The organism is Streptomyces javensis, from assembly GCF_039525925.1.
Lineage (GTDB): Bacteria > Actinomycetota > Actinomycetes > Streptomycetales > Streptomycetaceae > Streptomyces > Streptomyces asiaticus.
On the sequence record NZ_BAAAIF010000037.1, the window covers coordinates 56952 to 101300 of the forward strand.

At 71.1% G+C, this 44349-nt stretch carries 37 protein-coding genes (1 of these 37 cut by a window edge); 13 read left to right on the forward strand and 24 right to left on the reverse strand.

Features of this window, described 5'->3' with window-relative positions; all coding sequences use genetic code 11:
• The 5 genes from sufC to ABD329_RS28440 form a co-directional block, all read right to left on the reverse strand.
• On the reverse strand, positions 1-581 hold the 5' portion of the coding sequence (gene sufC, locus ABD329_RS28420) for a Fe-S cluster assembly ATPase SufC (RefSeq protein ID WP_037949644.1). It extends 184 nt beyond the left edge of the window; the window shows 581 of its 765 coding nt (coding positions 1-581); its start codon is at positions 579-581; the stop codon falls past the left edge of the window.
• Between the two features lie 7 nt (positions 582-588).
• Positions 589-912, reverse strand: coding sequence for a non-heme iron oxygenase ferredoxin subunit (locus tag ABD329_RS28425; protein WP_198276409.1), 324 nt, complete (start codon positions 910-912; stop codon positions 589-591).
• Positions 909-2078, reverse strand: a complete 1170-nt coding sequence (sufD, locus tag ABD329_RS28430) for a Fe-S cluster assembly protein SufD (RefSeq protein WP_198276410.1) — start codon at positions 2076-2078, stop codon at positions 909-911. Before sufD ends, ABD329_RS28425 begins: the two co-directional genes overlap by 4 nt.
• A gap of 93 nt (positions 2079-2171) precedes the next feature.
• Positions 2172-3593, reverse strand: coding sequence for a Fe-S cluster assembly protein SufB (gene sufB / locus ABD329_RS28435; protein WP_198276411.1), 1422 nt, complete (start codon positions 3591-3593; stop codon positions 2172-2174).
• Positions 3590-4390, reverse strand: a complete 801-nt coding sequence (locus ABD329_RS28440) for a helix-turn-helix transcriptional regulator (protein WP_198276412.1) — start codon at positions 4388-4390, stop codon at positions 3590-3592. Before ABD329_RS28440 ends, sufB begins: the two co-directional genes overlap by 4 nt.
• Before the next feature lie 195 nt (positions 4391-4585).
• Here ABD329_RS28440 and ABD329_RS28445 point away from each other — a divergent pair, with 195 nt between their 5' ends.
• From ABD329_RS28445 to ABD329_RS28455, 3 genes are all read left to right on the forward strand, one after another.
• Positions 4586-5512, forward strand: a complete 927-nt coding sequence (locus ABD329_RS28445; protein ID WP_198276413.1) for an ABC transporter ATP-binding protein — start codon at positions 4586-4588, stop codon at positions 5510-5512.
• Positions 5509-6282: an ABC transporter permease gene (locus ABD329_RS28450; protein ID WP_198276414.1), complete on the forward strand. Its 774-nt coding sequence runs from the start codon at positions 5509-5511 to the stop codon at positions 6280-6282. The genes ABD329_RS28445 and ABD329_RS28450 overlap by 4 nt, the downstream gene beginning before the upstream one ends.
• A gap of 85 nt (positions 6283-6367) precedes the next feature.
• The gene (locus ABD329_RS28455; RefSeq protein ID WP_198276415.1) at positions 6368-7372 is read left to right on the forward strand and encodes a COX15/CtaA family protein; all 1005 of its coding nucleotides are present in this window, start codon (positions 6368-6370) and stop codon (positions 7370-7372) included.
• Here the strand turns inward: ABD329_RS28455 and ABD329_RS28460 are convergent.
• From ABD329_RS28460 to ABD329_RS28470, 3 genes are all read right to left on the reverse strand, one after another.
• Positions 7342-8478, reverse strand: coding sequence for an amidohydrolase (locus ABD329_RS28460; RefSeq protein ID WP_246618351.1), 1137 nt, complete (start codon positions 8476-8478; stop codon positions 7342-7344). The two genes, ABD329_RS28455 and ABD329_RS28460, sit on opposite strands and share 31 nt — an antisense overlap.
• An 86-nt stretch (positions 8479-8564) precedes the next feature.
• Positions 8565-8990, reverse strand: coding sequence for a hypothetical protein (locus ABD329_RS28465; protein WP_198276416.1), 426 nt, complete (start codon positions 8988-8990; stop codon positions 8565-8567).
• Positions 8991-9014: 24 nt separating this feature from the next.
• Positions 9015-9965, reverse strand: coding sequence for a heme o synthase (locus ABD329_RS28470; protein WP_198276417.1), 951 nt, complete (start codon positions 9963-9965; stop codon positions 9015-9017).
• Between the two features lie 384 nt (positions 9966-10349).
• On the opposite strand from ABD329_RS28470, the gene tkt reads away from it, so the two are divergent.
• The 5 genes from tkt to pgl are packed head-to-tail and all read left to right on the forward strand — an operon-like array spanning position 10350 to position 17061.
• Positions 10350-12428: a transketolase gene (gene tkt, locus ABD329_RS28475; RefSeq protein WP_198276418.1), complete on the forward strand. Its 2079-nt coding sequence runs from the start codon at positions 10350-10352 to the stop codon at positions 12426-12428.
• 44 nt (positions 12429-12472) lie between these two features.
• Positions 12473-13591 (forward strand): transaldolase, encoded by a 1119-nt coding sequence (gene tal / locus ABD329_RS28480; RefSeq protein WP_198276419.1) that lies wholly within the window; start codon positions 12473-12475, stop codon positions 13589-13591.
• A gap of 4 nt (positions 13592-13595) precedes the next feature.
• The gene (gene zwf / locus ABD329_RS28485) at positions 13596-15119 is read left to right on the forward strand and encodes a glucose-6-phosphate dehydrogenase (RefSeq protein WP_138911200.1); all 1524 of its coding nucleotides are present in this window, start codon (positions 13596-13598) and stop codon (positions 15117-15119) included.
• Positions 15116-16282 carry a glucose-6-phosphate dehydrogenase assembly protein OpcA gene (gene opcA, locus ABD329_RS28490; RefSeq protein ID WP_198276420.1) on the forward strand — a complete coding sequence of 389 codons (1167 nt, stop codon included), beginning with the start codon at positions 15116-15118 and terminating at the stop codon, positions 16280-16282. Before zwf ends, opcA begins: the two co-directional genes overlap by 4 nt.
• Complete coding sequence (gene pgl / locus ABD329_RS28495; RefSeq protein ID WP_198276421.1) at positions 16279-17061, forward strand: 6-phosphogluconolactonase; 783 nt, start codon at positions 16279-16281, stop codon at positions 17059-17061. The genes opcA and pgl overlap by 4 nt, the downstream gene beginning before the upstream one ends.
• Positions 17062-17137: 76 nt before the next feature.
• Here the strand turns inward: pgl and pgi are convergent, their stop codons facing one another.
• The 13 genes from pgi to ABD329_RS28560 all read right to left on the reverse strand — a co-directional run bounded on the left by pgi (position 17138) and on the right by ABD329_RS28560 (position 33239).
• On the reverse strand, positions 17138-18790 hold the full coding sequence (pgi, locus tag ABD329_RS28500; RefSeq protein WP_198276424.1) for a glucose-6-phosphate isomerase: 1653 nt from the start codon (positions 18788-18790) through the stop codon (positions 17138-17140).
• A gap of 51 nt (positions 18791-18841) precedes the next feature.
• Positions 18842-20080, reverse strand: coding sequence for an MFS transporter (locus ABD329_RS28505; protein WP_344317109.1), 1239 nt, complete (start codon positions 20078-20080; stop codon positions 18842-18844).
• Between the two features lie 159 nt (positions 20081-20239).
• Positions 20240-20575: an RNA polymerase-binding protein RbpA gene (locus tag ABD329_RS28510; protein WP_009718803.1), complete on the reverse strand. Its 336-nt coding sequence runs from the start codon at positions 20573-20575 to the stop codon at positions 20240-20242.
• Positions 20576-20794: 219 nt separating this feature from the next.
• Positions 20795-21022: a preprotein translocase subunit SecG gene (secG, locus tag ABD329_RS28515; RefSeq protein ID WP_014059875.1), complete on the reverse strand. Its 228-nt coding sequence runs from the start codon at positions 21020-21022 to the stop codon at positions 20795-20797.
• 113 nt (positions 21023-21135) lie between these two features.
• Positions 21136-21912: a triose-phosphate isomerase gene (gene tpiA, locus ABD329_RS28520; protein WP_198277458.1), complete on the reverse strand. Its 777-nt coding sequence runs from the start codon at positions 21910-21912 to the stop codon at positions 21136-21138.
• Between the two features lie 5 nt (positions 21913-21917).
• Positions 21918-23120, reverse strand: coding sequence for a phosphoglycerate kinase (locus tag ABD329_RS28525; protein WP_198277459.1), 1203 nt, complete (start codon positions 23118-23120; stop codon positions 21918-21920).
• Positions 23121-23203: 83 nt separating this feature from the next.
• Positions 23204-24208 carry a type I glyceraldehyde-3-phosphate dehydrogenase gene (gene gap / locus ABD329_RS28530; protein WP_037949670.1) on the reverse strand — a complete coding sequence of 335 codons (1005 nt, stop codon included), beginning with the start codon at positions 24206-24208 and terminating at the stop codon, positions 23204-23206.
• Between the two features lie 176 nt (positions 24209-24384).
• A complete protein-coding gene (locus ABD329_RS28535; RefSeq protein ID WP_198277460.1) occupies positions 24385-27369 on the reverse strand; it encodes a M14 family metallopeptidase in 2985 nt (994 codons plus the stop codon).
• 171 nt (positions 27370-27540) lie between these two features.
• Positions 27541-28530, reverse strand: coding sequence for a DNA-binding protein WhiA (whiA, locus tag ABD329_RS28540; RefSeq protein ID WP_030840944.1), 990 nt, complete (start codon positions 28528-28530; stop codon positions 27541-27543).
• On the reverse strand, positions 28521-29540 hold the full coding sequence (locus ABD329_RS28545) for a gluconeogenesis factor YvcK family protein (protein WP_198277461.1): 1020 nt from the start codon (positions 29538-29540) through the stop codon (positions 28521-28523). Before ABD329_RS28545 ends, whiA begins: the two co-directional genes overlap by 10 nt.
• Positions 29537-30472, reverse strand: coding sequence for an RNase adapter RapZ (rapZ, locus tag ABD329_RS28550; RefSeq protein WP_198277462.1), 936 nt, complete (start codon positions 30470-30472; stop codon positions 29537-29539). The genes ABD329_RS28545 and rapZ overlap by 4 nt, the downstream gene beginning before the upstream one ends.
• Positions 30469-32637, reverse strand: a complete 2169-nt coding sequence (gene uvrC / locus ABD329_RS28555) for an excinuclease ABC subunit UvrC (protein ID WP_198277463.1) — start codon at positions 32635-32637, stop codon at positions 30469-30471. The genes rapZ and uvrC overlap by 4 nt, the downstream gene beginning before the upstream one ends.
• A 176-nt stretch (positions 32638-32813) precedes the next feature.
• Positions 32814-33239, reverse strand: a complete 426-nt coding sequence (locus tag ABD329_RS28560; RefSeq protein WP_198277464.1) for a Rieske (2Fe-2S) protein — start codon at positions 33237-33239, stop codon at positions 32814-32816.
• Between the two features lie 233 nt (positions 33240-33472).
• Here ABD329_RS28560 and ABD329_RS28565 point away from each other — a divergent pair, with 233 nt between their 5' ends.
• A complete protein-coding gene (locus ABD329_RS28565) occupies positions 33473-34534 on the forward strand; it encodes a LacI family DNA-binding transcriptional regulator (protein ID WP_198277465.1) in 1062 nt (353 codons plus the stop codon).
• Positions 34531-35481 carry a carbohydrate kinase family protein gene (locus ABD329_RS28570; RefSeq protein ID WP_198277466.1) on the forward strand — a complete coding sequence of 317 codons (951 nt, stop codon included), beginning with the start codon at positions 34531-34533 and terminating at the stop codon, positions 35479-35481. Before ABD329_RS28565 ends, ABD329_RS28570 begins: the two co-directional genes overlap by 4 nt.
• Positions 35482-35575: 94 nt before the next feature.
• Here the strand turns inward: ABD329_RS28570 and uvrA are convergent, their stop codons facing one another.
• Positions 35576-38593: an excinuclease ABC subunit UvrA gene (gene uvrA, locus ABD329_RS28575; RefSeq protein WP_198277467.1), complete on the reverse strand. Its 3018-nt coding sequence runs from the start codon at positions 38591-38593 to the stop codon at positions 35576-35578.
• Between the two features lie 229 nt (positions 38594-38822).
• Between uvrA and ABD329_RS28580 the strand changes: the two genes are divergently transcribed.
• From ABD329_RS28580 to ABD329_RS28590, 3 genes are all read left to right on the forward strand, one after another.
• The gene (locus ABD329_RS28580) at positions 38823-39566 is read left to right on the forward strand and encodes a maleylpyruvate isomerase family mycothiol-dependent enzyme (RefSeq protein ID WP_344317112.1); all 744 of its coding nucleotides are present in this window, start codon (positions 38823-38825) and stop codon (positions 39564-39566) included.
• Between the two features lie 4 nt (positions 39567-39570).
• Positions 39571-40227: an MBL fold metallo-hydrolase gene (locus tag ABD329_RS28585; RefSeq protein WP_198281703.1), complete on the forward strand. Its 657-nt coding sequence runs from the start codon at positions 39571-39573 to the stop codon at positions 40225-40227.
• A gap of 121 nt (positions 40228-40348) precedes the next feature.
• Complete coding sequence (locus ABD329_RS28590; protein ID WP_198281702.1) at positions 40349-41659, forward strand: MFS transporter; 1311 nt, start codon at positions 40349-40351, stop codon at positions 41657-41659.
• 90 nt (positions 41660-41749) lie between these two features.
• Here the strand turns inward: ABD329_RS28590 and ABD329_RS28595 are convergent, their stop codons facing one another.
• Both ABD329_RS28595 and ABD329_RS28600 read right to left on the reverse strand, forming a co-directional pair.
• Complete coding sequence (locus ABD329_RS28595) at positions 41750-42754, reverse strand: TerC family protein (RefSeq protein ID WP_198281701.1); 1005 nt, start codon at positions 42752-42754, stop codon at positions 41750-41752.
• Positions 42755-43007: 253 nt separating this feature from the next.
• Positions 43008-44349 (reverse strand): export associated protein (locus tag ABD329_RS28600; protein WP_344317113.1); only part of this gene is annotated, 1342 nt, incomplete at its 5' end.

The following is a 44349-nucleotide window of genomic DNA, read 5'->3' on the forward strand; positions in this document are numbered from 1 at the left end:
CGGACCCGGTTGACGCCCTCGGAGACCACCCGCAGCGCGTCCACGTCGAGGCCGGAGTCGGTCTCGTCGAGGATCGCGATGGCCGGCTTCAGCAGCTCCAGCTGGAGGATCTCGTGGCGCTTCTTCTCACCGCCGGAGAAGCCCTCGTTCACATTCCGCTCGGCGAAGGAGGGGTCGATGTGGAGGCGCTCCATGGCCTCCTTGACCTCCTTCACCCAGGTGCGCAGCTTGGGCGCCTCGCCGCGGATCGCGGTCGCGGAGGTACGCAGGAAGTTGGAGACCGAGACGCCGGGGACCTCGACCGGGTACTGCATGGCGAGGAAGACACCGGCGCGGGCGCGCTCGTCGACGGACATCGCGAGCACGTCCTCGCCGTCCAGCGTCACGGTGCCGCCGGTGACCGTGTACTTCGGGTGACCGGCGAGCGAGTAGGCCAGGGTGGACTTGCCGGAGCCGTTGGGGCCCATGATGGCGTGCGTCTCGCCCTGCTTCACAGTCAGGTCGACACCGCGCAGGATCTCGCGGGGGCCGCCCTCGGCGTCGACGGAAACGTGCAGGTCGTGGATCTCAAGCGTGGCCATGGGTGCCTCAGGACTCCTGGGTGACGGAGACGAGCACATCGTCCCCTTCGATCTTTACGGGGTATACGGGGACCGGGCGCGTCGCGGGGAGGCCGGACGGCTTTCCGGTGCGCAGGTCGAAGCTGGAGCCGTGCAGCCAGCACTCGATCTGGCAGTCCTCCACCTCGCCCTCGGACAGCGAGACGTTCGCGTGCGAGCAGATGTCGTTGACCGCGAACACCTCGCCCTCGGTGCGCACCAGAGCGACCGGCACGCCCTCGAGCTCGACCCGCTTGGGGGTGTCTTCCTCGAGTTCGCCCAGCGCGCAGGCGCGTACGAAGGTCGGGGTCATCCTACGGACGCCTCCAGCTCGGCCTCGATCTTGGCGATGAGCCGCTCCTCCAGCTCGGGGAGCCCGATCTGCTGGACGAGCTCGGCGAAGAAGCCGCGGACCACCAGACGGCGGGCCTCGTCGGCCGGGATGCCGCGCGCCATCAGGTAGAACAGCTGCTCGTCCTCGAAGCGGCCGGTCGCGCTCGCGTGACCGGCGCCGACGATCTCACCGGTCTCGATCTCCAGGTTCGGCACCGAGTCGACGCGGGCGCCGTCGGTGAGGACCAGGTTGCGGTTGAGCTCGTAGGTGTCGGTGCCCTCCGCGGCGGCCCGGATCAGCACGTCGCCGATCCACACCGCGTGCGCCTCCGCGCCCTGGAGCGCGCCCTTGTAGGCCACGTTGCTGCGGCAGTGCGGGGTGTCGTGGTCGATGAAGAGCCGGTGCTCCTGGTGCTGGCCGTTGTCGGTGAAGTACAGGCCGTAGAGCTCGGCCTCACCGCCCGGGGCGCCGTAGACGACCCGCGGGTGGAGCCGCACCAGATCGCCGCCGAAGGTGACGACCACGGACTTGAAGGTGGCGTCCCGGCCGACCAGCGCGGTGTGCTGACCGGCGTGGACCGCGGTGTCGTCCCAGTCCTGGACCGAGACCACGGTGAGCTTGGCGCCGTCGCCGATCAGGTACTCCACATTGGCGGCGACCGTGGCGTCACCGGTGTGGTCGATGACCACGACCGCCTCGGCGAAGGCGCCGACCTCGATCACCTGGTGGCCGAAGGCGGTGCCGCCCTCGCCGTGCACGGCGATCCGCACCGGCTCGGTGAGCACCGTCTCCTTGGGCACCGAGACGACCGACGCCTTCTCGAAGGAGCTGTACGCCTGGGCCGCCACCCGGTCCACCGGCTTGCCGGCCTTCCCCAGGCGCGCGTCGTCACGGCCCACGGTCTCGACCGTGACGCCCTCGGGGGCGGTCACCTCGACCTTGACGCCGCCGTCGGCGACGGCCGTGCCGTCGTGGAGACCGCGCAGCCGCTCCAGCGGGGTGAACCGCCACTCCTCCTCGCGGCCGAGGGGCACCGGGAAGTCGGCCACGTCGTACGACGCGAGCGCGCTGACCCGGGCATCGGTGGGCTGGCCCACCTGGATGACGCCGTCCGTGGTGGATCCGGCCGGGATGGTTTCAGCCATGGCTGTCGTACTGCTCTCTTTCTGCCTGATGGGCCTGAATGGGGTGCCCGGGCGGAGGACCTCGGCCTCCGCCGGGCGGGAAGGGGGGTGGCGTCAGCCGACCGCGCCCTCCATTTGCAGCTCGATCAGCCGGTTGAGCTCCAGGGCGTACTCCATGGGCAGCTCGCGCGCGATCGGCTCGACGAAGCCGCGCACGATCATCGCCATGGCCTCGTCCTCCGACAGACCGCGGCTCATCAGGTAGAAGAGCTGGTCGTCGCTGACCTTGGAGACGGTCGCCTCATGCCCCATGGACACGTCGTCCTCACGGACGTCCACATAGGGGTAGGTGTCCGAACGGGAGATCGTGTCGACGAGCAGGGCGTCGCACAGCACGTTGGACTTGGAGCCCTCGGCGCCCTCGCCGATCTCGATCAGACCGCGGTAGGAGGTGCGGCCACCGCCGCGCGCCACCGACTTGGAGACGATGTTCGACGAGGTGTGGGGGGCCATGTGGACCATCTTGGCGCCGGCGTCCTGGTGCTGGCCCTCGCCCGCGAAGGCGATGGACAGGGTCTCGCCCTTGGCGTGCTCACCCATCAGGTAGACGGCGGGGTACTTCATGGTCACCTTGGAGCCGATGTTGCCGTCGACCCACTCCATGGTCGCGCCCTCGTAGGCCACGGCGCGCTTGGTGACCAGGTTGTAGACGTTGTTCGACCAGTTCTGGATGGTCGTGTAGCGGCAGCGGGCGCCCTTCTTGACGATGATCTCGACGACCGCGGAGTGCAGCGAGTCCGACTTGTAGATCGGCGCGGTGCAGCCCTCGACGTAGTGGACGTAGGCGTCCTCGTCGACGATGATCAGCGTCCGCTCGAACTGGCCCATGTTCTCGGTGTTGATGCGGAAGTACGCCTGGAGCGGGATCTCCACGTGCACGCCCTTCGGCACGTAGATGAACGAGCCGCCGGACCAGACCGCCGTGTTCAGCGAGGCGAACTTGTTGTCGCCCGCCGGGATCACGGTGCCGAAGTACTCCTTGAAGAGCTCCGGGTGCTCCTTGAGCGCGGTGTCGGTGTCCAGGAAGATGACGCCCTGCTCCTCCAGGTCCTCACGGATCTGGTGGTAGACGACCTCGGACTCGTACTGGGCCGCGACACCCGCGACGAGGCGCTGCTTCTCGGCCTCCGGGATGCCCAGCTTGTCGTACGTGTTCTTGATGTCCTCGGGCAGGTCCTCCCAGGAGGCGGCCTGCTGCTCGGTGGAGCGGACGAAGTACTTGATGTTGTCGAAGTCGATACCCGACAGGTCCGAGCCCCAGCTGGGCATGGGCTTCTTGTCGAAGAGCCGCAGGCCCTTCAGACGGAGCTTGAGCATCCACTCCGGCTCGGACTTCTTCGCCGAGATGTCGCGTACGACCTCCTCGGAGAGGCCGCGCTTGGCCGAGGCGCCGGCCACGTCGGAGTCGGCCCAGCCGTACTCGTAGTTGCCCAGACCCTCGAGCTCGGGGTGAGCGGTCTCCGTGGGGAGAGTCATTCGGGGTTCCTCCCGGCCGTGCTGGCAGATGCGGTGGTGGTCTTGGTGGTGCTGGTTTCGGTCTTCTCGACCTTGCCGGTCTTCGGAACGAACGTCGTGCACACCCCGTCGCCATGGGCGATGGTGGCCAGACGCTGCACATGGGTTCCGAGCAGCTGGGAGAAGACCTCGGTCTCCGCCTCACACAGCTGCGGATATCGCTCGGCTGCGTGGGCGACCGGGCAGTGGTGCTGGCAGAGCTGTTCGCCGACCGGCGCGCTGCGCGCCGTAGCAGCGTACCCGTCCGCGGAGAGTGCACCGGCGAGCGCTTCGGTGCGGCTGCCGGGGGCGGCGGCCTCGACGGCGCCGCGGTACTCCTCCGCCTGGGCGGCGAGCCTGGCGCGGGCGAACGCCGCGACCGCGGCACGCCCCGCCTCACCGCCTCCGGCGCTCTGCTCGATCCAGCGGAGAGCGTCGACGGCGAGCTTGTCGTAGGCCTGGTCGAAGGCGTCGCGACCGCAGTCGGTGAGCGCGAAGACCTTGGCCGGGCGGCCGCGCCCCCGCGCCCCGTACACCCTCTTCTCTCGGGGCTCGACGACGCCGTCGGCGACGAGGGTGTCCAGGTGGCGGCGGACGGCCGCCTGGGTCAGCTCCAGCCGCAGGGCGAGCTCCGCCGCGGTGGAGGGACCGTGGTCGAGGATGGAGCGCGCCACCCGGTTGCGGGTGCCGTGCTGCTCTTCCGGCGCGGACGCGGGCACGCCAGACCGCGCGGCCGCTTCGGCCGCGCGCTCGTTCGGAGCCTCGCTCGCGTATTTCACAACGCCATTGTTGCGTAATTCTCCGGCGATCCACAAGCGAGGAGTTCGCCGGTTCCGGTGGGGTACGTCACTTAGGTCTGCCTAAGTCCGAGACCCGGGCTCACCTGCGGCGACGCCTTCGGGCCCGGATGGCGGGCACCGCGGCTTCCGGCCCTGCCGCCCACGGAGGGCCCCGGGATTCGTAGACTGCCGGGCATGCGAGAAGAGCCCGCGGTCGACATCGTCGGCCTGGTCAAGCGGTACGGCCCGAAGACCGCGGTCGACGGGCTCGACCTGTCCGTCGGCCGGGGCTCCGTGACCGCCGTTCTGGGCCCCAACGGAGCCGGTAAGACCACCACCGTCGAGACCTGCGAGGGGTACCGCCGCCCCGACGCCGGGACGGTCCGGATACTCGGGCTCGACCCGGTCGCGGACGCCCCGGCGCTGCGCCCCCGGGTCGGGGTGATGCTCCAGTCCGGAGGCGTTTACTCCGGCGCGCGCGCAGAAGAGATGCTGCGCCACACCGCCTCCCTCCACGCGCATCCGGTGGAGGTGGGTCTGCTGATCGAGCGGCTCGGCCTCGGCTCCTGCGGCCGGACCACCTACCGGCGGCTCTCCGGCGGTCAGCAGCAGCGGCTCGCGCTCGCCATGGCCGTCGTCGGCCGCCCCGAGCTGGTCTTCCTCGACGAGCCGACCGCCGGACTCGACCCACAGGCCCGCCGCGCCACCTGGGACCTCGTCCGCGATCTGCGGGACGACGGGGTCACCGTGATGCTGACGACCCACTACATGGACGAGGCCGAGCAGCTCGCCGACGATGTGGCGATCATCGACGGCGGCAAGGTGATCGCCCGGGGCACCCCGGAGGAGCTGTGCCGGGGCGGCGCCGAGAACACCCTGCGCTTCATCGGCCGCCCCGCGCTCGACCTGGCCTCGCTGCTCAAGGCGCTGCCCGCCGACTCCACGGCCGCCGAGCTGACACCCGGCTCGTACCGCGTCACCGGCAAGGTCAACCCCCAGATGCTGGCCACCGTCACCTCCTGGTGCGCGCAGAACGGGGTGATGCCGGACCGGATCTCGGTCGAGCGGCACACCCTCGAGGACGTCTTCCTGGAGCTCACCGGTAAGGAGCTGCGAGCGTGACCGCCACGGGCACTTTTCTCCCCAAGCCGGGGGCGGCCCCGCTGCCGCGGATGATCCGCGCGCAGGCCGCGCTGGAGACCCGGATGCTGCTGCGCAACGGTGAGCAGCTGCTGCTGACCGTCGTCATCCCGTCCCTGGTGCTGGTGCTCTTCAGCACCGTCGACATCGTCGACACCGGTTCGGACGGCAGCACCGTGGACTTCCTGGCGCCCGGCGTCCTGGCGCTCGCCGTGCTGTCCACGGCGTTCACCGGACAGGCCATCGCCACCGGCTTCGAGCGGCGCTACGGCGTGCTCAAGCGGCTCGCGGTCTCACCGCTGCCGCGGTGGGGGCTGATGGCCGCCAAGACCTGTGCGGTGCTGGTCACCGAGGTGATGCAGATCGTGCTGCTGACCGCGATCGCGCTGGCGCTCGGCTGGTCGCCGCACGGCGACCCGCTCTCCGTGGCGCTGCTGCTGATCCTCGGCACCGCGGCGTTCTCCGGCCTCGGGCTGCTGATGGCGGGCACCCTGAAGGCCGAGGCGACCCTGGCCGCCGCCAATCTGGTCTTCCTGCTGCTGCTCGTGGCCGGTGGCGTCATCGTGTCGCTGGACAAGTTCCCGGGCGGCGTGCGGAGCGCACTGGAGCTGCTGCCGATCTCGGCGCTCTCGGGCGGGCTGCGGGACGTCCTCCAGGACGGGGCCGGGATGCCGTGGCGGGATCTGGGGATCCTGGCGGTCTGGGCGGTGCTGGGGCTGGGTGCGGCGACCCGCTTCTTCCGCTGGGAGTAACCCCAGACACCGTCACGAACTGCGGCTTTACCGGAATACAACCCCCTCGTGAAAAGCTGCACAAGCGGCGTCCTACGATGGGCGGGTGCCGAATTCGCTGAATCCCTTCGAGCTGATCGCCCGGCGCTGGCAGCCCTCCGCGCGCTTCGTGGAGCGGGCCGCGCTGGCCACCGTGGTGATGGCCGTGGTCATCGTGGTGACCGGGGGCGCGGTCCGGCTCACCCAGTCCGGGCTGGGCTGTGACACCTGGCCGAAGTGCACCCCGTCCAGCCTGACGCCCACCGCCGACATGGGCATCAACGGCGTCATCGAGTTCACCAACCGCATGCTGACGTACGTCCTGTGCGTCTTCGTCGGTGTGCTGATCATCGCCGCGCGGGCCCGTACCCCGGTGCGCCGCTCCCTCACCCGGCTGGGCTGGGCCCAGTTCTGGATCGTGATGGGCAACGCCGTCGTCGGCGGCATCGTGGTCCTCACCGGACTCAACCCGTACATCGTCAGCTCGCACTTCCTGCTGTCCTCCGCGCTCCTCACGGTCGCGATGGTGGTCTGGCAGCGGGCTCGCGAGGGTGACGGCGCGCCGCGCGACCTGATCGCCCGCCCGGCGCGCCAGCTGACCTGGCTGCTGGTCGGCGCGACCCTCGCGCTGATCCTGATCGGCACGGTGGTCACCGGCGCCGGCCCGCACGCCGGTGACGCCCGTGAGGTGCACCGCATCCCGCTGAACTGGCAGGAGATCACCCAGCTGCACGTGGACTTCGTCTACATCGTGCTGGGCCTCACCGTCGCCCTGTGGTTCACCCTGCGGGCCGTGCGCGCCCCCGCCGCCCAGCGCCGTACGGTCGTGGAGCTCCTGGTCGTGCTGCTCGCGCAGGGTGTGATCGGGTACGTGCAGTACTTCACCCATCTGCCCGAGGTCGTCGTCGGCATCCACATGTTCGGCTCCTGCCTGGTGTGGATCGCGGTGCTGCGGGTGCTGCTCGCCCAGCGCGAGCGCGCCGCGCTCCCGGCTGCCGCGCCCGCCCCCACCGGCGACCACGAGGGCGACCACGAGACCGTTCAGCCCGAGCCGGCCGCGTCCAGCCGGTAGACCCGGCGCGCGGTCCCGGCCGCGACCAGCCCGGCGATCCGCTGGGCCTCGGCCCGGGTGCAGATCCCCTCGCCGACCCACTCCTCCGCCAGCCGGGCCATGGCCTGGCCGAACAGCCGGGACGCGGTCACATACAGCTCGGGCAGCGCCCGCGCGCCCGTGGAGAACAGCAGCTTGCCGAACGGCGCCTCGGCCAGGGTCTCCCCGGGCCGCGGACCGGCGTCCGCGTAGACATGCGGGAAGGCCGCGGCGAGCTGGGCCGCCCGGCGGTGGTGCGGCCGGTCCGGCAGCAGCACCAGATCGGTGCCGAAGCCCGCCGTGGCGCGCAGGAAGCCGATGAGCGACTGCGGATCCGCACAGTGCAGCTGCACCGGGAGGCCGGTCGCCACGGCGCTCCACAGCAGGTGCTGGGCGAGCGCGGGGTCGGGGGCGCGGTCCCGGGCCGGGCGTACGGTCAGCGCGAGCCAGCGGGCGGCGGCGCGCCGCACCTCGCGCGGATCGGGCGGGAGCTCGTCGCAGAAGGCGATGCCCATGGCGAAGGCGGTCGCGTGCTGGGCCGCCGCGTACAGCGCCTCGGCGGTGTTGCCGATGAACGCGTCGACCGTGCCGGAGGTGTCGGCGACCTGCTCGGCCAGCGGCTCCAGCCGGACCACCTCGAGGACCGTGCCGTCGGCGGCCGCGGCCAGTTCGTCCGGCGTGCTGAGGTCATCCCGGGCGCCGGACTCCAGCAGGAAGGTGCCGATGCCGGCGCCGCGCAGCAGCAGCCGCGCGGCACGGTAGGCGCCCAGCTCACGGCGGCGGGCGAGATAGCTGACGGGCGCGCAGTGGGGCTCCATGCCCAGGAGCGGGGGGCACCAGCGGCGCACCGCGAGACCGGTCCAGCTGTCGAAGAAGGTGGTGCCGGCGGGGGCGGCGCCGGACCCGGCGGCGGCCGCCAGATGGGTCTCGAACGAGCCGACTCCCAGCTCACCGTCGACCGTGCCGTGACTGTGCTGGTCGACCAGCGGCGGCAGGGTGATCGGCCCCGCCGCCGGACCCGGCCCGTCGCGGGGGACCGGGCCGGTCGGCGGGCCCACGGTGTCCGGGGAGTCCGTCGCCTCGTGCATCGCCGCCCGCCTCCTCGCCCTCCGGCATCGATGGGCTTAACGGACGGAAGGGGCGCGAGGTGTCGCCGGACCCGTTCTCAGGCGTTCTACGAGGCGGCTGCCGGAGGGTTGCCGGGTCCGCCGAGCTGGATGCCCGCCATGCGCGTCCACTCGTAGGGACCGGTGCGCACCTTCGCGGCGAGCTCGCCGTCGAAGTCGTCCCTGAGGGTCAGCCCGGCGAGCTCGGCGGCGCGCCGCGCGCCGTCCTGGGAGGGGGCCACGAGCACGCCCCATTCGCCGTCGTCGCCGACGAGGGCGATCCGGACGGCGCCGCGGCCGATGTGGGCGAGCTGCCCTTCGGCGCCGCCGTGGCTCCCGGCGAAGGCCGTGATCTGGCGGGCGAGCCGCTCGGCCCGCTTCTCATCCTTGGAGGGCTTGGCGGGCTTGGACCGCTCCGCCGGTGCTTCCGGCGCGGAGGGCTGGGCGGCCGACTCGCCGCTCTCGGGTGTCTCCGGCTGGGTGGTGTCTGCCATACAGCCGATGCTACCCGCCGGTAATCACCGCAGGAAAGGGTCCACGGCCACGGCGACGAACAGCAGCGACACATAGGTGATCGACCAGTGGAACAGCCGCATCTCCTTGAGCTTCGCGCCCGTGATCCCGGCCCTGGCGCGCGCCTGGAGACCGTGCGCCTCCTTGAGCCAGAACCCGCCCAGCGCGGCCGCGACCACGGGATAGAACCAGCCGGTGTAGCCCAGCGGCCACAGCAGCAGCGAGACGCCGACCATGGCCCAGCTGTAGAGGACGATCTGGCGCGCGACCGCCTGGTTGCCCGCGATCACCGGCAGCATCGGCACGCTGGCCCGCTCGTAGTCGTCCTTGACCTTCATCGACAGCGGCCAGTAGTGCGGCGGCGTCCAGAAGAAGATGACGAGGAAGAGGATGACGGCGGCCCAGGAGACCTCGTTGGTCACCGAGGACCAGCCGATGAGCACGGGCATGCAGCCGGCGATGCCGCCCCAGACGATGTTCTGCGAGGTGCGGCGCTTGAGCCACATCGTGTAGACGACGACGTAGAAGGCCAGCGCACCGAGCGACAGCATCGCGGACAGCGGATTGACCAGCGCCCAGAACCAGGCCGTCGATCCCACCGCGAGCGCGAAGGCGAAGACGAGGCACTCCCGCGGCGAGACCATGCCGGTCACGAGCGGGCGCTGCGCGGTGCGCTCCATCAGCGCGTCGATGTCCCGGTCGTAATACATGTTGAACGCGGCGGCGCCGCCGGCCGACAGATAACCGCCGACGCAGGTGGCGACCACCAGCCACAGATCCGGGACGCCCTGGGCGGCCAGGAACATGACCGGCACCGTCGTCATCAGCAGCAGTTCGATGACGCGCGGCTTCGTCAGCGCCACGAACGCCAGGACACGGGCCCCGAACGGCCGGTGACCGGAGCTCGTTTCGCTCGTCTCGAGCACCCCCGCAGGACGGGATTCGACGGCCGTCACGCACACCCCTGGTGGAAGCAAGAACAAGCAAGCACCGGACATGAAGAGCCGGTAAAGACTTGCGCGTACCACGCCACTCTAGACGTAGCGGATGCGCCGCCCGCCGCCGGGGTCCCTCGTGTTGTAGGGGCGCGGCAAGGCGCCCGTAAGGCCGCCACGCCCGGGGGGACGGAGGGCCCGGCGGGCCCCGGAACGGCGCCTTCCGTAGGGCTCGGGACGCCCTCCGGACGGGCCCCGGAGGGAATGCGGCAACCTCGGAATTCGTTCCTTATCCCGTTGAGTGGAACTCGAAAAGATGACCGTTGTTCCAGGGGTAGGCTCGACATCGCCGGTGTACATACGGTCACCGGATTTCGACATTGTGGAGAGGAGCCCTGACTCAGGGTGAGCACCAAGCCGACTACCACAGACCTCGAGTGGACCGATCTGGACCAGCGAGCCGTCGACACGGCCCGGGTCCTGGCCATGGATTCCGTACAGAAGGTCGGTAACGGCCACCCTGGCACGGCCATGAGTCTCGCGCCCGCCGCGTACCTGCTCTTCCAGAAGCTGATGCGGCACGACCCCTCCGACGCGGGCTGGGTGGGCCGGGACCGCTTCGTCCTCTCCCCCGGGCACACCAGCCTGACCCTCTACGTCCAGCTGTACCTGGCGGGCTTCGGTCTTGAGCTCGACGATCTGCGGTCGTTCCGCACCTGGGGCAGCAAGACCCCGGGCCACCCCGAGTTCGGCCACACCACCGGTGTCGAGACCACCACCGGCCCGCTGGGCCAGGGCATCGCCAACGCGGTGGGCATGGCGATGGCCGCCCGCTACGAGCGCGGCCTGTTCGACCCGGAGGCGCCCGAGGGCGCCTCTCCGTTCGACCACACCATCTGGGCGATCGTCTCCGACGGCGACCTGGAGGAGGGCATCTCCGCCGAGGCGTCCTCGCTGGCCGGCCACCAGAAGCTGGGCAACATCGTCGCCCTGTACGACGACAACCACATCTCGATCGAGGGCGACACCGCGACCGCGCTCTCCGAGGACGTGCTGAAGCGCTACGAGGCGTACGGCTGGCACGTCCAGCGCATCGAGCAGGCCGAGAGCGGCGACTTCGACATCCACGCGCTGCACGCGGCGCTCAAGGCGGCGCAGGCCGAGACCGAGCGCCCCTCGATCATCGCGGCCCGTACGATCATCGCCTGGCCCGCCCCGAACGCGCAGAACACCGAGGCGTCCCACGGCTCGGCGCTGGGCGCCGACGAGGTCGCCGCCACCAAGCGCGTCCTCGGCTTCGACCCCGAGCAGCACTTCGCGGTCGACACCGACGTCATCAACCACACCCGCGCCCTGGTCGAGCGCGGCCGCGAGGCCCACGCCGCCTGGGACAAGAAGCTCCAGGAGTGGCGGAACGCCAACTCCGAGCGGGCCGCCCTGTTCGACCGGATCACCGCGGGCGAGCTGCCCGAGGGCTGGGAGAGCGCGCTGCCGGTCTTCGAGCCGGGCAAGGACGTCGCCACCCGTAAGGCGTCCGGCCAGGTCCTCAAGGCACTCGGCGGGGTGCTCCCCGAGCTGTGGGGCGGCTCCGCCGACCTCGCGGGCTCCAACAACACCACGATCGACGCGTCCTCGTCCTTCCTCCCGAAGGGCAACCCGCTGCCGGAGGCCGACCCGTACGGCCGCACGATCCACTTCGGCATCCGCGAGCACGCCATGGGCTCGACCATGAACGGCATCGCGCTGCACGGCAACACTCGTGTCTACGGCGGCACCTTCCTGGTCTTCTCCGACTACATGCGCCCGGCCGTCCGGCTCGCCGCGCTGATGAAGCTGCCGGTCACCTACGTGTGGACGCACGACTCCATCGGTCTCGGCGAGGACGGCCCGACCCACCAGCCGGTGGAGCACCTGTCCGCGCTGCGCGCCATCCCGGGCCTGAACGTGGTCCGCCCGGCCGACGCCAACGAGACGGCCATCGCCTGGCGGGAGATCACCCGCCGCCACACCGCGAACCCGGCTCCGCACGGCCTGGCCCTGACCCGGCAGAACGTGCCGACCTACGAGGCCGACGAGAACGCCGCCAAGGGTGGCTACGTCCTCTTCGAGGCCGAGGGCGGCGAGCCGCGGGTCATCCTCATCGGCACCGGTTCCGAAGTGCAGCTCGCCGTGGAGGCGCGCGAGCAGCTCCAGGCCGCCGGAATTCCCACCCGCGTGGTGTCGATGCCCTCGGTCGAGTGGTTCGAGGAGCAGGACAAGGGGTACCGGGAGACAGTGCTGCCGCCGTCCGTCAAGGCTCGGGTGGCCGTCGAGGCGGGTATCGGCCTGACCTGGTACCGCTTCGTCGGCGAGGCCGGCCGCATCGTCTCGCTGGAGCATTTCGGCGCCTCGGCCGACTACAAGGTGCTCTTCCGGGAGTTCGGCCTCACCGCCGAGGCCGTGGTCACCGCCGCCCGCGAGTCCCTCGACGCCGCCGGGCGCTGACCCCCACAGACGACGTAAGTGCGACGAGTAGGAGAACACACCCCATGACAGACGCACTCAAGCGGCTGGCCGACGAAGGCGTCGCGATCTGGCTCGATGACCTCTCCCGCAAGAGGATCACCTCCGGCAATCTGGCCGAGCTGATCGACCAGCAGCATGTCGTAGGCGTCACCACCAACCCGTCGATCTTCCAGAAGGCGATCTCCGGCGGTGACGGCTACGAGCAGCAGGTGGCCGACCTCGCGGTCCGCCGGGTCACGGTCGAGGAAGCCGTCCGCATGATCACCACGGCGGACGTCCGCGACGCGGCCGACATCCTCCGGCCGGTGTACGACGCGACGGGCGGCCAGGACGGCCGGGTCTCCATCGAGGTGGACCCGCGCCTGGCCCACAACACGGCGGCCACCATCGCCGAGGCCAAGCAGCTGGCCTGGCTGGTGGACCGGCCCAACACCTTCATCAAGATCCCGGCGACCGAGGCGGGGCTGCCCGCGATCACCGAGGTGATCGGCCTGGGCATCAGCGTCAATGTCACGCTGATCTTCTCCCTGGAGCGGTACCGCGCGGTCATGGACGCCTTCCTGGCCGGTCTGGAGAAGGCCAAGGCCGCGGGCCTCGACCTACAGAAGATCCACTCGGTGGCGTCCTTCTTCGTCTCCCGCGTGGACACCGAGATCGACAAGCGCATCGACAAGATCGGCACCGATGAGGCCAAGGCGCTGCGCGGCAAGGCCGCCGTCGCCAACGCCCGCCTCGCGTACCAGGCGTACGAGGAGGTCTTCAGCTCCGACCGCTGGGCCGTCCTGGACCGGGCGAACGCCAACAAGCAGCGTCCGCTGTGGGCATCCACCGGTGTCAAGGACCCGGCGTACAAGGACACCATGTACGTCGTGGACCTGGTCGCCCCCGGCACCGTCAACACCATGCCGGAGGCCACCCTGGAGGCGGTCGCCGACCACGGTGAGATCCGCGGCGACGCCGTGCGCGGCACGTACGAGCAGGCCAAGGCCGACCTCGACGCGCTGGCCGGCATCGGGATCTCCTACGACGACGTCGTCCAGGTGCTGGAGGACGAGGGCGTCGAGAAGTTCGAGTCCTCGTGGAACGACCTGCTGAAGTCCACCGAGGCGGAGCTCAAGCGCCTCGCACCCTCGGAGGCGTGAAAACGTGAGCAGCAGCAATCCGCTGCGTGACCCACGAGACCGGCGGCTCCCGCGCATCGCGGGGCCGTCCGGCCTCGTGATCTTCGGCGTCACGGGCGACCTGTCCCGTAAGAAGCTGATGCCGGCCATCTATGACCTGGCCAACCGCGGGCTGCTGCCCCCGGGCTTCTCACTCGTCGGCTTCGCCCGCCGCGACTGGGAGAACGAGGACTTCGCCCAGGTCGTCCACGACGCGGTCAAGGAACACGCGCGGACCCCGTTCCGCGAGGAGGTCTGGCAGCAGCTGGCCGAGGGGTTCCGCTTCGTCCCCGGCGTGTTCGACGACGACGAGGCGTTCGTCCAGCTGCGGGCGACCATAGAGGAGCTCGACAAGGCGCGCGGCACCGGCGGCAACTTCGCCTTCTATCTGTCGGTCCCGCCGAAGTTCTTCCCCACCGTCGTGCAGCAGCTCAAGAAGCACGGGCTGTCGCACGGCCAGGGCGACTCCTGGCGGCGCGCGGTCATCGAGAAGCCCTTCGGCCACGACCTGAAGAGCGCCCAGGATCTCAACCAGGTCGTCCACGAGGTCTTCCGGCCCAGTGATGTCTTCCGGATCGACCACTACCTGGGCAAGGAGACGGTCCAGAACATCCTGGCACTGCGCTTCGCCAACACCATGTTCGAGCCGATCTGGAACCGGTCGTACGTCGACCATGTGCAGATCACCATGGCCGAGGACATCGGCATCGGCGGACGCGCGGGCTACTACGACGGCATCGGCGCGGCCCGCGACGTCATCCAGAACCACCTGCTCCAGCTGCTCGCGCTGACCGCCATGGAGGAGCCCGCCTCCTTCGACGCCTCCTCCCTGGTCACCGAGAAGCTGAAGGCGCTCAGGGCGGTCAAGCTGCCCAAGGACCTGGGCAAGCACACGGTGCGCGCCCAGTACGCCCCCGGCTGGCAGGGCGGCGAGGAGGTGCGCGGCTACCTCGAGGAGGAGGGCATCGACCCCCACTCGAAGACCGACACCTACGCCGCGATCAAGCTGGAGATCGACAACCGCCGCTGGGCGGGTGTCCCCTTCTACCTGCGCACCGGCAAGCGGCTGGGACGGCGGGTCACCGAGATCGCGGTGGTCTTCCAGCGCGCCCCGCACTCCCCCTTCGACGCCACCGACACCCAGGAGCTCGGGCAGAACGCCCTGGTCATCCGGGTGCAGCCGGACGAGGGCGTCACCATCCGGTTCGGCTCCAAGGTGCCCGGCACCTCCATGGAGATCCGGGACGTGACGATGGACTTCCAGTACGGCGAGTCCTTCACCGAGTCCAGCCCCGAGGCGTACGAGCGGCTGCTGCTCGACGTCCTGCTCGGCGAGGCGAACCTCTTCCCCCGCCATGAGGAGGTCGAGCAGTCCTGGCGGATCCTCGACCCGATCGAGGAGTACTGGGACAAGCACGGCAGGCCCGAGCAGTACACCTCCGGGACCTGGGGGCCGAAAGCCGCGGACGAGATGCTCGCACGAGACGGACGGAGCTGGCGGCGGCCATGAACATCGATCTCACGGACACCACGTCCAGCCGGATCAACTCCGCTCTGGTCCAGGCGCGCCGGGCCACCGGTACCCCGGCCGTGGGCATGGTGCTCACCCTCGTCATCGTCACCGACGAGGGCAACCACTACGACGCGCTGCGGGCGGCGAGCGAGGCGTCCAAGGAGCACCCCTCGCGCACCCTGGTCGTCATCAAGCGGCCGGGCCGGTCGCCGCGCGACCGCAAGATGGCCCGGATGGACGCCGAGGTGCGGGTCGGCGGTGAGACCGGCACCGGTGAGACGGTGCTGCTGCGGCTGCACGGCGAACTCGCCAACCACGCCTACTCGGTGGTCCTGCCGCTGCTGCTGCCGGACGCCCCGGTGGTGGTGTGGTGGCCGGAGGACGCCCCGGAGCACCCCGCCGAGGACCTGCTCGGGCAGCTGGCCCAGCGCCGGATCACCGACGCCCAGGCCACCGAGGACCCGGTCGCGGCCCTCGGGCTGCGGGCCGCCACCTACACCCCGGGCGACACCGATCTGGCGTGGACCCGGATCACCCCGTGGCGCAGCGTCCTGGCCGCGGCCCTGGACCAGCGGCACTCCCCGATCACCTCCGCGGTCGTCGAGGGCGAGGCGTACAACCCGAGCAGCGAACTGCTCGCACTGTGGCTCGCCCAGCGGCTGGGGGTTCCGGTGGACCGGCAGGTCTCGGAGGGCCCCGGGCTGACCGCGGTGCGGCTGGAGACGGCCGACGGCGTGATCTGCCTGGACCGGGCCAACGGCTCGCTGGCCGAGCTGGCCATGCCGGGCCAGCCCGACCGGCATGTGGCGCTCCAGCGGCGTGAGATGTCGGAGCTGATCGCCGAGGAGCTGCGCCGGCTGGACCCCGACGAGAGCTACGAGTCGTCGGTGAAGTTCGGCGTGAGCAAGCTGGGCAAGGGCGGCGTGGGGACGCTGGAGCGGGACGCCAAGGCCGCCCCGGCGACCAAGGTGGTGCCGTCCGGGGCGGACCTGCCGCCGCTGCCGACCCGGGATCCGGAGTCGCCGTCGGAGCACGCTCCGGGCTCGCCGAAGAACCCGCCGCAGGCACCGGCGCAGCCGCCGGTGCCCAAGCCCCACCCCCCGAAGTCCCAGGAGCACAAGTCCCAGGAGCAGAAGGCGGACGGGAAGGCGGACACATGACCGCACCACAGGTGGTCGTCCACCGCGACAAGGAGCTGATGGCCCAGGCCGCGGCGGCACGGCTGATCACGAAGATCGTGGACGCCCAGGCCGCCCGTGGCTCGGCCTCGGTCGTCCTGACCGGCGGGCGCAACGGCAACGGCCTGCTGGCCGCGCTCGGCGCCTCCCCGGCGCGCGACGCGGTCGACTGGTCGCGGCTGGACCTGTGGTGGGGCGATGAGCGATTCCTGCCCGAGGGCCACGCGGACCGCAATGTCACACAGGCCCGCGAGGCGCTGCTGGACGCGGTGGAGCTGGACCCGGCGCGGGTGCACGCGATGCCCGCGTCGGACGGCCCCCAGGGCGGCGATGTGGACGCGGCGGCCGAGGCGTACGCGGCCGAGCTGGCCCGGGCCGCGCGGCCGGAGAACCACGGCGCGGTGCCGTCGTTCGACGTGCTGCTGCTGGGCGTCGGCCCGGACACCCATGTGGCGTCGCTCTTCCCCGAGCTGCCCGCCGTCCGGGAGACCGAGCGGATGGTGGTCGGGGTGCGCGGCGCGCCCAAGCCGCCGCCGGTACGGATCTCGCTGACCCTGCCCGCGATCCGCGCGGCACGGGAGGTGTGGCTGCTGGCGGCCGGTGAGGACAAGGCGAAGGCGGTCACGATAGCGCTGTCGGGCGCCGGGGAGCTTCAGGCTCCGGCGGCGGGCGCGCGCGGCCGCCGCCGGACGCTGTGGCTGCTGGACCGGGCCGCGGCGGCGGGGCTGCCGCGCGAGCTGTACCCGCCGGCCTCGCCGTGACCCTCGTATCGGACAGAGACGATCCCCCGGGCGCTCGGAGCGCCCGGGGGATCGTTTCGTATGCGCGGTAAGAGCCTCAGCGGCCGCGCAGCGACCGGTAGGTGGCGACCAGGTGCGCGGTGGAGGCGTCCAGGCCGGGCACCTCGGCGCCCTCGGTCAGGGCGGGCTCGACGCGCTTGGCGAGCACCTTGCCCAGCTCCACCCCCCACTGGTCGAAGGAGTCGATGTTCCACACCGCGCCCTGGACGAACACCTTGTGCTCGTAGAGGGCGACCAGCTGGCCCAGCACCGACGGGGTCAGCTCATGGGCGAGGATCGTGGTGGTGGGGCGGTTGCCGTCGAAGGTCTTGTGCGGCACCAGCTCCTCGGGCACCCCCTCGGCGGCGACCTCCTCGGCGGTCTTGCCGAAGGCCAGCGCCTGGCCCTGGGCGAAGAGGTTGGCCATCAGCAGGTCGTGGTGGGACTCCAGCCCGGGCGGCAGGTCCTTCACGGGCCGCGCGAAGCCGATCAGATCGGCCGGGACCAGCTTGGTGCCCTGGTGGAGCAGCTGGTAGTAGGCGTGCTGGCCGTTGGTGCCGGGAGTGCCCCAGACGATGGGGCCGGTCTGCCAGCCGACGCGGTTGCCGTCCCGGTCCACATGCTTGCCGTTGGACTCCATGTCCAGCTGCTGGAGATAGTCGGTGAACCGCGACAGATAGTGGCTGTAGGGCAGGACGGCATGCGACTGGGCGTCGTGGAAATTGTCGTACCAGATGCCCAGCAGGCCCATCAGCAGCGGGACGTTCTCCTCCGGCGGGGCGGTGGCGAAGTGCTCGTCGACCAGATGGAAACCGGCCAGCATCTCGCGGAAGCAGTCCGGGCCGATGGCGACCATCAGGGAGAGGCCGATGGCCGAGTCATAGGAGTAGCGCCCGCCGACCCAGTCCCAGAACCCGAACATGTTGTCCGTGTCGATGCCGAACTCGGCGACCTTCTCGGCGTTGGTCGACACCGCCACGAAGTGCTTGGCGACGGCCTCCTGACCGGCCCGGAGCCCGGTCAGCAGCCAGTCGCGGGCGGAGACGGCGTTGGTGATGGTCTCGATGGTGGTGAACGTCTTGGAAGCGACGATGAACAGCGTCTCCGCCGGGTCCAGGTCGCGCACCGCCTCGTGCAGATCCGCGCCGTCCACATTGGAGACGAACCGGAACGTCATCGAACGGTCGCTGTAGGAGCGCAGCGCCTCGTACGCCATCTTCGGGCCCAGATCGGAGCCGCCGATGCCGATGTTGACGACGTTTTTGATCCGCTTGCCGGTGTGGCCGGTCCAGTCGCCGGACCTGACGCGGTCGGCGAAGACGGCCATCTTGGCGAGCACGGCGTGCACTTCGCCGACGACGTCCTCACCGTCCAGCTTGATCTCCGCGGAGCGCGGTGCGCGCAGCGCGATGTGCAGCACCGCGCGGTCCTCGGTGGTGTTGATCCGCTCGCCGCGGAACATGGCGTCGCGCAGCTCGGCCACCTTGGTGGCCCGCGCCAGCTCGCGCAGCAGCCGCAGGGTCTCGTCGGTCACCAGGTGCTTGGAGTAGTCGACGTGGAGATCGCCGACCTGAAGGGTGAGACGGCTCCCGCGCTCCGGGTCGCCCGCGAACAGGTCGCGCAGATGAGCGTCGCCCAGCTCCTTGCGGTGTGCGGCCAGCGCATGCCATTCCGGCAGCTGGTCCAGCCTGGTGCGGCCTTCCATGTTCATCTCGGACATCAGCCCACTTCTCGTCGGTACCTGGCCCCCGTGGCCACCAACCTAATTGATGACGAACCGCATTCCCGGAACGAGGGCCGCCACCCCGCAGACGAAGAGCGCGGCGGCCCCCAGCGCCGGCGTGTTCAACCCCCACGCCTGGGCCATCACCCCGCCGAGCAGCGCGCCGAGCGGGGTGCCCGCGATCGACAGGGTGCGGAAGGCGGAGCTCACCCGCCCGAGTACCCCGTCCGGGCTGCGCTGCTGCATCATCGTCACCTCGGTGACGTTCCAGACGATTCCCGCGAAGCCGAAGAGGCCCATGGCGGCGACCGCGACCGGGAGGCTCCGTATCGCCCCCAGGGCGGCCAGGGCGCCGATCTGCGCGGTGCCGCACACCACGAGGGCGCGGACGCGCCCCAGCTTCTCGGTGAGCCGGGCGGCCACCAGTCCCCCGGCCACGCTGCCGATCCCGTAGACGGTGATGACGGCCGCGTACCCGGTGTTCCCGGCGTCCAGCCATCCGGTGATGTGCAGCACCAGGGTGGCGATGAGCGCGCCGATGCCGATGTTGCACAGCGTGGTGGAGGCGCACAGCGCCCGCAGAGTGCGGTCCCGCCACAGCACCGCCAGGCCCTCGGCGATATCGCGCCGCAGCGACCCGCCCGGCGGGCGCGGGGCGCGCTCGGGGGGTGCCGCCCCCAGCGAGGCGACCAGCACGGCGGCGGCGAGATAGGTGGCCGCGTCCGCCGCGTACGGCATCGCGGCGCCGAGGCCGAGCAACACCGGCACCAGCGGGGCGCCCACGAACCGGCCCATGACCTCCTGCCCGGTCATCAGCCGGGCGTTGGCCCGGCCCAGCGCCCGCTGCCCCACCACGGACGGCAGCAGCGCCGTGGCCGCGTTGTCGAACAGGGTCTGTAGCGTGGTGAGGGCGAAGGCGAGGGCGAGCAGCAGCCCGATGGTGGCCCGGTCCAGCCACACCGCGACGGCGAACCCCGCCATCAGGACGGCCCGCACGCCGTCCACCGCCCACATCGCCCGCCGCTGGTCCACCCGGTCCGCGATCGCCCCGCCGATCAGCCCGAACAGCAGCCAGGGAAGGAAGCCGCAGGCGGTCACGAGCGAGACCAGCACCGGCGAATCGGTCAGCGAGACGGCCAGCAGCGGCAGCGCCGCGCCCCGCAGCGCGTCCCCGAACCGGGAGACGACCGCGGCCGCCCACAGCCGCCCGAACCCCCCGCGCCACGCGGGCCCCGCCGGTTCCCCGGCGCCCAGCTCACCGGCGTCCACCGCGGCCATGACGATCCCCCTCCGCCCCCTGCGTCGGCCCCCACCCGGCGGGACGGCTCCCCCCGGTGATCCAGCACCCCACGACCGTAGCCCGCGCCACTGACAACGGCCCGGCCGCGCACCCCTCGCAGGAGGTGCCCGGCCGGGCCGTCGTACCGCGTTGTGCGTCTAGATCTCGCCCCGGAGCTTGGCGAGTGCCTCGGCGAGGATCGCCTCGCCGTCGGCGTCGCTGCGCCGCTCCCGTACGTACGCCAGATGCGTCTTGTACGGCTCGGTGCGCGGCGGGTCCGGCGGGTTGTCCCGATCCTTGCCGGCCGGGAAGCCGCAGCGGGGGCAGTCCCACGTGTCAGGGATCTGCGCGTCGCTGGCGAAGCTCGGCACGGTCTCATGCCCGTTCGAGCACCAGAAGGAGATGCGCAGGCGCGGCGCCGATTCGCCTCGCTCGGCTTCTCCCATCGGCCCCGCCCCGACCCGACTTCCACGGATCGCGTTGCCACTTGCCACGGTCGTAACTCCCTGCGTGATGGTGCCGCGAAGCCTCGATTGGCAGCTTCGCCGCCCGGCGCCCCAGTCTACGTAAGGCCCAACGCGCGTCCAGTGAGAGGAGTTACACCCGTCACGGAGGACGCCATGCCATCATAGGCCGCATATGGGCCCCGCTGACGACGGTACGTCAGTTATCGGGCGTCAGCCGGGCCCCGGACGGACCCCGCCGGCGGACCCTCAGTCGAGCTTCATCAGCAGCCCGAGCACGACGATGCAGACGAACCACAGCAGCCCGACCACCACGGTGATGCGGTCCAGGTTGCGCTCGGCGACCGAGGAGCCGCCCACCGAGGACTGCATGCCGCCACCGAACATGTCGGACAGGCCGCCGCCCTTCCCCTTGTGCATGAGCACCAACATCATCAACAGCAGGCTGAAGATGATGAGGGCGATCGAGAACCCCATGATCACAGCTGGACCAACCTTCTCGGGCTTGTACGGACGTCGGGGGCCGGACGGTGCGATTTCCACCGCCTCGACCCCCGACAGGGTACGACGACGCGCGCGCTAGGGCCTACTCACTGGTCGCGGAAACGAACGATCTTGACGAATTCGTCCGCGTCCAGCGACGCACCGCCGACCAGGGCGCCGTCCACATCCGGCTTGGCCATGATCGCGGCGACGTTCCCGGACTTCACCGAGCCGCCGTACTGGATCCTGACCTTGTCCGCGACCTCCTGGCCGTAGAGCTCGGCGAGCCGGCCGCGGATGGCCCCACAGACCTCCTGGGCGTCCTCGGGGGTCGCGACCTCGCCGGTGCCGATCGCCCAGACCGGCTCGTAGGCGATCACGATGGTCTCGGCCTGCTCGGCCGGGACGTCCTTCAGGCCCCCGTCCACCTGGGCGAGGGTGTGGGCGACCTGGTTGCCCGCCTTACGGACGTCGAGGCCCTCGCCGACGCACAGGATCGGGGTGAGGTCGTTGCGGAAGGCCGCCTTGACCTTGGCGTTGCACAGCTCGTCGGTCTCGTCGTGGTACTGGCGCCGCTCCGAGTGCCCGACGACGGCGTAGGCGCACCTGAGCTTGGCCAGCATCGGGCCGGAGACCTCGCCGGTGTAGGCGCCGGAGTCATGCGCCGAGATGTCCTGGGCGCCGTACTTGATCTTCAGCTTGTCGCCGTCGACCAGGGTCTGCACGGACCGCAGGTCGGTGAAGGGCGGCAGCACCGCGACCTCCACGGCCTCGTAGTCCTTGTCGGCGAGCCCGAAGGCGAGCTTCTGGACGTGGGCGATGGCCTCGAGGTGGTTGAGGTTCATCTTCCAGTTGCCCGCCATCAGCGGAATGCGGTCACTCACGGTGTTCAGTCCTCCAGTGCGGCGAGGCCGGGGAGCGTCTTGCCCTCGAGGTATTCGAGGCTCGCTCCACCGCCGGTCGAGATGTGGCCGAAAGCGTTCTCGTCGAAGCCCAGGATGCGCACGGCCGCGGCGGAGTCGCCGCCGCCGACCACGGTGAAGGCCGGGCTGTCCACGAGCGCCTGGGCCACGGCCCGGGTGCCCTCGGCGTAGTCGGGGTGCTCGAAGACGCCCATGGGACCGTTCCAGAAGACGGTGGCCGCGTCGGCCAGCTTCGAGGCGTAGAGCTTGCGGGTCTCCGGGCCGATGTCCAGCCCCATGAGCTCGGCCGGGATCGCGTCCGCCGCGACGAGCCGCGGGTTCGCCGGGGCCTTGGTCTTCAGGTCCGGGAATTCGGCCGCGGCCGAGACATCGACCGGCAGCACGAACTCCACACCTCGCTCCTCGGCCCGGCGCAGGTAGTCCTGGACCGCCGGGACCTGGTCCTCCTGGAGCAGCGAGCCGCCGACCTCGTGGCCCTGGGCCTTGAGGAAGGTGTAGGCCATGCCGCCGCCGATCAGGATGCGGTCGGCCTTCTCCAGGAGGTGGTCGATCACGCCGAGCTTGTCGGAGACCTTGGCGCCGCCGAGGACCACCGCGTACGGCCGCTTGACGTCCTCGGTGAGCTTCTTCAGCACGGTGAGCTCGGCGGCGATCAGGTCGCCCGCGGCGTGCGGCAGCCGCGCCGGGAGGTCGTACACGGAGGCGTGCTTGCGGTGGACCGCGCCGAAGCCGTCGCCCACGTAGAGGTCGGCGAGGGCGGCGAGCCGGTCGGCGAAGGCGCCGCGCTCGGTGTCGTCCTTACTGGTCTCACCGGCGTTGAAGCGCAGGTTCTCCAGCAGCGCGACCTCGCCGTCGCCGAGCCCCGCCACGGTGGCCTGCGCGCTGTCGTCCACGGTGTCGGTCGCGAAGGCGACCTGCTTGCCGAGGAGTTCGCCGAGCCGCCGGGCGACCGGGGCGAGCGAGTACTGGGGGTCCGGGGCGCCCTTGGGGCGGCCCAGATGCGAGGCGACGATCACCTTGGCGCCCCGGTCCAGGAGCTTGGTGATCGTCGGGACGGCGGCGCGGATCCGGCCGTCGTCGGTGATCGTCTCGCCGTCGAGCGGCACGTTCAGATCGGCGCGGACGAAGACCCGCTGCCCGGCGACCTGAAGATCGTCAATCGTCTTCACAGGGATGACTCCTTGATCATGGATCGGGGCCCGTTACGACGGCGTCGTAGCGGGCCCCGTTTCCTAGCTCATCGGGACAGCGGTCAGAGCCGGCCGCCGACGAAGACGGTCAGGTCGACGAGGCGGTTGGAGTAGCCCCACTCGTTGTCGTACCAGCCGACGACCTTGACCTGCTTGCCCTGGACCATGGTCAGGGAGGAGTCGAAGGTGCAGGACGCCGGCCAGTTGACGATGTCCGAGGAGACGATCGGGTCCTCGGTGTACTCGAGGATGCCCTTGAGCTGACCCTCGGCGGCCTTCTGGAAGGCGGTGTTGATCTCGTCCTTGGTGACCTCGCGGTCGAGCTCCAGGACCAGGTCGGTGACCGAGCCGGTCGGGACCGGGACGCGCATCGCGATGCCGTCCAGCTTGCCCTTGAGCTGCGGGAGGACCAGCGCGGTGGCCTTGGCGGCACCGGTGGAGGTCGGGATGATGTTCTCGGCCGCCGCGCGGGCGCGACGCAGGTCCTTGTGCGGGAAGTCCAGGATGCGCTGGTCGTTGGTGTACGCGTGGACCGTCGTCATCATGCCCTTGACGATGCCGAAGCTCTCGTCGAGGACCTTGGCCATCGGCGCCACGCAGTTGGTGGTGCAGGAGGCGTTGGAGATGACGTGATGGTTCGCCGGGTCGTACTTGTCCTGGTTGACGCCCATCACGATGGTGATGTCCTCGTTCTTGGCGGGCGCGGAGATCAGGACCTTCTTGGCGCCGGCGGCGAGGTGCTTGGCGGCGTCCTCGCGCTTGGTGAAGATGCCGGTGGACTCCACCACGATGTCGGCGCCGAGTTCGCCCCACGGAAGGGCGGCCGGGTCGCGCTCGGCCATCGTCTTGAAGGTCTGGTTGCCCACCGTGATGGTGTCCTCGGTGTGGCTGACCTCGTGCTTCAGCCGGCCGAGGATGGAGTCGTACTTGAGCAGGTGGACCAGGGTGGCGTTGTCGGTCAGGTCGTTGACACCGACGATCTCGATGTCCGCGCCCTGCTCAAGGAGCGCGCGGAAGTAGTTGCGACCGATGCGGCCGAAGCCATTGATGCCTACGCGGATCGTCACGAACCGATCTCCTCGTTGGTGTGCCGGTCTGGACGCCGGCGAACGTGTAATGGGATGTCCCCGACCGCCTCCGACCCTACCGCTATCACGGGACGTACGTGACATTGGCATCGGCGGCCCGCGACCACCTGAAAGTGGTACGGACCGCCGATTCAGTCACGATGTGTCACGCGCTGTCAACGACGCAGCGCACGTAGCGCGTCGCCCACCAGCCGCGCCCTCTGGGCCGCGTCGGGGACGTGCTCCAGTCCGAATCCCAGCAGCACGGTGTCCCGTGTGGTGACGCCCGCGACGGTGTGGAAGAGCTCCTGGGAGCGGGACCAGTCCCCGGCGTTCGCCGGACTGCCCTCCGGCGCCCCCGGCACCGTCCACGGGCCAAGCGCGGTCTCGAAGCCCTCGGAGTCCTCGGCGGTGCCGCCGACGGTCAGCTCGGTGCCGTCCACGAAGGCGCCCCGGCCGCCGGTGCCCGGATCGGTGACGTACGAGAGCGCCAGCTCGACCTTCTTGCCCGCGTAGCCGCTCAGATCCAGCGAGACCGGCCGCCACCCCTCGGAGGAGCCCGTCAGGCTGTTCCAGGAGCCCGTGCTGCCCTTCGCGGTACAGCCGTCGTCGCCGGGGGTCAGGTAGTGCTTGAGGAACGGGTGCAGATTGAGCAGGAAACCCGCCTCGCACTCGGTGGGCACCTTGGTGGAAGAGCCGCCGCCCGCGTCGGGGAGGGTGGTCCAGTCGTCCTGGCCCGCGGTGTGCGCCTCGATGATCACATGGTCGTAACCGGGCTCGGTGTCGTAGCTGAGCCGGAAGTCCAGGGCCGGTTCGTCGGCGGCGGACACACCGGTGAGGTCCACCGTGCGGGACAGCCGCATCCAGGAGTTGTCACGGTGACCCGCGGCCGCCATCCAGTCGCCCTCATAAGGCTGGTACGGGGTGCGCGTGTTCGGGTACTCCCCCGCGCCCGCGCTGCGGAACTGGGGGAAGTCCTCGGGCGGCAGCACATCGGAGGTGACGGTGTAGGCGCCCGCGGCGTCCAGGGGGTTGCCTGGGGCATCGCCGAGGTTCGCGCCGGTGCCCGCGAGCGCGCCGGCGCCCTGGAAGGCGGTGGGCGACTTCAGGGTGAGCCGGCTGTCGGCGCCCAGGTAGTACTGGCTAAAGTCGTCGGTGTCGGCCGGTCCCACCTCGGAGCTGCCGCCGGCCCGTTCACCGGTGGTGATCAGCTTGCCGCCCTCGTTGAGGAAGTCGCGCACCGCGAGCAGGGTCGGGCCGCCGGGCCGTTCGGCGCCGGTGTACCAGAGCACCGTCCTGAAGTGGCTCAGCACGCCGAGCGCGGACGGCGCCCCCTGGGCGGCCACGTCCCAGACGGCCGCCTTACGGTCGTTGTCGGCCAGCGCCCGGGTGTACGCGGCGGTGTGCCGGGCCGGAGAGGTGCCGCCCTCCTCCGCGATCACCAGCGTGTCGGCGCGGGGCCGCTTGGCCACGGTGTAGGTGAACGGCTCACTGGCGGTCCGCTTGCCGTTCCCCGTGCGGCCGGTGAACCAGACCTCGACCTTCTGGCCGGGGTCCGCGCCCTTGACGGCGGCGCGGTACTGGTCGAAGCGGATGTTGTCCTCGCCGCCGTAGGTCTCGCCGCCCCGCCACGCCTTCAGCGGGGCGGTGTGGGTACGGCCGCCGTCCACGCGGTAGTTGAGCTCCTTGTCGCGGACGCTCTTGCGGACGGTCACCGAGACGTCCTGGTCGGCTCCGCGCGCGTACGACGTGGTGAACGTGTCCGGGGTGAAGTCCCGCGCGGTCATACCGACCGACGACGAGGGCCGGTCGGGGTGTTCGGCGGTCTCGGCGACGGAGAGCGCGAAGGGGATGTTCTTGGTGAACTCCTGAGCGATCAGCTTCTCGTCGTCGGGGAAGGTGAAGACGGAGGCGCAGTCGCGCGGCTGCCAGGCGTCGTCCGGGTCCACGTTGGAGGCGGTCTGACACGTCGACATCTCCGGGGTGAACATCATCATCCCGTTGACGTTCGCCGCGTGGCCGTCGGCCTCGCCGTTGGTGGTGTACAGCTCGGAGGAGACCTGCGGGTGGTAGCCGGGGATCGCGGAGTGCTCCGGGGTGCCGGCGAGGGACTTGTAGAGGACGTCGTCGGGGGTCGGGGTGGCGACCTGCCAGCCGACGCCGTAGAGCAGCAGTTCGGCGGCCGAGTGGTAGTTGATGCCGTAGGTGAAGCCGATGCGCTTTTCGAAGGCGTCCAGCGCCTTGGTCTCCGGTTCGGAGGCGGGGGCGGGTCCCCGGTAGGTCTCATCGGCCGGGTCGGCGGACGAACCCTCGTTGTCGTAGCCCCACTTGTAACCGAAGTTGCGGTTGAGGTCGACGCCGTCGCCCGAGGTGATCTTGCCGTCACCGTTGTTGTCGCGCAGGTTCTTTCGCCACTGGCGGTTGGCCGGGCTCTGATGCGTGTAGTCGTAGCCGTCGGGGTTGGCGGACAGCACGAACCACAGCTCCGTACGGTCCACGATCCTGGTGACGCGGTCGTCCTTGCCGTAGTTGTCCAGGTAGTAGTGCATCAGCCGGCGGGTCATCTCGGGCGTGATCCACTCACGGGCGTGCTGGTTGGACATGTACAGCACCGACGGCTTGCCGCCGTCGCGGGTCTTCGCGGCGCCCTTGCTCAGCTTGAGGGCGAGGATGTCCTCGCCCTGGCCGGTCTTGCCGATGCTGACGACCTTGGTGAGGCCGGGGTGCGCCCGGCCGGTCTCGACGATCTCCTGCTTCAGCCCGCCCTCGCCGCTGTAGGGGCGGAAGACGCCGTCGCCCGCGGCCTTCAGCCGGTCGCGGCTCTGCGCGGAGACCTTCTTCTCGGCGAGCCGCACGCCCTTGCCGCGCAGCTCGGCGGCCTGCCCGGCGGTGAGGTAGAGCTCGACCGGGCCGGTGCCCTTCTCGGGCACCTGCCGCCCCAGCTCGGTGCCGTCCGCTCCGGCGCGCAGCAGCAGCGGAATCTGATCCTTCGTGACCTGGGCGGTCCATACGGACAGCCCGTCTCCGGCGGAGTCCGCCGGCGGTTGTGCGGTGGCCGCGGGCGCCGCGGCCAGTCCCCCCAGGAGCAGCGCGGCAAGTGCCACCACCGCGCCGCCCGATCTCACCGTGCGTCTGAATCTCACCGTGCGTCCGAGCTTCATGAGCCCCCCTGGCTGTCGTGTGAAGACACGCGGGTGCGCAGCGCTCCAGACTTGTCACGACACATGGTCATGTCAACAGCGGCGCGCGGAACCGCTGTCTCGACCCCCGGAACGCACTACGCCCCCGGATCGCTCATGTGATCCGGGGGCGTGGGCGGCTCGTGGGAGCGGTCAGCCGACCATGCCGTCGGCCATCTCCTCGGTCAGGCTGGACTCGGTGCCGGGGATGCCCAGGTCCTGGGCGCGCTTGTCGGCCATGGCCAGCAGCCGCCGGATACGGCCCGCGACGGCGTCCTTGGTCAGCGGCGGGTCGGCGAGGGCGCCCAGCTCCTCCAGGGACGCCTGCTTGTGCTCCATGCGCAGCCGTCCGGCCGCGGCGAGGTGCTCGGGCACCTCCTCGCCCAGGATCTCCAGGGCACGCTGCACCCGGGCTCCGGCGGCCACGGCGGCGCGGGCCGAGCGGCGCAGATTGGCGTCGTCGAAGTTGGCGAGGCGGTTGGCGGTGGCCCGCACCTCGCGGCGCATCCGCCGCTCCTCCCAGGCGAGGACCGACTCATGTGCCCCCAGCCGCGTCAACAGCGCGCCGATGGCATCACCGTCCCGGACGACCACCCGGTCCACCCCGCGCACCTCGCGCGCCTTGGCGGCGATCTGGAGCCGGCGGGCGGCGCCGACCAGGGCGAGCGCGGCCTCCGGACCGGGGCAGGTCACCTCCAGGGAGGACGAACGGCCGGGCTCGGTGAGCGAGCCATGGGCGAGGAAGGCCCCGCGCCAGGCGGCCTCGGCGTCGCAGGTGGCCCCCGAGACGACCTGCGGCGGCAGCCCGCGGATCGGCCGGCCGCGGCCGTCGACCAGGCCGGTCTGCCGCGCCAGCTGGTCACCGCCCGCCACCACCCGCACCACGTACCGGCTGCCGCGGCGCAGCCCGCCGGGGGCCATCACCACCAGATCCGAGGAGTGGCCGAAGATCTCCAGGATGTCCTTGCGGACCCTGCGGGCCGCGATCCCGGTGTCCAGCTCCGCCTCGATCACGATGCGCCCGCTGACCAGGTGCAGTCCGCCCGCGAACCGCAGGATCGCCGAGACCTCCGCTTTCCGGCAGCAGGTCCGGGTGACGGGGAGCCGGGAGATTTCGTCCTTCACCGCTGCCGTCATCGCCATGGGCCGATCCTTCCATGCATCCGAAAAATACGGTCGTACGCGGCCGCCAGAAGCTCCGGGTCATGCTTCGGGGCACCGTCGGTCGCGGCCACCGGCGCCAGCTCGACTGTGCCGCCCAGCCGCTTGGCGGCGTCGCACAGACTGCTCCGGTCGGGGACGGCGGCCTCATCGGCCAGCACCACGTCGAAGGCGAGTTTAGGGGCGTGTCGGGCCAAAACCTCCAAATGACGCTGCGGGGAGAAGCCGTCGGTTTCTCCCGGCTGAGGGGCGAGGTTCAGCGAGAGCACGCGCCGGGCCTTGGTCTCGGTGAGCGCGGTGAGCAGATCGGGGACCAGCAGATGCGGGATCACGGAGGAGAACCAGGAGCCGGGCCCCAGCACCACCCAGTCGGCGTCCATGACCGCCTCGACGGCCTCGGGGACGGCCGGCGGATCGTGCGGCACCAGATGGACCGACTGCACCTCGCCGGGGGTGAGCGCCACGGTGGCCTGCCCGGCGACGGTGGAGACCTCGTCCGGGCGCGCCGGGTCATGCCCCCGGACGTACGCCTGGAGCTCCAGGGGGACGGCCGACATGGGCAGCACCCGGCCGTGGGCGCCCAGCAGCTTGCCGACCAGGTCGAGCGCCTTCACATGGTCGCCCAGCTGCTCCCACAGGGCGACGATCAGCACATTGCCGACCGCGTGGCCGTGCAGATCGCCCTCGCTGACGAAGCGGTGCTGGATGACCCGCGCCCAGGTCTGGCCCCAGTCGTCGTCACCGCACAGCGCGGCCAGGGCCTTGCGCAGGTCGCCGGGCGGCAGCACGCCCAGCTCGTCGCGGAGGCGGCCGCTGGAGCCCCCGTCGTCGGCCACCGTGACGACGGCGGTCAGATCGCCGGTGATCCGGCGCAGCGCGGCGAGCGACGCCGACAGGCCCATGCCACCGCCCAGCGCGACGACCTTGGGCTGTGCGCCCCGGTTCGTCCGCGCCCCGACCAGCCGCCGCAGCCGATTGGTACGAATGGTCACTCGCGCCCCATGTCCCGGTGGACGATGACGGTCTCCACTCCCTCGGCGGCCAGCCGCGGGGCGAGCCGCTCGGACATCGCGACACTGCGGTGCTTGCCGCCGGTGCAGCCGACGGCGATGGTCACATAGCGCTTGCCCTCGCGGCGGTAGCCCGCGGCGATGAGCTGGAGCAGCTCCGCGTAGCGGTCCAGGAACTCCTTGGCGCCGGGCTGGTTGAAGACATAGCTGGAGACCTCCTCGTTGAGCCCGGTGAAGGGGCGCAGCTCGGGGACCCAGTGCGGATTGGGCAGGAAGCGGCAGTCCACCACCAGATCGGCGTCGACCGGCAGCCCGTACTTGTAGCCGAACGACATCACGGTGGCCCGCAGCTCGGGCTCCTCCTCGCCCGCGAACTGGGCGTCCATCTTGGCGCGCAGCTCATGGACGTTGAGGCTGGAGGTGTCGATCACCAGATCGGCGTCGCCGCGCAGCTCGCGCAGCAGATCCCGCTCGGCGGCGATGCCGTCCACGATCCGGCCGTCGCCCTGGAGCGGGTGCGGGCGGCGCACCGACTCGAAGCGGCGCACTAGGGCGTCGTCGGACGCCTCCAGGAACAGCACGCGCCGCTTGACGTTCTTGGCGGCGAGGTCGGCGAGGGACTCGCGGAGGTTGTCGAAGAAGCGGCGGCCGCGGACGTCCACCACCACGGCGATCCGGGCCACATTGCCCTGGGAGCGGGCGCCCAGGTCGACCATGGTGGGGATCAGCGCGGGGGGCAGGTTGTCCACGACGAACCAGCCGAGGTCCTCCAGACACTTGGCGGCGGTGCTGCGGCCCGCGCCCGACATTCCAGAGATGATCACCAGCTCGGGGATGGCCGCCGCCTCGGCGGGCTCGCCCGACGTGCCCGTATTCACCTGCGCTCCGTCTCCATGGTTCTCATGCTCGGTCATGGTCTGGTCCCCCCGTTCGACGACGCCGCGCCGGCGGCCTCGTCCTCAATGATCTCTCCTGTGGCGGTGTTCACGGCGGGCCCGGCCGGGGCGGCCCCGGCGAGCGCCGCGGCGACCGTCTCGGCCGTCTTACGGCCGACGCCGGGCACCTCGCAGATCTGCTCGACGGTGGCCGCGCGCAGCCGCTTGACCGAGCCGAAGTGCTTCAGCAGGGCCTGCTTACGGCTGTCACCGAGCCCCGGAACGGTGTCCAGCGGCCCGGCCTTCAGCGACTTGGCGCGCTTGCTGCGCTGGTAGGTGATGGCGAAGCGGTGGGCCTCGTCGCGGACCCGCTGGAGGAGGTAGAGACCCTCGCTGCTGCGGGGCAGCACCACCGGGTCCTCCTCGTCCGGCAGCCACACCTCCTCGAGCCGCTTGGCGAGGCCGCAGACGGCGACGTCGTCCACGCCGAGCTCGTCCAGGGCCCGTTTGGCGGCGGCCACCTGCGGCTTGCCACCGTCGACCACGACGAGCTGGGGCGGGTAGGCGAACCGCTTCGGCCTGCCCTCCTCGTCGATCGGGCCGGAGGGCCCCCGGTCGGGTCCGTCGGGTCCGTCGGCTCCGCCGGTTGCGTCGGGTCCGCCTGGTCCGCCGAGGGGCTGCCCGGCGGTCCCGGTGGACCCGGCGGCCCCAGTGGACCCGGTGGACCCGGGAGCCCCAGCGGGCTCGGACGCCTCGACAGCCCCGGGAGGCCCGGCGCCTTCCTCCTGCCACTCCCCGGTCTTCTGCTTCTCCTGTAGATACCGGCGGAAGCGGCGGCTCACGACCTCGTGCATGGAGCGGACATCGTCCTGCCCGGCGAAGCTCTTGATCTGGAACCGGCGGTACTCACTCTTCCGGGGGAGCCCGTCCTCGAAGACGACCATGGACGCCACCACGTCATCGCCCTGGAGATGGGAGATGTCGAAGCACTCCACGCGCAGCGGAGCGGAGTCCAGCCCCAGGGCCTCGGCGATCTCCTCCAGCGCCCGGGAGCGGGTGGTGAGGTCGGAGGCGCGCTTGGTCTTGTGCAGCGCGAGCGCCTGCTGGGCGTTGCGCTGGACGGTCTCCATGAGGTCCTTCTTGTCGCCGCGCTGCGGGATGCGCAGATCGACCCGGGAGCCCCGGCGCTCGGCGAGCCACTGGGTGACCGGCTCGGCCGGTTCCGGCACGGCGGGCACCAGGACCTCCTTGGGGACCGCGTCGCCGCGCTCCTCCCCGTACAGCTGCTGGAGGGCGTGCTCGACCAGCCCGGCGGTGTCGACGGCCTCGACCTTGTCGGTGACCCAGCCGCGCTGACCGCGCACCCGGCCGCCGCGCACATGGAAGATCTGGACGGCCGCCTCCAGCTCGTCCTCGGCGACCGCTATCAGGTCGGCGTCGGTGGCGTCGGCGAGCACCACCGCGTTCTTCTCCATGGCGCGCTTGAGCGCCCCTATGTCGTCACGGAGCCGGGCCGCCTTCTCGTACTCCATCTCCTCGGCGGCCTCGTGCATCCGCTGCTCCAGGCGGCGCAGATAGGTGCCGGTGCGCCCGGCCATGAAGTCACAGAACTCCTCGGCCAGTTCACGGTGCTCCTCGGCGGTGACATGCCCGACGCAGGGGGCCGAGCACTTGCCGATGTAGCCGAGCAGACAGGGGCGGCCGATCTGGGCGGAGCGCTTGAACACCCCGGCGGAGCAGGTCCGGACGGGGAACACGCGCAGCATCAGGTCGACGGTCTCGCGGATGGCCCAGGCGTGGGCGTACGGGCCGAAGTAGCGCACGCCCTTCTTCTTGGCGCCGCGCATCACCTGGACCCGGGGGAACTCCTCGTTGAGGGTCACGGCGAGCGAGGGGTAGCTCTTGTCGTCGCGGTACTTGACGTTGAACCGGGGGTCGAACTCCTTGATCCAGGAGTACTCGAGCTGTAGGGCCTCGACCTCGGTGGAGACCACGGTCCACTCCACGGCGGCGGCCGTGGTGACCATGGTGCGGGTCCGCGGGTGGAGGTTCGCCAGGTCCTGGAAGTACGACGAGAGCCGCTGGCGCAGGCTCTTCGCCTTTCCGACGTAGATCACCCGGCCGTGCTCGTCACGGAACTTGTAGACCCCCGGCGAGTCGGGGATCTGTCCCGGCTTGGGGCGGTAGCTGCTCGGGTCGGCCATGGTCACCACCCTACTTGCGGGGAGTGACACATCCGGTGCCCTCGGGACGCGGTTCGGTGAGGTCCAGGGGATTTGGGGATTCCGCGGTCCGCCGGGGCGCCGGGCGCGCGCCGGGCGGCCGGGCGGGCATCGTCCGCCCGCGCGTCGCCGACCGCGCCCACCCAGGTGTCGTCCGCTCAGGCGTCGGGGCCCGCCACGAGCCGTCCGCCCTTCGCGGTGACCGGGACCGACGGCAGCGGCTTCTCCGCGGGCCCTTGGACGACCTTGCCGGTGCGGGCGTCGAACTGGCTGCCGTGGCAGGGGCAGGTGATCTTGCCGTCCTCGACCGTGTCGACAACGCATCCGGCGTGGGTGCACACCGCGCTGAACGCCGTGAACTCCCCCTTGGCGGGCTGGGCGACCACCACCCGCTGCTCGCGGTAGATCTTGGCGCCGCCGACCGGCACGACACCGGCCGAGCCGAGCTCGACGGGGGCGGTGGGCGTCGGGGACGCCTTCTTGCCCGAGCCGTCCGGGGAGCAGGCCGCCGCCCCGAGCCCGGCGGCTCCGGCCAGTGCGGCGCGGCACAGCACGGTTCGACGGGAGGCGGGCTGGCTGGACATCTGCGGCTCCTGGGGGTGTGGGGGCCCTCCGACCATACCGGCACAGATCCTTCCGTTCGCCGCCGCCCCCGGCACGTACGTAAGCGTTTGCGCAAACGTTTACGTCGAACGGTCGATGCGATACGTTACGTGCCCCCGGCACGGCTCAGCAGCCCGACGGACCCCACGCCTCTCGGGCCGACTCCCCCTTGGACCGACTCCCCCGACGATCTCGACGTTAAGGACCGCAGCGGATGGCAACCATGGTCGATGTCGCCCGGCGCGCCGGGGTGTCCGTGGCCACCGTCTCGCATGTGCTCAACGAGACCCGGCCGGTCCGCCCCGGCACCCGTAAGGCCGTGCTGGACGCCATCGACGACCTCGGGTACATCCCCAATACGCTGGCGCGCTCCCTGGTGACCGCGCGCACCCGCTCGATCGGCCTGGCCGTCTCGGCGATCAGCAATCCGTACTTCACCGAGATCCTCCAGGGCGTCGAGGCCGGCGCCCTGGAGCGGGGCTACGGTCTGCTGATCGCCGATCCGCATGACGACCCCGCGCATGAGCTGACCGTCGTCCGGCTGCTGCATGAGCGGCGGGTGGACGGCGTGCTCGTCGCCCCGTCGGCCGAGCCCACCGGGCTGCTGGAGTATCTGGACCGCCGTGAGATCCCCGCCGTCTTCCTCGACCGGCTGGTCGGCGACGCCCACGACCAGGTGTGCGCCGAGAACGCCCGCCCCGTCGAACAGCTGGTCGACCATCTCGCCGATCTCGGACACCTCCGCATCGGACTGGTCGCGGGGTTGCCGGGGCTGAGCACCACCACCGAGCGGATCGCGGGCTACCGGGCCGGGCTGGAGCGGCATGGGCTGACGTTCCGCCCCGGGCTGCTGGCCGAGGGCCACTCCGAGGCGCGGGGCGCGGAGGACGCCGTCCACCGGCTGCTGGCCTCGCCCGAGCCGCCCACCGCGATCATCACCGCGAACAACGCGATGACCATCGGCGCGCTGCGCGCCCTGCGGACGGCGGGGCTGAGGGTGCCGGACGATCTCGCGCTGGTCTGCTTCGACGACTTCTCCTGGGCGGATGTCTTCTCCCCCGGGCTCACCGCGATCTCCCAGCCCAGCCGGGAGGTCGGCGCCACCGCCGTCCGGCTGCTGCTCGAGCGGCTGGAGAATCCGGGGCGGCCGCCGCGCACCGTACGGCTGCCCTGTGCCTTCGTCCACCGCACCTCGTGCGGCTGTGTGGCCGAAGCCCCCGACCGACCACCGCTCCCCGGAACCCCCGGACTCGCCGGAAAGGACCCCGTCTCGTGATCGTCGTCGCCGGAGAAGCCCTGATCGACCTCGTGCCCGAGCGCACGTCGAGCGCCGCGGCGGGTGACCGGCTGCCCGCGCTGCGCCCCGCGCGCGGCGGCGGCCCGTACAACACCGCGCTGGCCCTGGGGCGGCTCGGCTCACCCACCGCGTTCTGCTCGCGGGTCTCCACGGACGGCTTCGGGGAGGCGCTGCTGGAGGGGCTGCGGAAGGACGGCGTGGACACCGCGCTGGTGCAGCGCGGCGAGGAGCCCACGACGCTTGCCGTCGCCTCCATCGGGGCCGATGGCTCGGCCGGGTACGGCTTCTATGTGCAGGGCACCGCGGACCGGCTCTTCGCCCTGCCGCCGTCCCTTCCCGAGGGGGTGAGCGCGCTGTCGCTGGGCACCTGCTCCCTGGTGCTGGAGCCGGGCGCGAGCGCGTACGAGGAGCTGCTGCGGCGCGAGGCCGCGCGCGGGGTCTTCACCACGCTGGACCCCAATATCCGCACCGGTCTGATCCCCGACGCCGATGCCTACCGGGCCCGCTTCCACGGCTGGCTGCCCCATATCGGCCTGCTGAAGCTGTCCATAGAGGACGCGAGGTGGCTGGCCGACTCGGAGGACGCGGGTGATGTCGAGACGGCCGTGGGCGCGTGGCTGGCGGCGGGTCCGGCGGCCGTGGTGCTCACCCATGGCGGGGAGGGGCTGAGCGTACGGCGGCAGGACGGCTCGGTGATCTCGGTGCCCGGCGAGCGGGTGGACATCGTGGACACCATCGGGGCGGGCGACACCGTGAACGCCGCGCTGCTGCACCGGCTCGCGGGGCACCAGGCGCTGTCGGCGCCCGCGCTGGCCAAGCTGGACGAGGCGGCCTGGCGGGATGTGCTGGGCTTCGCCGCCCGCGCCGCCGCGATCACCTGCTCCCGCGCGGGCGCGGAGCCGCCCTACGCGTCCGAACTGGCCTGAGCCCAACCGTTGCGCCCGCGCTCGCGCCGCACCCGGGTCGGTCCGGGCGCGGCGCGGGCACAGCGGCTGCGCGGCGCGGGCACAGCGGCTTGGGCTACTTCGCGGCCGCCCGCTTGGAGGCGGCCGTGGTCTTGGCCGCCGCCTTCTTGGCCACGGTCTTCTTCGCCGCGGTCTTCTTGGCCGCCGTGGACTTCGCGGCGGCCTTCTTGGCGGGCGCCTTCTTCGCGGGGGCGCCGCCCTTGCGCGCGGCGGGCACCGTGGCATCGCTCACCCGGTCGCCCAGCATGTCCCGCAGGAACTTCCCGGTGTGGCTGACCGGGATCGAGGCCACGTCCTCCGGGGTGCCCTCGGCGATCACCAGACCGCCGCCGCTGCCGCCCTCGGGGCCCATGTCCACGACCCAGTCGGCCGTCTTGATCACATCGAGGTTGTGCTCGATGACGATCACCGTGTTGCCCTTGTCGACCAGGCCGGAGAGCACACTGATGAGCTTGCTGATGTCCTCGAAGTGCAGACCGGTGGTCGGCTCGTCCAGCACATACACCGTGCGGCCGGTCGACCGCTTCTGGAGCTCGCTCGCCAGCTTGACGCGCTGGGCCTCACCGCCGGAGAGGGTCGGTGCGGGCTGCCCGAGCCGGACGTAGCCCAGCCCGACCTCGTTGAGGGTGCGCAGATGGCGGGCGATGGTGGGCACCGCCTCGAAGAAGTCCAGGGCCTCCTCGATGGGCATGTCCAGCACCTCGGCGATGGACTTGCCCTTGTAGTGCACCTCCAGGGTCTCCCGGTTGTAGCGCGCGCCGTGGCAGACCTCGCACGGCACATACACATCCGGCAGGAAGTTCATCTCGATCTTGATCGTGCCGTCACCCGAGCAGTTCTCGCAGCGGCCGCCCTTGACGTTGAAGGAGAACCGCCCGGGCTGGTACCCGCGGACCTTGGCCTCCATCGTCTCCGCGAACAGCTTGCGCACATGGTCGAAGACGCCGGTGTACGTGGCCGGGTTCGAGCGCGGGGTGCGGCCGATGGGCGACTGGTCGACATGCACCACCTTGTCGACGAGATCGTCGCCCGCGACCCGGGTGTGCCGCCCGGGAACCGCCCGCGCGCCGTTCAGCTCGCGGGCCAGATGGGTGTAGAGGATGTCGTTGACCAGCGTGGACTTACCCGAACCCGAGACACCGGTGACGGCGGTGAGCACCCCGAGCGGGAAGGACACATCGATGTCCTGGAGGTTGTTCTCCCGGGCGCCGTGGACCGTAAGGCGCCGCTTGGGGTCCATGGGCCGGCGCGCCGCCGGCAGCGGGATGGCCTTCTTGCCGGACAGATAGTGCCCGGTCACCGACTCCTGGTTGACCAGCAGCTCGCTCAGCGGCCCGCTGTGCACCACCTTGCCGCCGTGCTCGCCCGCACCCGGGCCGATGTCCACCACCCAGTCCGAGGTCTTGATGGTGTCCTCGTCGTGCTCCACGACGATCAGGGTGTTGCCGAGGTCGCGCAGCCGCACCAGCGTCTCGATCAGCCGGTGGTTGTCGCGCTGGTGCAGGCCGATGGAGGGCTCGTCCAGCACATAGAGCACACCGACCAGACCGGAGCCGATCTGGGTGGCCAGCCGGATGCGCTGGGCCTCGCCGCCGGAGAGGGTGCCCGCGGCACGGTTGAGCGAGAGGTAGTCCAGGCCGACGTCGACCAGGAACCGCAGCCGCTCGTTGACCTCCTTGAGGACCCGCTCGGCGATGGTCTTCTCGCGCGCGCTGAGCTCCATGCCGCGCAGGAACTCGGCGCATTCGCTGATCGACATCGCCGAGACATCCGCGATGGACTTGTCCTGCACGGTGACGGCCAGGACGATCGGCTTCAGGCGGGTGCCCTCACAGGTGGGGCAGGGCACCTCGCGCATATAGCCCTCGAACCGCTCCCGGCTGGCGTCGCTCTCCGCCTCGGAGTGGCGCCGCTTCACATAGGGCAGCGCGCCCTCGAAGGCCGTAGTGTACGCCCGCTGGCGGCCGTAGCGATTGCGGTAGCGGACCTCGATCTGGGTCCGGTGCCCGTTGAGCAGCGCCTTCTTGGCGCGCTGCGGAAGCCCGGCCCAGGGGACGTCGGTACGGAAGCCGAGCGCGTCGGCGAGCGCGCCGACCAGACGGCCGAAGTAGTCCTTGGTGTGGCCGTGGGACCAGGGGTGGATGGCGCCCTCGTCCAGCGACTTCTCCTCGTCCGGGACGATCAGCTCCGGGTCGACCTCCATCCGGGTGCCGATGCCGGTGCACTCCGGGCAGGCGCCGAAGGGCGAGTTGAAGGAGAAGGTGCGCGGCTCCAGCTCCTCGAAGGACAGGTCGTCGTACGGGCAGTAGAGATGCTCGGAGAACATCCGCTCCCGCTGCGGGTCGTCCTCGGCCAGGTCCACGAAGTCGAGGATCACCATGCCGCCGGAGAGGCCGAGCGCGGTCTCCACCGAGTCCGTCAGCCGGCGCTTGGCGCTGTCCTTGACGGTGAGGCGGTCCACGACCACCTCGATGGTGTGCTTCTCCTGCTTCTTCAGCTTCGGCGGGTCGGACAGCTGGATGGTGGCGCCGTCCACCCGGGCGCGGCTGTAGCCCTTGGTCTGGAGATCGGAGAAGAGGTCGACGAACTCCCCCTTGCGCTCGCGCACCAGCGGGGAGAGCACCTGGAAGCGGCTGCCCTCGGGGAGCTCCAGCACCCGGTCCACGATCGCCTGCGGCGACTGGCGGGCGATCGGACGGCCGCACTCGGGGCAGTGCGGCTTGCCGATACGGGCGAACAGCAGCCGGAGGTAGTCATAGACCTCGGTGATGGTGCCGACCGTCGAGCGCGGATTCCGCGAGGTCGACTTCTGGTCGATCGACACCGCGGGGGACAGGCCCTCGATGAAGTCCACATCGGGCTTGTCCATCTGCCCCAGGAACTGGCGGGCGTAGGAGGAGAGCGACTCGACGTACCGGCGCTGCCCCTCGGCGAAGATCGTGTCGAACGCGAGGGACGACTTGCCCGACCCGGACAGCCCGGTGAAGACGATGAGCGAGTCGCGAGGAAGGTCGAGTGAGACGTTCTTGAGGTTGTGCTCGCGAGCGCCACGAACGATGAGACGGTCGGCCACGCCGGTCGGCACCTTTCTTGAGAGAGTCGGGGTGCGCCGAGCCCGCTCGCGGGGCGGCCCTGCCGATCGGAGCAGAGGCGGAGCGGAGCGAAGCCCCCAACCCAGGGTATGGGGGCACGACGACGATGTCTTAAGGATGCAGCACACCGAGCCTATAGCACGCACATTCGATTTGCGGGACACGGGAGCCGACTTCACCCGATCGTGTGGTGCGCACTACGGTCGGCTCATGACTGACCGCGCCGGGGCCGACTACGCCCGTGACGCCGCCGCCGTGCGGGAGGCGACCGACCGGCTGCTGACCGCCGTCGCCGCCCTCGACGAGGCCTCCCTCGCCCGCCCATCGGAGCTCCCCGGCTGGACCCGCGGCCATGTCCTGGCCCACCTGGCCCGCAACGCGGACGCCCTGGTGAACCTCCTCACCTGGGCCCGGACCGGCGAAGAGACGCCGATGTACCCTGACGCGGAGACGCGCGACGCCGACATCCGGCGGGATGCCGCCCGGCCGCTCGCCGTCCACCTGGACGACCTGCGCACCAGCGCCGCCCGCTTCGACGCGGCGGTCGCCGCGCTGCCCCCGGAGCGCCTGCCGTACGAGGTGACCCCGCGCGGCGGTGTCCCGGAGCCGGCCAGCGGGCTGCCGCTGCGCCGCCTCATCGAGGTCGAGCTGCACCATGTCGATCTCGGCATCGGCCACGCCGTGGCGGATCTGCCCGCCACGTTCGTGAACCAGCTCACCGTGCTCATTGGTACAAGGTTCGCCGGGCGCCCGGATATTCCCCCGCTGCGGCTGGTCACCGGGCCCGGGGAAGGCGACGTCCGGCACACCGGCCGCCCCGCCGCCCCCGGCGAGTCCCCGGTCACCGTCACCGGCTCCCCCGCCGCGCTGCTGGGCTGGCTCACCGGCCGTACGGACGGCGCCGATCTCTCCTGCCCCGACGGTCCCTTGCCCGTCCTGCCCGCACTAGGCTGAGGCCATGACCTACAGCGGAGTGGTGACGGTCGGCGGACCGGCCGATGTGCACGAACTGCCCGATCTCATGATCTCGAAGGTCGCGGTGGGCCCCATGAACAACAACGCGTACCTGCTGCGCTGCCGGGCCACCGACGAACAGCTCCTGATCGACGCCGCCGCCGAGCCGCACACCCTGCTGTCCCTGATCGGGGAGAGCGGCATCGCCTCCGTCGTCACCACCCACCGCCACCAGGACCATTGGAACGCGCTGCGTGAGGTGGTGGACGCCACCGGCGCCCGCACCTACGCGGGCCGGTACGACGCCGAGGGCATCCCGGTGCCGACCGATGTGCCGGTCGCGGACGGCGACACACTGCGGGTCGGCCGGGTCGAGCTGACCGCCCGCCACCTGGTCGGCCACACCCCGGGCAGCATCGCCCTGATCTACGACGACCCGCACGGCCATCCGCATGTGTTCACCGGCGACTGTCTGTTCCCGGGCGGCGTCGGCAATACGTGGAAGGATCCCAAGGCGTTCGAGAGCCTGATCAACGACGTGGAGACCAAGCTCTTCGACCAGCTCTCCGACGAGACCTGGGTCTACCCCGGCCACGGCGACGACACCACCCTCGGCGCCGAGCGCCCGCACCTCGGGGAGTGGCGCGAGCGCGGCTGGTAGCGACGCTCGCACGGCTCCGGAGCGCCGCGCGCCTCCGTACGCCCCGTGACCCCCGGCGGGCCTGGGCGGTTGTCGCGTCATGCAGCACGACCGCCCTCCGCAGCATGACCGCCCTCCGTCCATGGTCCGCCTCGCCGCCGCGTCCCTGGTCGGCACGGCGATCGAGTTCTACGACTTCTTCGTCTACGGCACGGCCGCGGCGCTCGTCCTCGGCCCGCTGTTCTTCCCCACCTTCTCGCCGCTGGCCGGCACCCTCGCCGCCTTCGGCACCTTCGCCGTCGGCTTCGTCTCCCGGCCGCTGGGCTCGATGCTCTTCGGGCCCCTCGGCGACCGCCACGGGCGCCGTCCGGTGCTCATCGCCTCGCTGCTGCTCACCGGTCTCGCGACCGTCGCCGTGGGTTTCGTCCCGACCTACGACTCGATCGGCATCGCCGCCCCCGTCCTGCTGCTCGTGCTGCGCTTCCTCCAGGGGCTGGGGCTGGGCGGCGAATGGGGCGGCGCGGTGCTGCTGACCGCCGAGCACGCTCCCGCCGCGAGGCGCGGGCTGTGGTCGGGCTTTCCGCAAGTCGGCCCGTCCATCGGCTTTCTGCTGGCCAACGGCACGATGCTGACCCTGTCCGCCACGCTGAGCGACGGCGAGTTCCGGTCCTGGGGGTGGCGGGTGCCGTTCTGGGGCGCGGGGCTGCTGGCGGGCGCCGGGCTGCTGCTGCGGGCCCAGGTGACCGAGTCCCCGCGGTTCCGGGAGCTGGCCGAGCGCGGTGAGCGAGCCGCCGCTCCGCTGGCCGAGGTGGTGCGCGGCCACTGGCGGCTGGTCCTGCTGACCGCGGGCGGTCTCGCGGTGGGCTACGCCGTCTTCTACGCGGTCACGACCTGGTCGCTGGCGTACGGCACGGAGCGGCTCGGAGTAGCCCGCACCACCCTGCTGGGCTGCGTCATGGCGGCCGTGGCGGTCCTGGGTGCCCTGACGCCCCTGGCGGCCCATCTCGGCGACCGCTTCGGGCGGCGGCCAATGTGCCTGGTGGGGTGCGTGGCCGTCGTGGTGTGGATGTTTCCGCTGGTGGCGCTGTTGCGCACCGGCGAGCCGCCGCTGATGTTCCTCGGCTTCCTGGGCGCGCTAGTCGCCTTCATCACCATGTTCGCCGTGACCTCGGCCTATCTGCCCGAGCTGTTCGAGGCGCGGGTGCGCTGCACGGGGGCGGCGCTCGGCTACAACCTGGCGGGCGTCCTGGGCGGGGCGCTCACCCCGATCGTGGCGACGGCGGTGTCCCACGGCGACGGTCCACCCTGGGGCGTCGCCGCGTATCTGATCGCCGTGGCGCTGCTGAGCCTGGGCTGCTTCGCCCTGCTGCCGGAGACACGGCCGACGGCCGACCGTCCGGATGGTGGACGGCCGGCCGTACGGCCTCTGGAGGCCGGGGAGGCGGCTGTGTGAGCCCGTCTCCCGGAGTCCGGGAGGGACAGAGCTGTCGGACGCCGTGGGGCGCTCTCGTGCGCCGTCAGGGCGGTGCCGCCGCAGGCGCCGTCAGACGTCGACGCTGTCCTTGTCCCGGGTCCGGTCCTCCCCGCTCCCCGCCTCCACCAGGGCCTTTTTCTTCGAGACGTACAGACTGGTGGCCGTGGTGACGGCGAGCACCGCACAGATGACGCCGAGCGACACCGGGATGCTGATCTCCGGGACATGCACCCCAGACTCGTGCAGCGCGTGCAGCACCAGCTTGACGCCGATGAAGCCGAGGATGATCGACAGCCCGTACGAGAGGTGGACCAGCTTCTTGAGCAGGCCGCCGATGAGGAAGTACAGCTGGCGCAGGCCCATCAGCGCGAAGGCGTTGGCGGTGAAGACGATGTACGGGTCCTGGGTGAGGCCGAAGATCGCGGGTATCGAGTCCAGCGCGAAGAGGACGTCGGTGGTGCCGATCGCCAGCATGACGATCAGCATCGGGGTCATCAGCCGCTTGCCGTTCTCCACGATGAACAGCTTGGTGTCGTGGTACCGGTCGGTGGACGGGAATCGCTTCTCGACCGCCTTGAGCAGCCGGTTCTCCTCGAACTCCTCTTCCTCCTCATCGGCCCGCGCCTCCTGGATGAGCTTCCAGGCCGTCCAGATGAGGAAGGCGCCGAAGATGTAGAAGACCCAGGCGAAGGTCGAGACGATCGCGGCGCCGGCGGCGATGAAGACCGCGCGCAGCACCAGGGCGATCAGCACACCCACCATCAGCACGCGCTGCTGGTAGATCGTCGGCACGGCGAACTTCGCCATGATCAGGACGAAGACGAAGAGGTTGTCGACGCTCAGCGACTTCTCGGTGATGAAGCCCGCGAAGAACTCGCCGGAGGGCTGGCCGCCCGCGAAGACCAGCAGCCCGAGCCCGAAGAGCCCGGCGAGGGCGACCCAGACCGCGGTCCAGATCCCGGCCTCCTTGATGGAGACCTCATGCGGTTTGCGGCCGCCTATGAAGAAGTCGACGGCGATCAGGGCGCAGAGGCCGATGATCGTCAGCCCCCACATGGTCACGGATACGTCCACGGTTCCTCCGGCATTCGTACGGCAGGCTCAGCGTCGTCGCTGCCGGAGGTCTCTTCCGCCCGTGGACCGCGCCATGGACCGATGTCCCGGGATTCCGTCCGGCCTCCTGGTGCCGGACGGAATCCGTGGTGACGGGAACACCGCTAAGGAGTACTCCCCTCCGCGTAAAAGAGAGTACAGGAATCCCCATGAGACAGTAAAGAGAAAGGCAAAAGCCCTGGTCAGAGCTTGGCCAAGGCGAGGTCAGCCCTGATCAGCCGCCATAGGACTGGCGGGCCCGGGCCGCCCTCAGGGCCTGCGCCGCCCTCCCCACCTCCCCCAGCACCTGGTCCAGTACCCGGCTGCCCGGCGGCACCATCGGCGGCTCATAGGTCCACGCATGGCCCACCCAGGGGTCGGCGAGGTGGTCGTCGGCCACCGGCGTGAGCCGCAGCAGCGACCGCCACAGCGGGTCCAGCACCGGACCGTAGGCGCGCGCGTCCTCGCGGTCGGCGACCATCATCAGATGGACGCCCACCGAAGGCCCCTCGTCCGCCAGATAGCGCAGCTGGGTGACGGCCCGGTCGTCGAAGCCGTGCGGGAAGTCATGGACGATCAGCAGCTGCTCGGCGGTGTCCAGATCCGGCGGTAGCGCGTCCGTGGCCCGGCTGCGGATCGCCATCTGCACCAGGTCGACACGCTGGGTCAGCGCGGCGAGCACCGCCGAGACCCCCTGGGCCCCGGCCGCCGGCGGCTCGGCCAGCACCCCCGCCCCCACCAGCGGCGCGAACGAGCCCGCGGCCGAACCCGCCGGGTCGATCACACGCACCGCGAACTCCCCGGCCGGATAGACGGCCAGCATCCGCGCCGCGATCGCCACCGCCGCGTCCGCGGCCAGCCTGCGCAGCTCACCGGAGTCGGCCGGCCCGTCGAACGAGCCCGAGCGCCCGGCGTCGATCCACAGCCCCCGCTCCAGCGGCAGCCGCACCAGCATGGGGATGCGCAGATCGGCGCGCTCCGGAAGGTGCAGATCGCCCAGGCGCAGGGCCATGGGGACCTCCATCGGCACCTGGTACGCCTGCCACACCGGGCTGTCCCAGCGGGCGTAGGCGTACGGCAGCGCGGGCTCCACCACCTCGGTCTCGGCGATGAGCTGCGCCAGATCGCGGTCGAGGGCGGTCCGGGCCTGCTCGACGAGGTCGGTCTGCTTGGCGCGCGCCTCGGCACGGGCGGAGTCGGCGGCCGGGCCCACCCGGGTGCGCGGGTCGGAGAGCACCCGGTCCAGCTCCTGCTCCATACGGGACTCGGCGAAGTCCACGGCGCTGCGGTAGGCCGCGGTCGTCCGGGCCAGGTCCTCGAACATTCCCCAGACCTGGTTGTAGAGCCGCTCGTCCATGGACCAGCCGGAGGCGTCGCCCGCGACCGGCTGGGCGGGCTGTCCCGGGGCGGCGGGCGGCGCCGTGGGCGGGGGCGTGGGCGGCGCGGCCGTACGGCGGCCCGGGTGCTGGTAGTCGATGGGCCCCCCGGGGGCGGGCGCGCCCTGCGCCGGGGTCTGCGGCTGCTGCGGCGCGCCCTGCGGCTGCTGCGGCGAGGTCTGGGGCTGGGCCGGGGCCGGG

Bases quoted from the DNA above. Each gene is read 5' to 3' on its own strand.
- pgi (WP_198276424.1), bottom strand. From the start codon at position 18,790: ATGAACATGGAAGGCCGCACCAGGCTGGACCAGCTGCCGGAATGGCAT.
- ABD329_RS28460 (WP_246618351.1), bottom strand. From the start codon at position 8,478: ATGCACGAGGCGACGGACTCCCCGGACACCGTGGGCCCGCCGACCGGC.
- ABD329_RS28560 (WP_198277464.1), bottom strand. From the start codon at position 33,239: ATGTCCAGCCAGCCCGCCTCCCGTCGAACCGTGCTGTGCCGCGCCGCA.
- opcA (WP_198276420.1), top strand. From the start codon at position 15,116: ATGAACATCGATCTCACGGACACCACGTCCAGCCGGATCAACTCCGCT.
- secG (WP_014059875.1), bottom strand. From the start codon at position 21,022: ATGGGGTTCTCGATCGCCCTCATCATCTTCAGCCTGCTGTTGATGATG.
- uvrC (WP_198277463.1), bottom strand. From the start codon at position 32,637: ATGGCCGACCCGAGCAGCTACCGCCCCAAGCCGGGACAGATCCCCGAC.
- rapZ (WP_198277462.1), bottom strand. From the start codon at position 30,472: ATGACCGAGCATGAGAACCATGGAGACGGAGCGCAGGTGAATACGGGC.
- ABD329_RS28425 (WP_198276409.1), bottom strand. From the start codon at position 912: ATGACCCCGACCTTCGTACGCGCCTGCGCGCTGGGCGAACTCGAGGAA.
- ABD329_RS28445 (WP_198276413.1), top strand. From the start codon at position 4,586: ATGCGAGAAGAGCCCGCGGTCGACATCGTCGGCCTGGTCAAGCGGTAC.
- sufB (WP_198276411.1), bottom strand. From the start codon at position 3,593: ATGACTCTCCCCACGGAGACCGCTCACCCCGAGCTCGAGGGTCTGGGC.
- ABD329_RS28565 (WP_198277465.1), top strand. From the start codon at position 33,473: ATGGCAACCATGGTCGATGTCGCCCGGCGCGCCGGGGTGTCCGTGGCC.
- whiA (WP_030840944.1), bottom strand. From the start codon at position 28,530: ATGGCGATGACGGCAGCGGTGAAGGACGAAATCTCCCGGCTCCCCGTC.
- ABD329_RS28505 (WP_344317109.1), bottom strand. From the start codon at position 20,080: ATGGCCGCGGTGGACGCCGGTGAGCTGGGCGCCGGGGAACCGGCGGGG.
- ABD329_RS28580 (WP_344317112.1), top strand. From the start codon at position 38,823: ATGACTGACCGCGCCGGGGCCGACTACGCCCGTGACGCCGCCGCCGTG.
- ABD329_RS28535 (WP_198277460.1), bottom strand. From the start codon at position 27,369: ATGAAGCTCGGACGCACGGTGAGATTCAGACGCACGGTGAGATCGGGC.
- pgl (WP_198276421.1), top strand. From the start codon at position 16,279: ATGACCGCACCACAGGTGGTCGTCCACCGCGACAAGGAGCTGATGGCC.
- ABD329_RS28465 (WP_198276416.1), bottom strand. From the start codon at position 8,990: ATGGCAGACACCACCCAGCCGGAGACACCCGAGAGCGGCGAGTCGGCC.
- ABD329_RS28590 (WP_198281702.1), top strand. From the start codon at position 40,349: ATGGTCCGCCTCGCCGCCGCGTCCCTGGTCGGCACGGCGATCGAGTTC.
- sufD (WP_198276410.1), bottom strand. From the start codon at position 2,078: ATGGCTGAAACCATCCCGGCCGGATCCACCACGGACGGCGTCATCCAG.
- tal (WP_198276419.1), top strand. From the start codon at position 12,473: ATGACAGACGCACTCAAGCGGCTGGCCGACGAAGGCGTCGCGATCTGG.
- ABD329_RS28585 (WP_198281703.1), top strand. From the start codon at position 39,571: ATGACCTACAGCGGAGTGGTGACGGTCGGCGGACCGGCCGATGTGCAC.